Raw genomic sequence first — 57,671 nt, 5'->3', positions numbered from 1 at the left:
TGTGCGGCTCGCCCTGCCACACGCCCTCCACCCGGCGGGTGCCGTCGCACAGCGGGATGAACTTCTCCAGGAACTGCGGACAGGTGTGCTGGATGTCGTCCACGTACAGCAGCGTGTTGTTGCCCGCCTTCAGCGCGAAGTTGATCTTCTCCACCTCCTGCCGGGCGGTCGCGCCGGGCGCCTGCGCCGGGTCGAGGGAGGTCACCGTCCGGCCGAGGGCGGGGCCGTTCACCTTGACGAGCAGCAGCCCGAGCCGCTCGGCCACGTACTCCAGCAGCGTCGTCTTGCCGTACCCCGGCGGGGAGAGCAGGAGCAGCAGGCCACCCGGAGCGCCCACCCCGGCGTCGGTCCCCAGCTGTTTGGCCAGGTTCTCGCCGATCAGCGGCAGCCAGACCTCGTCGATCAGCCGGCTGCGGACGAATCCGGGCAGGGCGCGCGGCCGGTGGTCGGCCAGCCGCAGCCGGTCCCTCTCGGCGGCGACCAGCTGGGCGCGGCGCCGCTGGTGGGCGCGGAAGGCGGGCACCTCGTGAGCGCGGAAGGAGCCCGTCCGGGCGAGGAACTCGTCCAGCCGGACGGTGAGCTGCCCGTCCCGGACACGGGGATGGGAGCCCAGCAGCCCGGTCACGGTGCGGGTCAGCGGCGCCTCGGCGGAGTAGCGCTCCAGCTCGGGGCACAGCTGCGCGGCGACCGCCTCGGCCAGGTCGCCCGGGGCCGGATCGGTCCCGGTGGAGCGCGCGTAGGAGGACAGCCAGGCGGAGGCCAGCTGGTGCTGTTCGGCGAAGGTCTCAAGCGCCGCGAGGTCGGCGACGTAGGTGTCGTAGGTGTCGGCGTCGAGGGTGTGGCGGAACTTCTCCAGCAGGGTGCGGGCCTCGGCGCCGAGGACGAATCCGGCCGGCGCGGTGGTCAACTCCTCCAGCAGATAGCCGGCCGCGGCCACCGGCCGGGCGGTGGCGCCCTCGCCCGGCGGGCTCTGCTCCTCGAACGCCGCGGTGAACGCCGCGATCCGGTCGGCGAGTTCGGCGCGGAGCCGGTCACCGGCCGGCACCCCGCCGAAGGTCTCGCCCGCGCGGGCCAGCGAGACGGCACGCCGGCTCCAGGCGGCACGCTGCGCGGGGGCGGTGCCGTGCGCCCAGAACAGCTGCGCGGCGGCACGGGCGCCGGGCTCGTGGCGGAGCGCTCCGGCGCCCTCCTCCAGCCGCAGCAGCGCCTCCAGGACGAGTGTGGCGTCGTGGTCGTGGACGCCGCGCTCATAGCCCTCGTCGTAGGCCTCGCGCGCGGCCTGCTGTACGAGCCCGGCCAGGTCCCCGGCCGCGTCGAGGGCCTGCGGCCCGTGTTCGTCCAGCAGCCGGGCCGCCAGATACTCGGCGCGGTAGACCTCGTCGGACTCGGAAGGCAGCAGCCGCCGGCCCAGGGCGCGCTGCGCCACCAGCTCGGGGTCGGTGACCGGCGCCCGGTAGTCGGTGCCGGTCAGGGCGAGTGACAAGCCTGGCCCGTCGGGAACGAGGGTGAGGTCGAGCGGCTGGGTGTTGACGGCGAACCGGTGGCGGCCCAGGCGCAGCACGCTGCCACCGTCCAGGTAGAGCTCGCCGCGGTCCCGCAGGGCGCGCGCCGCCTCCTGGCGGGCGGTCACCAGCCGGTCCTCCAGCTCCTGGGCCCGGGCCGACTCGCCCAGCTCGCGCAGTGTCGCGGCGGTGCGCCGTACGGTGCCGGTCATGGGGTCGGAGGTGAAGAACGCTGCCAGGGCCTCGGTGTCGGCCAGTTCACCGGCGCGGCGCGCCAGGGTGCGCAGGGTGCGCTCGGCGGAGGTGACCAGCTGCTGGGTGCGGCGCGCCCTGGCTTCGGACAGCGCCTGCTTGCGCGCGGCGAAGGCGTCGTTGAGCTCGGTGCGCCTGGTGTCGAGTTCGGCGAGGAAGTCGGCCGAATCGGCGAACCGCTGCTCCAGTTCCTCCACCTTCGCCAGCAGCCGCGCGTGCTGGGTCTCGCACTGCTGCGGGGTGTCGGCGACACCGAGCGCGGCGGTGAGGGACTGCCCGAGCAGCGTGAACTCGGCGGCGAACTCCGCCTTGGACTCGTCGGCCAGCAGGGCGCGGCGGCGGGCCTCCAGTGTGGCGCGGGCCCGGTTGAGTCCGCCGGCCACCTCCGAGACCCGCTCCAGCGCGGCGGTACGGACGGTGGCGTCACCCGCCTCCAGCCCGCCGATCACCTCGGTGACGGTGCGCAGGCCCTCCTCCAGCGCGCCGATCCGGTCGGCGACGGGTCCGGCTTCGGCGGCCGTGCCCAGCTCCCGGGCCCGCCCGAGCAGTTCCTCGATCTCCTGGTGGTGGCCCGCGAACGCGTCCTTCTCGCACAGCCGCTCGACGGCGCGCAGTGCGAAGTCGGCCAGCTCCGTCTCGGCCTCGGCCGCCAGTTCGGCCGCGCGTGCGGTGTCCGCGTACCGCAGCTCCGCGCAGCCGAGCAGCTTGCCCTGGGCCGCCCGCAGTTCGGTCAGCCCCTCGACCCAGGCGGCGGCCGAGCGCGGTGCCTCGCCGCGCAGCCGCCGTACCACCGAGGCCAGCCGGGCGGCCGCCTCCTCCAGCGCCTCGGCGGCCTGCTGGGTGAGCTCGCGCACGGTCCGGTGCTCGGCGAGCACCTGTGCCGCGGTGCTGCGCAGCGCCTCCAGCGGGGTGCGCAGATCGCCGGTCTCCCGGTCGCCGAGCCACGGGTGGCCGTCGGCGGTGCGCTCGCAGGCGGCGACGAGGGCCTGGTAGCTCTCGGCGGTCGGTTCCGTGTGCGCGGGTGCGGCGCTGCGGGCGACGGCCAGGCAGGCGGAGATGCCGCCGACCAGCTCCCGGTTGCCGATCCGGGCCAGCGGTCCCGCGTCGGCCTGACGGCCCGCCTCGACGGTGTCCGCGAGATAGGGCGAGTCCCACCACTGCAGCGTGTGCACCTGCGCGGGCTCCGCCCGGTCCCCGCCGTCCGCGCGCAGCACGGCCAGCGTGCCGTCGTCGAAGAGGGCGTGCCCCTTGCACACCAGCGGCGCGGCGACCTCCTGGCGCATCGTGTTGTACGACAGCAGCAGGTCGCGACCGCCCTCCTGAGGAGCGTGGAAGGCGAACAGCACGTCCTCGCCGTTCGGTGCGCGCACGGCGGTCTCGAAGCCGAAGCCGGTGCCGGTGCCGTTGCCGCCAGGTCCGTCCGCGGCCACGGCGTCGAAGGTCTTCCACTCGCCCGAGGTCAGGTAGTAGCCGCCGGGGAAGACCAGCCCGCCGTCGTCCGGCAGCCGACGGCAGGCCGAGCCGATCCCGTCCAGCCGCACCACCTGCCGGGTCAAGGTGTTGACGACCAGGTATCTGCGCTGCTCCTCCTTGTAGGGCTTGACCCGCAGCAGCACCAGCGGGCCCACCCGGGCGTGCGCGATCTCGGCGTCCGCCAGCGACTGGAGGGGGTCGGTGACCGGCTCACGGTGCAGCCCCGCACCGCTGTCGGTGTCGTCGACGTCCTTGACGGTGAGGAACCCGCCGACCGTCGAGACGCACAGGCCGTCGCCGACGGCCACATGGGGATGGCGCCCGGGAACGTGGTCCTCGCGGGTGGCCTCCGTCCACGCCAGGTCGTGGGCCGGCGGGAAGGTGTGGTCGCGCTCGCCGCGCGCGTCCAGGAACCGGGCGCCGCCGCCGTCCTGGGCCAGCGCCCAGCGCAGGACACGGATGTCGGTGGGGCGCTCACCGGTCTGGAAGACGGCCAGCAGCTTGCCCTCGACCGGGCGCAGCCGCAGCAGCCGGGCGTGCCGGTAGTAGCGGTGCAGCGCGGCGAACTCGCGCTGGAAGTCGGCGTCGTCCAGCAGTCCGGGCACCGCGTCGGCGGGCAGCGGGTTGAGCTGCCGGTCGTGCAGGGCCAGCACATCGGCCGGGCGGGTCTCCCCGTCGGCCGGGGCCGGCACGGCGTGGTAGCCGAACAGCAGCCGCTCGCCCACGGCCACGACGTCGCGGGGCAGGCTCGGGCGCTCGGTGCGCAGCTGCCCGGTGTCGCTCAGCTCCAGCCGCCGGGCACCGAACTGCTCGGTACGCAGAGTGTTGAGCTCTTCGGCCCTGCGGGCGAGCTCGGCGCCCTGCGCGGCGAGCCGGTCGCGCAACACCTCATACGTGCCGGTCTCCATTGCTGCCTCCCTCTCGTCTTCGTTCGGCTCCAAGGGGCTGCGCCTGCCCACCCTGCTCCCCCAAGCTCTTCGAGCAGGGGGTACCCCCAAGGCACCTCCCGGCCGAAGGCTGGGGGAGCACCCGCAGACGGCGGCGGCGAGGCAGGGGCACCCCCTCTCCAGAAGTCACCCCTGCGGCGCGCCGTTCTTCGTCAGCTTGGCCATCAGCGCGGAGGCGCTCAGGTTCTGGACGTCGCCTGTGCTGAGCGAGCCCAGAACCTCCTTCAGGTCACCCGTGAAATCCCCGCTGCCGTCCAGCCACGGCCCCGCAAGGGCCTGCACCGTCTCCGAGCTGCCCGCGAACGCGTCCACGCTCCTGCCGAGCGAGATGGCGGAGACCAGCCGGTCGAAGAAGACGGACTCACCGCCGACGATGTTGATGTCGGCGCTCTCCAGGCCCTTGGACAGCACCGTGGCCTGCGCCTCGGCAAGCTGCCGCTGGACGTCCAGCCCGGCCAGCCGTACGTCCTTGTCGGCCTCCAGCCGCAGCCGGAACTCCTCGTGCTCACGGGACGCCTCGTCCAGTGCCGCCATCGCGGCGGCCTTCTCCGTCAGCCCCTCGGCCTCGGCCTTCAGCTTCTCGCCGACCGCCGCCGCGTCGGCAGCAGCCTGTGCCTGGGCGCCCTCGGCCTCGGCGAGCGCCTTGGCGCGTGCGCCCTCGGCCTCGGCACGCAGCCGTGCGGCGACGGCTTCGGCTTCGGCGCGCCCGGCCTTCTCCAGGACCTCGGCCTCCTTGTCGCGCACCTGCACCTCGGCGAGCCCGGCGGCGGCGTTCTCGGCCTGGATGCCCTCGGCGAGCCGGACCTTGGCCTTGGCGTCCAGATCGGCGGCCTTCAACCGGGCCTCGGAGAGGGTCAGTTCCTCGGCCGCCCGGTGGGTGGCGGCCTGCTCGGCGGCCTCGGCCGCCTTGATGTCCTTGACCAGCTTCTCCTGCGCCTCGGCCTCCGCCGCGATGATGACGGCCTGGCGCTCGCGCTCGGCCTCCTCGACCGCGCGCAGCTTCTTGATCGACTCCTCCTGCTCGGCGACGGTGCGGTCCACGGCGACGCGCTCGCGGATGACCTCGGCGATGTCCCGCTTCTGTGCCTCGACCTCCTTCTCCGCGGAGATACGGGTCAGTTCGGTCTCGCGGTCCCGTGCGATGACCTCCAGCAGGCGGTCCTTCTCGATGCGCTCGCTCTCGATGGCGATGACCCGCTCGCGGTTCTTCTGCGCCACGGCGATCTCGCGGTTCTGGTTCTCGCGCTGCACCCCGAGCTGTTCCTCGGTGCGCAGGAACGCCGCCTGGGCACGCAGCCGCTCCTCCTCCACGACGCGTGCCGTCTCGGCCTCCTCACGGGCCCGTACGGTCTCGATCTCACGGCGCTGCTTGATCTCGGCGTCCGCCTGCCGCCGCTCCAGTTCCAGGATCGCCTCGCGCGCGTCGACGTTCTGCCGGGTGATCTCCTTCTCCTCGCCGCGCTGGAACTCGTTGGTGCGCACATGCTCGACGGCCGTCAGCTCGGTGATCTTCCGGATGCCCTGGGCGTCGAGGACGTTGGCGGCGTCCAGCTGGGCCAGCGGCGTCTGCTCCAGGTAGTCGATGGCCGCGTCCTCGAGGCTGTAGCCGTTCAGGTCGGTGCCGATGACCTGGATGATGCGGTCGCGCAGTTCGTCCCGCTTGGTGTAGAGGTCGGCGAAGTCGAGCTGCTTGCCGACGGTCTTGAGCGCCTCGGAGAACTTCGCGTTGAACAGCTCCTGGAGGGTGCCCTTGTCGCTCGCCCGCTCCGTGCCGATGGCCTGCGCCACCTTGATGACGTCCTCGGCGGTCTTGTTGACGCGGACGAAGAACGAGATCCGGATGTCGGCGCGGATGTTGTCCTTGCAGATCAGCCCGTCGCGGCCGGTGCGCGAGATGTCGATCGTCTTGACCGAGATGTCCATGACCTCGGCCTTGTGCAGGACGGGCAGGACGACCTGTCCGGTGAAGGTCACATCGACCTTCCGCATCTTGGAGACGATCAGCGCGCGGCCCTGTTCCACCTTGCGGAAGAGGCGGGAGACGACCAGGAGCGCGACGAGCACGATCAGCAGGACGACGGCGACCAGTACGCCGAGTCCCAGGGAAAAGGTATCCATGTGACGCCCTTTGCGAAGTGTGTAAGGAATGCGGAGCCGGGCCGGTGAGCCGATCGGCGCGAACCGAGGCGGGTGGCCGGTGACCGGTGGCCGGTGGTGCCGGCCGGTCGGCAGCGGTCAGCCGGGGGACGGCCGGCCGAGGGGCCGGCCCGGATCGAGCGCGGCGTCGAAGGGCGCGACCCAGAAGAACTCGCCCTCGTCGTCGTACGCGTACAGCAGGCCGAGGCTGCCCAGCGTCAGCCGGTCGGTGCCCGTCTGCCGCACCTGCACCAGTGCGCTGGAGCCGTCCTCGGCGATGACCTCGGCCTGGCCGAACCGCTCATCCACCCGCCGGGTGCGCACGGTGCACGTCAGACCGACGAAGTCGTGCCGCGAGGGGCCGGTACCCGCGGGCAGGAGCCGCGCCGCCCCGCGCGCCACCGCCCGGGCGGGCGGCCAGGCGGCCAGTGGCGCGGCGACCAGCAGTCCGGCACCGGCCGCGGTCTGCAGCCCCGGCGACAGCCCGGACCCGTCGAGCAGCGCCCCGCCGGTGAGACTCAGCAGCCAGGCGAACGCCGTCAGCAGCGAGAGCCCGACGGCGGCGGGCAGTCCGCCCAGCCCCCACATCTGAGCCCCGAAGGGCCCCTCGAACCCCTCCGGGTCCGCGGCGCCGAGGGCGACGAGGAGCCAGCAGACGACGACCACGAGCAAGGCGGCGGAGAACACGACGGTGGGGAAGGCCACGGCCGCTCGCAAGAACGCTCCCATGGCCATCCCCTCCGTCGTCCCCCGTTGCCTCAGCGCCGCGAACCTGCCGGTGTACGGCACCCCCCGTCGGTGCGCGGCACTGAGGCATCCCCCGGTTCCCCCCGGTTTCCCCCTGTTGTGCCCCCCTCGCCGAACATTCTGGCGTCCGGGTCACCCCACACGCATTGCCGGAACCCGGCAGAGTTCTCTAGGGTCTGCGTGCCGGACGGCGTCAAGGAACCGTCAACGGGACATCAGGAGAGCGGAGATACGGGTGAGTGGCGCTGCGCGCATACCGGAGACCTACTTGGAGGGGTACGTCGCCCTCCTGGCCGACGTCTGCGCGACCGGCCGCCGCCTGAAACGGCAGGAGCTGGAGACCCGGCGGGAGTTGGGGGAACGCGCGGCGGACGCCGGATACGGGCTGCGCGATCTGGTCAGCGCCCATCTGACGGCGGCGCGTGCGGCCAGGCCGTCCCTGCCGGGCGACCCCGACAGTCTGCTGACGGGGATGCACCAGGTGGTCGACGCGGTGGCGGAGGGGTACGAGCGCGCCCAGCGGCAGGCGGTCCGCCAGGAGGAGGCCACCCGGCGGGAGTTCATCGACGACCTGCTGCACGGGCGCAGCGACCTGGGGCGGCTGGCGGAGCGCGCCGAGCGCTTCGGGCTGCGGCTCTCGCACACCCACGCGGTGGCCGTCGCCCGCGGACCGGCCGCCTACGACGAGGGGCACCAGGTGGCGCGGCAGGTCGAACGCGCGCTGATCGCCCGCTTCCACGACCGCGGCATCCTGCTGACCACCAAGGACGGCCGGCTGCTGTGCGTCGCGCCGGGCGACCAGCCGGAGGTGCTCACCTACTTCGCCAAGCAGTGCTACGCCGCGATGGACGGCGGTCAGGTGGCGATAGGCCGCTCCCAGCCGGGTCCGGGCGGCGTGGTGCAGTCCTACGAGGAGGCCCTCAGCGTTCTCGACCTCGGTGCGCGACTGGAGCTGCGCGAACCGGTGCTGTACGCCTCCGAACTGCTCGTCTACCCCGTGCTGACCCGCGACCGGCAGGCCATGGCCGACCTCGTCCAGGCGACGCTGGGCCCGCTGACGGCGGCCCGAGGCGGGGTCGAGCCGCTGCTGGAGACGCTCACCGCCTACTTCGACTCGGGCTGTGTGGCGGCGGAGGCGGCCCGCAGACTCACACTCAGCGTCCGCGCCTTCACCTACCGCCTGGAGCGCATCCGCCAGCTGACCGGAGCCAACCCCACCGACCCGTCCCACCGCTACATGCTGCAGACGGCTGTGATCGGCGCCCGCCTGCTCGGCTGGCCGGCCGCACCACTGGGTACGGCGTGACGGCCGGTAGCGTTCCCTCCATGAGCACACAGACCTCTTCCGGGAGCTCCCGGGAGGAGCCCGGCTTCTGGGAGGAGCGCCGCATCTGCTTCCTCACCACACCGCGCCCCGACGGCACCGCGCACCTGGTCCCGGTCGGGGTGACCTACGACCCGGCGACGCGGATCGCACGGGTCATCAGCAGCCGCTCCAGCAAGAAGGTGCGCAACGTGCTGGCCGCCGGGCCGGACGGCGTGCACGCGGCGGTGAGCCAGGCGGAGGGGCGACGCTGGTGCACGCTGGAGGGCACAGCGGTGGTCCGGGACGACCCGGAGTCGGTGGCGGACGCCGAGGAGCGGTACACCCGGCGCTACAAGCCGCCGCGGCCCAACCCGGAGCGGGTCGTCATCGAGATCACCGTCACCCGTGCGATGGGCACCGCGAAACCCCCGGGCTGGTGAAGCGGTCCGCAGCCGCGCCGTTCATCCCCGGGCCGCCCGGGCCACCGCCACGCCCGCGCAGGCGGCGCCCAGCCCGACCGACACACTGGCCGGCGGCCCCGGCGATCACGAGCAGCCAGTTCACGCTCCTGACCCCACCGCCGGACGCCCCACCGCCGGTCGGCCCGCCGACGGTCGGCCCGCCGTCGGCCGCCTCGTCGCGGCCGGGGAAGCGGACGACCTCCACCTCGTCGAGCAGCACCAGGCCGTCCCGGGTGAGCTCCTCCGGTTCGGGGAGGAAGGCGCGGACGCGCGGGGCCGCGCCACCCCGAGTGGAAGGGCATCGATGTTCGACCCTCTTGCGTGTGTTCGAAAATCTGGCAGGCTCCCCCCGTCCCATGCCAACACGGGGTGCACTCGGGGGAGTTGATGCCCGGGCGCCACCCGTGCCATCGAGAGGACCCCCCATGCGTGCCTTTCGCGCTCCTCTGGCCGCCGCCCTCGGCACCGCGACGCTGCTGGTGCTGTCCCCACAGGTCCCGGCCACGGCGATGCCCCTCACACCCGACTCCCCCACGTTCCCCACCTCCGCGAGCGACGCCCCCGCCGACTACTACCAGGACGCCGAGGGCAAGACGGGCCCCGAGCTGAAGTCGGCCCTGCACGGCATCATCAAGGAATCCGACGCGCTCTCCTACGACCAGGTGTGGGACGCGCTCAAGGCCACCGACAAGGATCCGGACAACCCCTCCGACGTCGTCCTGCTGTACACCGGCCGCTCGCAGAGCGCGGACGACAACGGCGGCGGCGCCGACCAGTGGAACCGGGAGCACGTGTGGGCGAAGTCGCACGGCGATTTCGGCACCGCCACCGGCCCGGGAACCGATATCCACCATTTGCGGCCCACCGACGCCTCCGTCAACAGCACCCGGGGCAACAAGGACTTCGACGAGGGCGGCGAGGAGGTCGGGGAGGCGCCCGGCAACCGCACCGACAGCGACTCCTTCGAACCGCGTGACGAGGTCAAGGGCGATGTGGCCCGCATGATCCTCTACATGGCCGTGCGGTACGAGGGCGAGGGCTCCTTCCCCGATCTGGAGCCCAACGACAAGGTGGACAACGGCTCCGCGCCCGCCCATGGCCGGCTGTCGGTGCTGAAGAAGTGGAACGAGCAGGACCCGCCGAGCGCCTTCGAGAAGAACCGGAACGACGTCATATACGACCAGTTCCAGCACAACCGCAACCCCTTCATCGACCACCCGGAGTGGGTCGACGCGATCTGGTCCTGACCAGCCCGGAGGTGGGGCCGGCCGACGGGTCGGCCCCACCCTCCTCAACCCGTCGCAAAACGCCCATATCTGTGACGCTTGTCTCCGACGGCTACGTCACACCCGGCCGCACCGATCTCTGTGCAACCGCATTCACCAGCACAGATGCCACTGTTGGGTGTCAAGCGGCCGGAATGATCTTTATTGCCCGTCGTTGGAGCATTCGGACAGCTGTGCTTACGGTCGCTCCCGCTCGATCCGTTCGCCTCGAACTCGTAGGCGAACAGCCGCGACCGTAAGGAAAGAAAGACCATGCTGTTCTCCGGCAAGGGCCGTCACCGTCGTCCGGGCAGGGCCACCCGCATCGCCACCGTGACCGGTGTGGCAGGCGCCGCAGTCGCCATTCCGCTGGTCTCCGCCACCGGCGCGCAGGCCGCCTCGGTCGACACCTGGGAGAAGGTCGCCCAGTGCGAGTCCTCGGGCAACTGGCACGCCAACACCGGTAACGGCTACTACGGCGGCCTCCAGTTCAACAACTCCAGCTGGGCCGCCGCCGGCGGCACCAAGTACGCGCCGCGTGCCGACCAGGCCACCAAGGATCAGCAGATCGCCGTCGCCGAGAAGCTGCTGAAGATGCAGGGTCCCGGCGCCTGGGCGTGCGCCGGCGCCGGCGGCCTGACCTCCGGCGGCCCCGCGGCCGACGTGAACCCGGACGGCGGCAGCGACGGCAACAAGACCGAGCCGCAGCAGCAGTCGGCGCCCAAGAAGGCGGCTCCGCAGCAGCAGCCCGCGCAGCCGAAGCCCGCCCAGCCGCAGCAGCAGGCCCCCAGGACCGGGCACGGCAACTACACCGTCGAGCCGGGCGACACCCTCGGCCGGATCGCCGAGGCGCACGACACCACCTGGCAGCAGATCTACGCGGACAACAAGTCCACCATCGGCGACGACGCCGACCTCATCCTGCCGGGCCAGAAGCTCCAGGTCGGCTGAGCCGCCGACCGACGACGAGGGCTTCCCTCCGACCGCCATGGCCCGCGCCTCTTCCCCCGAGGGCGCGGGCCATGGCCCCTTTCCGCCGCCCGTCAGTGGACGCGCTGCGCCCGGCTGATGTCCTTCGCCAGCCCCGCCGCCGACCGCAGCCCCGGATCCTCGGCGAGGCGGTCCGCCTCACGGCGCAGCTTCCCGAGCGAGGGCGCGGCGGGCAGCGGCTGCACGGCCGGCTTCGCCGGCCCGGACTCCGCCCCGGGCCCGAGCTCGCTACCGGTGTCGGTGTCGCTACCGGGGTCGGAGGCGGGGTCCGGCGACGGACCGCCCTTCCCGGTGCGCAGCGCGTCGGCGAAGTAGGCGGCGACGGCCGACAGCCGCAGATACGGCGAGACGTCCGGGTCCGTCCACAGGTCCCCGCCGGTCAGCGCCGTGGTGGCGACCGTGCGGGACTCCTCGTGCGGCTTCCGGCTGTCGGGGTCCAGCCAGCGGACCGTCGCGGTGGCCGCCCTCCCCGTCGCGCCGTCCTTCAGCCGGACCGCGTACAGCGCGGTGACCGTGTGGCCGGGGCCCACCTCTCCGCCGTCCACCGAGTCGTCCCGGAAGTCCTCGTCGGCCACCTCTCGGTTCTCATAGCCGAGCAGCCGGAAGTCGGCCACCGCGTCCCGGTCGAAGACGACCTGCGCCTTGGCGTCGCGGGCCCGCAGCTGGATGTTGCGGGGCAGCTGGTTGACGAAGACCTCGCCCGCCTCCCTCCGGGTGGAGAGGTAGACGGTGTTGCCGTCGCCCTTGTTGGTGAGGCGCTCCATCAACGCGTCGCCGTAGTGGCTGCCCACGCCGACCCCGAACAGGGAGATGCCCTGCTCCTTGCGGTGCCGCGCGACCTCTTCCAGTATCGCCTCGGCGTCCGTCTCGCCCGTATTGGCGAGCGCGTCGGACATCAGCACGACGCGATTGGTCGCACCGGAGCGGCGGTGCTCGGCCGCCTGCCGGTAGCCCTCCTTCATCCCCGCACCGAGGTTGGTGCTCGACTGCGGCTCCAGCTCGGCGACGGCGGCACGGAGTCTGCCGCGCCCGCCGTCGTCCAGCCGCGTCATGGGCAGCAGGGTCTCGGCCTCGCCGCTGAACGTCACCAGCGAGACGGAGTCGCTGCCGCGCAGCTCGTCCGCCGCCGTCCGCAGCGCGCTCTGGACCAGGTCCAGCCGTCCCGGCTCGGCCATCGAGCCCGACACGTCGAGCACGAAGGTGAGCGCGGCCGGGCGGCGGGGCGCCTTCGGGTCGCTCTTCTTCGTCGCCAGCCCGACCCGCATCAGTGACCAGTCCGCCGCCCCGGTGCGGGCGCCGTCCGCCGAGACGGAGAAGCCGTCCCCCTTCGGCCGCCGGTAGCCCTGCGGGAAGCTGTTGACGAACTCCTCGGTCCGCACCGTCCGCGGCGCCGGGCGGGCGCCGTCGCTCAGGGTGCGTCGGGCATAGCTGTAGGACGCGGTGTCCACGTCCAGCGCGAACGTCGACCGAAAGTCGGCCGGTTCGGTCGGCTTCGCGGGAGCCACGTCCCCGGGTGCGGAACCGCCGCCCTCGGCGTATCCGGGCGGGCCGCCGCCCTTCGCCGAGTCGGCCGTTCGCTGATTGTGGGTGCCGCCCGTGCACCCGGCCAGCACGCCCGCCGCCACCGTGATGGCGACCGCCGCCATCCGTCCCCGCTTCATCGCGCCCCCTCACACCGTCACTCGGCTCGTGCCCCGGTATGACGTGCCCCGCCCCCGGCGGGACCCCTGCGAAAGGTCGCAATTCGATGACGAACCCGCTCCCGCCGATCCCTCAGCCCGGGTAGGCCCCCGGAGCCAGCTCTTCCAGCAGGGCCCGGGTCCGGGGCGGAAGGCCGCGTTCGGCACCGTGGAGCTCGGCGGCGCGATCGGTGACCCAGCGGACCGCCTCGTCCAGCGCACCGTGCTCACCGGTGGCATGCGCGGCCCGCAGCAGGGCGTCCCACAGCCGCTCGTCCGCCGAAGCGCTCCGCAACGCGGCCCGCACGGCGCCCACCGCGGCTTCCGGTTCCCCGAACCGAAGGTGCTCGGCGCACAGCGCCAGCCCCACCTCGGCGACGAGCAGCGGGTGCTGCGCCTCGACGACGTCGTACGCCAGCCAGCCGTACCGGCCCTCGGGGCGGTCGGCCAGTAGCGGCCCGCGCGCGAGCTCCAGCGCTTCGGCGAGTTTCTGGCGCCGCACCTGCGGCGCCAGTTTGGCCCCGCGCTCCGACGTGCAGCCGTGGTGCAGGGTGCGCAGCACGTCCCAGTCGGAGACGACGGAGGGCCGCAGCACCAGCCGTCCGTCCTTGTCGGTGGACAGCCGGGGCGTGCCGTCGGTCTCGATGCCCAGCCAGCCGCGCAGCCGGTCGACGAGCGCGTCCCGGACGTCGTCGGTGACCCCCTTGGGCCACAGCGCGGAGGCCAGGACGCGCGGGTGCACGCCGTCCCGGTTGAGCAGCAGCAGTGCCAGCGCCTCGTGCAGAAGAGCGCTGCGCGACTCCTCGGGCGGCTCGATACCGCTGACGTCGTAGCCGCCCATGATCCGCGCATAGACCGCCGGGCGACCGCCTGCGCTGAGGTCGACGCGGAAGCCGGGGCCGCCGCTGCCCTCGGCCCGTTCGTCGTCGGCGTCGGCGAACAGCTCGACCACCGCGGTGCGCACGTCCTCGGGCAGCAGCTGGGCCCGTACCTCCAGGCCCATCCGGGGCGCGGCGAGCGTCCCGTCCGCGTCGACGGTGAACTCCCATACGACGCTGGGCAGCCGCCCGCCGGGGACACCGACGACGAAGCCGACCCGCGGACCTCCGCTCTCGGTGGCGAGCGCCGCGAGGCGGCGTGCCTCCTCCTCGGTGGGCTCGACCCCGACGAGCACCACCTGCGGCGCCTCCTCCCGCGCCGCCGCGGCGCCTTCCCGCTCGTGCAGCAGCTCCGCCACCTCGGGCAGATACCGCACCCGCCCGCGGGCGAGCGCGGTCAGCTCCTCACCGAAGCCGACGAGGGTGAGGCCCATGCCCTGCGACCAGCTGCCGGTGGCCAGTTCGGCGGCGATGGAGGCGAGGACGGCGGTACGCCGCTCCTGGTCGCCCGCCACCGACACCAGTCCCGGCACCGACTCCAGGTTGAGCAGCAGCCGCGCCTGCCCGCGCAGGCCCAGGCTGACGAGTGCCGGGTAGGGCGAGGGCCCGCTGGTGTCCACGTCGAAACGGGTATGGGTGCGCTGGATGGTCCAGAAGCTGGGGCTCTGGCCGAACCGCCAGGGTGCGGGCGGCTGTCCGGACTCCTCGGCGAGCTGGAGGTGCAGATCCTGTCCGGTCAGCCAGGCCGCGTAGACCACCGGGAGCTGACGGCCCGCGTCGGCGAGGTCCTCGGCCAGCCCGCGCAGCGCCCGGTCGAGGAAGCGTACGGCGGCGGGGTCGGCGCTGACGAGGAGCGCGTCGCGGGCCTGCGCGGCCGGGTCGGACGGGGGTGTGAAGTCGTCGCCGGGCGCGCGGCGGGTGCCCTTGGTGACCGCCTTCCACAGCGCCGTCCGCCGTCGGCGGCCCAGCGCGGCCAGCACCCCTGCCGCCAACAGCGGTGCCCCGAGCAGGGCTTCCGGCAGTCCGATCGGCCCCAGGACGCCGTCGTCGGCGTCCGCGCCGGCGTCCTGGGCACGGTCGAGCTGATTGGCGCGGTCGGCTTCCGGGACCCCGGCGTTGTCGAGGTCGGTCGAGGTGTCGTCGCCCTTGCCGCTCCCGCCCTCGTCCGGTGCCGGTGTGGCGGGCCCGTCCTCGGCGGGGATGTGCGGGGCGGTGCCGCCCGGCCGGGTGTCCGGGGCGCCGGGCCGGATGTCGTCCGGCTGGGAGATACCGGGGCCGGGCAGCCCGTCGTCGTCCTCGGCGTCGCCGAGGTCTTCGGTGTGGGTCGGCCGGCGCTCGGCCGGGGTCTCGGGGACGGACTGCTCCTGCCGGTCGGGCGCGTGCTCGCCGGGCGGAACCTCCAGCTTCTCCTCGGTGTCCGGGCGGACGTCCGTGTCCGGGCGGACGTCCCCGTCCGGGCCCTGCGAGCCGTCGGAGCCGTCCGCCTTCCGGTCGGTTCCGCCGTCCCGGGTGTCCTGGTCGCCGCCCTGGTCGCCGCGGTCGCTCCGGTCGTCCGGGTCGGTGCCGCCAGGGGCGTTGGGGATCTCCTGGTCGGGCCGAGTGGGCGACGAGCTGTCGTCGCGCTGTTCCGGGATGCTCGGCTCCAGGACAGGGGCGTCACCGGGGGCGTCGCCGGGGCCGTCCGTGGAAGCGTCGTCGGAGGGCTTCTCAGCCGGCTCGGCGGAGTCCCGCCGGGTCGAGTCGCTGTCCGGCGCGGTGGGCTCGTCCTGGACCGACCGGTCCCCTTCCTGCCCCGACGGCTGCTCGTGCCGCTGCTGCCCGTCCTGTTGGCCGCCGGCGTCGCGATCCGCTCCGTGCCTTTGGTAGCGCTCGTACTGGGCACGCTCCTCGGCGTCCAACTCCTGGGCGTCGTCCGGCATCTCGACCAGCTCGCCGCCGTGCGCGTCGGCCGGCATCTCCATGATCCAGCCGGGCCGGATCAGGCTCGCCTCGGACAGCCGGGAGCCGTCCGGCTGCACCCGGTCCTTGTTGAGGCGGTAGATCTCCTTGTAGCGGCGGCCGTCGTCCAGATGCCGCTCGGCGATCTCCCACAGGGAGTCGTGGTGGCGCCCCACCGGGGGCTGGATGCGGTAGAACTTCGTCTGCGCCGCACGAGAGGCGTCCCCCGGTGCGGACGCCTGCCGCGCCGTACCGGCCCGCTCGCTGCCGCCCTGAGCCGGTACGACCGTGTCCGGGCCGCCACCGCCCATGACGTGGGGGCCGCCGCCTTCCACCTGATCGGCCGCCTCGGCCCGCTGCTGGCCGTGGAGGAGCTGGGCACTGGCGACGGTCTGCGACGGCTGGTGCGGCTGCACGCTGTGCCCGAGCTGGGCCAGCCCCGGAGCGAAGCTCGCCGTGCTGGAGCCGAGCAGCAGGATCGCGGTGACCAGTTGCCGGGCCAGCAGCTGACTGGGGCCGGCCCCCGGCACCCGTGCGGGCAGGCCCACCCCGGAGAGCGCGGCCTTCACCTCGACCAGCACACAGGCGGTGAACTGCGCCCAGGCGAGCCACACGACGACCGTCAGCACGTTGATGAAGACCCCGACGCTCACCTCGTCGCGCAGCATGTCCAGCGACGGCATCCGGTGCGGCAGCGGCCAGCCGATGAAGTACGCCAGCGCCAACGGCACCCCGGCCACCAGCACTGCCAGCGCGACGAACGCGCAGAACGCCTTGAGCACGTCCCCGAACGTGCGCCGGGTGCGCACGGTTACGGGCGTGCGCGAGCGCGAACGGGACCTGGGCCCACCGGGGGCCGGTGCCGGTGTCGAACTGCGGCGCGCCATGTCGTGTGCTCCCAAGGTGAGAAGTGCGGACGTGGAGGAGGGGCGGTGGGACCGTCGGTCACCCGGTCACGGACTCCGCCGTCGCCGTGCCGTGGACAGTGAGGGGTGCGCTGTAGAACAGCCCGGTGAGGACCGGGCGGTAGGTGAGCTGGATACGGACCCGGACCTGCTGGGCGCTGGCGGACACACAGCCGGAGGCTTCCAGGTCCGCCCCCGACAGCCCCGACCGGCCGGCGAACTCCTGGACGCGTGCCGGGCAGTTCTCGTAGTTGATGGGTGCGTTGCGGCCCTGGCTGGCGCGCAGCGCCTCCTCGTCGATGTCCTGCGCCGCGTAGCGGGCGGCCTGCTCGGCGATGTCGGCGGCGCGCTCGCGCTGGGAGATGGACAGCCCGCCGTCCACCACGAAAGCAGCCAGCACCATGAACAGCAGCGCGAACATGATGACCGCCGCGGCGCCGGACCCGCTGTCGTCGCAGGCCGCGCGCCTGGTCCGCAGCCAGGTCGCGACGCGCTCACCCGGCGCGGGTCCGGTCCGGCTCATCCGGTCCTCCGGTACGGGTCGATCGGCGAACTGGAGCGGCCCGTGATCTCCTTGGCGATGTCCAGGCCGAGAATGCCCAGGCCGCGCACCCGGCAGCTCACCTCGACGGTGAACAGCCCGCCCGAGCGGTAGTCGCTGCCCGCGTCGCGTACGGTCACATTCCCCGCGCAGGTGCCCTTGAGGGTGGCGGCGGCCGCCTGCTGCGCGGCCGTCATCGCCGCCGCGTGGCTGCCGTGCTGGAGCGATCCGGCCCGCGCCGCGTCCCGCGCGGCACTGTCCACGGCCCCGCGCCCGTCCACGAGCTGGCCGAAGGCGACGAGGACGAGGATGAACAGGATCATCACCGGCGCCAGGATGACGACCTCGATCGTCGACAGTCCGGCGTCGCCGCCCCACCGGGGCGGCTCCTGTCTGCCCCACCGTCGGTCTCCCATCAGCCGCCCCCGTCCGGTACGAACCGTTCCACCGGGCCCCGGGAGATCGCGTACACATCCATGTCCAGACCGGGGAAGACGGAGGGGACCTGGGCGCGGATCTCCACACCGACGGTGTTGTTGTCGGGCCCGAGCAGCTTCACATCGGGGTCCAGGATCAGTTCGGGGCCGAGCTGTTCGATGTATTCGCCGGAGGTCTGTCTCGCCTTGGCGCGCCAGCCGCCCGGATCGGCGTCGGCCTCCTGCCGGGCCTTGCGGGCACCGGCCTGTGCCGCCGCCTGTGCCACGTGGTCCGCGAAGAAGTACAGCGCGAACTGCACCGTCGCGAAGATCAGGAAGAACAGCACCGGGGTGAGGAGCACGAACTCGATCGCGGTCATGCCGCTTTCGCCGCGCCGGGAGGCCCCCTCCCATCTGCGGCGTGCCCATACGACCAGCCGTCGCTCCGCTCTCACCGGTGCCGCTCCTACTTGCAGGTGCCGTCCTCGTCGGCGCCGTCGATGCAGTCGCTCACCTTGTCGGCGCCGTTCTTCAGCGCGAGGTTGATGATGGCGGCGACGACACCGACGATCGCCACCACGACCGCGGAGATGATCACCCACTCGACGGCGGAGGCCCCGCGGTCCAGCTCGCCCGAGCGGGCGCGCCGGACCCGGCCGCGCAAGAAGGTGACGAGGAAGTCCACGGCGGGATGACTGATCGAGCGAAGCGGATTCGGCATCGTTCTCAGTCCTTTCTTGAGTCTTCGGATCAGCGGGTCGGAAGGTCAGACGGTCAGATCTGGAAGACGCGCATGGCCGCCGGGTAGATGAGAAAGACGAGGAAGCCCGCGCAGAGCATCAGTTGGGCGACGAGCATGGACTGGGACTTCTCCCCCGCGCTGCCCTCGATCTCGGACAGCTCCCGGTGCCGCATGGTCTCGGCGCGCGACGAGAGCGAGGCGCGTACCTTGGCGCCGTCGTCGGCGACCAGCGCCAAGGATGCCGACAGATCCTTGAGTTCGTCGACTCCCAGCCGGATTCCCAGGTCGCCGAGGGCCGCCCACTGGCTCTGTCCGGTGATCCGGGCGTCGGCCAGGGTGTCGCGGATCCGGCGCAGCGCCCAGCCGTCACTGACCTCGCTGGCCGCCTTCAGCGCCTCGGGCAGACCGCGACCGCCCGCCAGGTTCATGGCCACCAGGTCGAGGTAGGCGCCGACCACCCGCCGCAGGTCGCGCCGCTTGGCCGCGGCGTCGCGCCGCACCTCCAGGTCCGGCAGCATGAAGAACAGCCCCGCGAAGAACAGCGCCAGCCACAGCGGGATCAGCGGGCTGCGGCCGAAGCCGATCAGCCAGCCGATCGAGAACAGGAACGGCCCGAAGAACAGTCCAGCGGCACCCAGCAGCACCTTCGTCGCCAGGAAGTTCTCCCAACGGCGCTCCAGCACCTCCAGATCCGAACGGAGGCTGCGCTGCTCCCAGCCCTGCCGCAGATACAGCTCGGCGACCCGGACGCCCAGCTGCGCCCGCAAGGCGGCGAACCGGCCGGCCTCTTCGGGCCCTCCTCCGGCGGCCGGCTGGTGCTGCGCGGCGCGGGCCCGCAGCGCGTCGATCTCGGCGACGGAGGCGACGGCGCCCCGCTTCCCGGGGGCCAGCGCCCGTACCAGCAGGAACAGTCCGAGGCCCGCGAGGGCGCCGGTGAGCGCGGTGAGGGTCAGCGGGTTCATCAGCCCAGCGCCTCCTTTCCTCCGCTGCCGGATGTCCCGCCGACCGCGCCACCAGGCAGACCGGGAGCGGGGCGGGTTCCGCCGACGGGCACCTCGCCCCGTTCGGCCGGGTGGCCCGCGCGGGCCGACGGTGCCTGCTGGTCGGCGTGGATCAGGAACCGCTGCGGGGTCTCGATCCGCGACAGCTTGCGCAGCCACCAGAAGCCGCAGGCGAACATCGCGCACACACAGGCCAGTACGACCTGGCCGAGCGGGCTGCCGTACGGCTCGACGAAGTCCCGGTTGAAGACGGCCAGGCCCAGTACGAAGGCCACGCTGACCCCGACCACGATCTGCACGCTGCGCCGTGTGGAGGCGCGCTGCGCCATCACCCGCTGCCGCATGTCCACCTCCTCGCGCGCCGACTTGGCCAGCGCGCCCAGCACCTCGCGCAGACCGGGTCCGCGCAGCCGGGAGTTGAGGATGAGGGCCGCGACGACGATGTCGGCCGAAGGGTCGTCCAGCTCGTCGGCCAGATTCTGCAGCGCCGTGGGAAGCGGGGTGCGGGCCCGCAGCCGGTCGATGAGCGCGTCCAGGTGCGGGCGGAGCGAGGGGGCCGCTGCACGGGCCGAGGCGGGGATGGCCTGTTCGAGGCCGACGGCGCCCGCGATGGTGTCGCGCAGCGACTCCGTCCACGCCGCCAGCGCCTCCACCCGCTTCATCGCGGCCCGCTCCTCGGCCGCGCCGCCGAAGAGCCGGTCCCACACGAAGACCAGGACACCGGTGGCGATGGCCGCGACCGGCCAGCGCGTCAGCAGCAGCACCAGCAGTCCGGCGCACACCGCGATGGACCCGCGCCGGCTCATGAACCGGGCCAGCTCCGAGGCGCGTCTGCCCGCGTCCCGCTTCTCGTCCGGCGCCTTGGCGGGCAGCCCCCGCAGCGCGACGATCAGCAGCGCGACACCGCCGCCCACGGCGACACCGCAGGTGAGTGCGTAGAGGGTGGGCAGGGAGAAGATGCCGCCCGCACCGCCGTCGACAGGCACGGTCTCACCCCCAGTTTCCGGTCGGCTGATATCCGTGGGCGGCCAGCTCCCGCGCGCAGGAGACCGGCGCGTGTGCCAGCAGCCGCCCGTCCGGTGCCTCGGCGAAGACCTCGCTGGAGAGCACCCGGCCGTCCACACCGTTGATCTCGCGTACGGAGGTGACCGAGCGGGACAGCCGCCCGCCGCTGGCGAAGGCGTTGCGGCGCTCGATGAAGACGACGAAGTTGATCGCCCCGGCGATCAGCATCTGGGTGGCCTCGATGGGCAGCCGCTCGGACGCCTGGAGCGCATAGGTGGAGATGCGGTTGAACACCTCGCTGGAGCTGTTGGCGTGGATGGTGGACAGCGAGCCGTCGTTGCCCTGGGACATGGCGTTGAGCATGGTGACGATCTCGTCGCCGAGCACCTCGCCGACGATCACCCGGGAGGGGTTCATCCGCAGGGAGCGCCGCACCAGTTCGGCCATGCTGATGGTGCCCTGGCCCTCGGAGTTGGGCAGCCGCTCCTCGAAGGCCACCACGTTCGGGTGCAGCTCGGGGAACTGGTCCAACCCCAGCTCCAGCGCCCGCTCCACGGTGATCAGCCGCTCGTGCGGGGGTATCTCGTTGGCCAGGGCGCGCAGCAGCGTCGTCTTGCCCGCGTTGGTCGCTCCGGCGATCATGATGTTCTTGCGCGCCCGCACGGCCGCCGTCAGGAAGCTGCCCAGCTCGGGCGTGAGCGTTCCGTTGCCCACCAGGTCGGAGACGAAGACCTTGCCCATCCGGGCCCGCCGGATGGACAGCGCGGGGCGCCGGGTCACATCCATGACGGCCGACAGCCGGGAGCCGTCGGGCAGCCGCAGGTCCAACTGCGGGTTGGCGGAGTCGAACGGGCGGGAGGACAGGCCCGAGTAGGCGCCGAGGATCTGGATCAGCTCGACCAGTTCCTCGTCCGACTCGGCGACCGGCTCGCCCCGTACCTCGCGCCCGTCGGCATAGCCGACGAACACCTGGTCGCAGCCGTTGACGTCGATGTTCTCGACCTCGGGGTCGTCCAGCAGCGGCTGGAGCCGCCCCACGCCGAACAGCGCGGCGTGCACGGCGGCCGCGTACGCCTCCTCCGACTGCGCGTCCGGCGGGGTGCGCCCGGAGGTGATCTCGGAGCGCGCGTACTCCTCCAGGATCTGGGCGATCACCGCGCGGGCGAACTGCCGTTCGTCCTCGTTCGTCATCGGCGCCACACCGGACGCCTGGTCGATGCGCCGCTGCTCGGCGATCCGGTCCCCGGCCTCCTGCCGGAACCGCTTCACCAACTGGTGGTCGACCATGCTCGCGCTCACGACGCGGCCCCCTCGTCCGGTGTCCGCTCCCCGCTCCCGGGCAGCGGCACCGGCGGTGTGGGCGCGGGTGCGGGCGCCGGCTGGGGCGCCGTCGGCCTACGCCGTCCGCGGAACCCCTTGAGGCCCCGCGCGGACTCGCCCCGCGGGGGCTCGCTCTGCACGGACCCGCCCCGCGCGGGCGCCGGTTGCGGGCCGACCGCCTGCGGAGGGGCCGCGGACTGCCGGCCCGGCGCACCGTACTCGGGCCCGCCGTACGACGGGCCTTGCCCCGGCGGCGGAGTCCGGTCCGGGACGGAACCGGACTGACCGGGCCATCCGGGATGCCCCGGCTGTCCGGGCTGTCCGGGGCGTTCCGTCGGAGGAGGCGGCGTCGGGGCGGAGGGGAGGGTCTCGGCGGGGCCGGCCGGCTGCCCCGCGACCGGCGCGGGGGCAGGGCCCCGAGTCCCCACCCGGCCCTGGCCGCCGCCCGCTGCCGGGGGCTGCTGCTGCGGCCGGGCGGTGGGCGCCCAGGCGGCTCCGTACTGCTGATGGATGTCGGTGGCTATCTTGCGGACCGAGCGGACGAGCAGCGAGCGCTCGACCCGTCCGCGGCGGCGGCCCGCCAACTGCTCGGCGCCCATGGGGTCGTGCGCGAGCACACCCACGATCTGCGCACCGGCGCGGGAGGCGACCAGCATGTCGTTGACCTGGCCCGCCACCTTGGCGGCGCCCTGCGCCTGGCAGACCAGCAGCACGCCGAGCATCGGCTGGGCGAGCGGCGCCATACCGCGGCCCGCGCCGTGCAGCCGCGCGGTGAGGGCCAGTGCCCGGTCCCGTACCCGGGCGATCTGTTCGGGCTCGTCCCGGGCGACGAGCAGCACCAGCGCGGCGTGCGGGAAGAGGGCGACCGACGCGGTCTCCGGGCCGATGCGCCCGCAGTCGGCGATGACGTCGGCGGCCAACTGCGGGTGCGGCGAGTCCGCGAGGGTCGCGAAGGCACGGCCCAGGGTGTCCCACTGTCCGGCCAGTCCCGCCGACTGCTCGGCGTTACCGAGCCCGACGAGCACTTCGAGCCCCCCGGAGAGCTGCTGGGAGTGGTCCCACAGCTGTTCGGCGGCGAGCCCTCTGCGCGCCGTGGCGGCCAGCGAGAGCAGCCCGGTGTTGGGGTCCAGCGGGCGGCCGTTCGCCGCGGGGCTGCGGTAGACGAGGTCACCGCCCGCGGTGTCCATCTCGGCCAGCAGTGCGCGGCGCGGCCACACCGCCGAGAGGGCGACGGCGGCCGTGGTGACCCCCGGTGCCCCTTTGTCGGCGGCGAGTGCGATCAGCGCCATCCGGCTACGCCTTTCCTTGGTGTCCGTGGTGTCCCTGGTGTCCGTGTCCTGTGGTCCTGCCCGTGGCGCCCTGTCGTGTCCTGTCGCATCCCGCCGTAGCCGACGACGTTCCGCTGTGGACGGTTCCACGGTGCGTCCCCGGAGTCCACGGTCACGGCGCACCTCGTCCGCCCGGCCACGGCGCGGTCGGCCCGCGCGTGCGGTCAGCTTCCGCCGTCGGAATCCAGGACGAGGGACACTTCACCGTTGGACGCGGCCGCGGTCAAAACGGCGGCGTCGCTCTTGTCGACGACGACGGAGACGGGGAGATTGCCGCTGGAGGCGAGGGAGTCGTCGGAGCCGGACTTGATCGACTGGACCTTGGCGCCCTCGGCGATCGTCGCGTTGCCGGTGGAGCCGCTGCCCCGCTCGGACCCGCCGCTCGATCCGTCACCGGAACCGTCGTCGCCGCCCGCGGAGCTCTCGCGGCCCACCCGGTAGGCGGTGACCGTGTCGCCCTCCTTCAGGCGCGGCGGGTACTGACCGCTCTTGAGCGAGAGTCCCACCACGGCCTTGCCGGGGCCGAGTCCCTTCTCCTTGGTGAGCATGCTGCCCACCAGCACCGTCCCGTCGACCAGATCGGCGGCCGAGCGGTACTTCTTGAGCAGGCCGCGCTGTTCCCAGCGCACGTACTTGATGTCGCTGTCCTCGGCGACCATCACCGATTTGATGGCCGAGTCCGGGATCGGCTGCCCCTGCGGAACCCGCTTGGTGAGGGCGATGGCCTCGACCCGGTCACCGGCGCGCATCACCAGAACGGTGGCGCCGAGTGCGCCGAGCAGAATGAGGAGGACGGCCAGCGCGGCGAGCGCGGGCTTGCGTTCGCGCGGTGGGGACGGCAGCCGGTCCCCGGCCGGTGCGGTGAGTGCCGCCCCGCGTCCGACCCCGGCGGAGCTCCGCTCCTGGGTCTTCACCTCACCACCCCCGTGTTCCGTTCTTGCCCCGTGTTGTGGTCTGTGTGCGTCACACGTCGCGTCACGTCGAGAACCTGCCCCGTGTTGACATGTCGCTACCGCCATGTCGGACATACCCCCGCGTACCGACAGGCAACTACGCCATGTAAATCCCGGGCACAGTATCAACACCCCCCGACCCCCTCAAGGCGGATCCGAACGCCGTGCGGGCGGGGCCGCAGGGGCCCGGCAGAAGCCGCCGAAGCCCGGAATCCCGGGGCGGAGGCGGGGGTGGAGAGCGGGCGGAGACCGGGGCGGAATGCGAGCCTCCGCCGGTTCCCCAGGCAGTGCGATTCCCACCTGTTCGAGTACGGTGTCAGAAAGGCGTCAAGATCGCGCCGGGTTTGTCACAGGTGTGCCGGGAAGTCTGGTCGGCGGTACGGGGGCCTTCCCCGTATCCCTGCACGCGCCGATCCAGGGAGCCGCCCATGACACCGCCCACCGCAGACCAGAGCCGCGATCAGCAGAACAAGCAACAGGACGAGTCCGGCACCTCGCTCTTCGCCCGCCCCTCCGCACGGGAGCGCAGGCTCCTGTCCGACGCGCTGCGCACCGAGACGGTCGGCGGGACGGTATTGCTGGTCGCCGCCGTGGTGGCGCTGGTATGGGCCAACACTCCGCTCGCACATCTGTACGAGACCGTACGCACCTTCCACTTCGGCATCCCCGCGCTGGGCCTGGACCTGTCCGTGGAGCACTGGGCCTCGGACGGCATCCTGACGATCTTCTTCTTCGTGGCCGGTATCGAGCTGAAACGCGAGCTGACCGTCGGCGAACTGCGCCGCCCGGCCGCCGCCGCATTGCCCGTGGTCGCGGCGGCCAGCGGCATGGTCGTACCCGCGCTCTGCTACGTCGTGGTGAATCTGCTCGACAACGGCAACCTGAACGGCTGGGCCGTACCGATGGCGACCGACATCGCCTTCGCGCTCGGCGTCCTCGCGGTGATCGGCACCAATCTGCCCTCCGGCATCCGCGCGTTCCTGCTCACCCTCGCCATCGTCGACGACCTGGGCGCGATCCTGGTCATCGCCGTCTTCTACACCTCCACCCTCAACTGGGCGGCCTTCGCCGGAGCCGTCGCGGGGCTGGTGGTCTTCCGGATCCTCCACGTCAATCTGCGGCTGCGCGGCTGGTACGTGTACGTACCGCTGGGCCTGGTCATCTGGGCGCTGATGTACAACAGCGGCGTGCACGCCACCATCGCGGGCGTCGCGATGGGCCTGCTGCTGCGGGTGAAGCCCGAGGACCCCGACGACCCGGACAGCTCCTCCCCCGCCGAGCGCATCGAGCACCTGGTCCGCCCGCTGTCGGCGGGGTTCGCCGTACCCGTCTTCGCCCTGTTCGCGGCGGGCGTCGGCGTCTCCGGATCGGCGCTGAGCGAGACCTTCCGGCAACCCGAGGCGCTCGGTGTGATGCTGGGCCTGTTCGCGGGCAAGTTCCTCGGCGTCTTCGGCGGCACCTATCTGGCCGCCCGCTTCACCCGCGCCCGGCTCAGCTCCGAACTGGCCTGGGGGGATGTGGCCGGAGTGGCGATGCTGGCCGGTATCGGCTTCACGGTCTCACTCCTCGTGTCCGAACTGGCCTTCTCCGGCGAGGCCGCCGTCACCGAGCACACCAAGGCCGCCGTCCTCGTCGGCTCCCTGCTCTCCGCAGTGGTCGCCTGCGTCCTGCTGAAGATGCGCGACGCGAAATACCGGGCACTGTGGGAGGAGGAGACCCGCGACGAGGACCTGGACCGCATACCCGACATCGACCAGGAAGTGGACCCGATACGCCGCCCCACGGAGGCGGCCCGGCGCGCCCGCGAGCAGGAGTGGGAACGCGAGCGGGAGCAGGAGCGGGAGCGGGACGAGTGAGCCTGGGCCGCCGGGAATCCGTTTGACCGGCGATCCCGCCTCATTAGGCTCGTGCGCATGGATGGAGCACAACGCGTCGATGCAGCACAGCGCGTCGCCGAGCAGTTGCGCGAGCGGGGCGCCGGCGGGGAGATCCGCGCATTCCCCGTCCCCATGCCCACCGCCGTCGCCGCGGCCGACCAACTGGGGTGCGCCGTCGGCGCGATCGCCAACAGCCTGGTGTTCGCCGTCGACGGCGATCCGCTGATGGTGGTGGCCAGTGGCGCCCACCGGGTGGACACCGGGCTCGTGGCCGCGCTGCTCGGCGTCGGCAAGCGGAAGGTGCGCCGGGCGAGCCCCGAGTTCGTCGCCGAGGCGACGGGGCAGCAGGTGGGCGGAGTGGCCCCCGTCGGACACCCGCAGCCGCTGCGCACCCTGGTCGACGTACAGCTCAAGGAGCACGAGGTGGTCTGGGCCGGGGGCGGCGACACGTACACGATGTTCGCCACCGACTTCGACGAGCTCCTGCGTCTGACCGACGGCCTCGCCGCACAGGTCGGCGACTGACCGACGCCGTCACCGTGCCGGAGCGAGCGTCAGACGCAGGAAGCGCGGCCGGTAGAGGGCCACATCCCGGTGGATGGCGCCACCGGAGTCCAGCACGTTCACGTCGTAGCTGACCAGCAGCCCCCTCTTGGTGCCGCGCCCGAACTCGGGGTGGCCCTGCGGGTTGTACGGCACCGCGCCGACGCCCTGGGCGCCCTCGGGCAGCGGCGGCTTCGCCACCCGGCCGGGCCCGTGCCAGGGCCCGGTCGGCGCGCACGCCCAGTACGAGACGATGTCGGTGACCCCGCGGCCGTCCGGCGCCCCCGCGTCCATGGTCAGCAGCAGCCAGCTGTCCTGGTGCCGGACCACCGAGTAGGTGCCGGTCGCGCCCCGCTGCACGGTCTTGCCCACGAGTATCGGCTCGGAGCGCGCCGGGTCCTCCTGCCACCCGCCGTCGGCCCGGTCGGCAGGCCCGGCCCAGTACTGCCAGGTGTCCGGGGCGTCGAGCCGGCCCCGAGGCACACGTGCGACGTGGGCCCGGGAGGCCTTGCCGTCCACGCTGCCCTCGTCCGCGCCGAAGACATACGTCCACCCGCCCCTGGCCACCGCCGAGGTGCCGTACAGGACACGCCGCTCGACGTCCGCCTGGCGCGGCCGGTGAATCCGCTCGATGCCCTCCAGCCGCAGATCCGGCAGCGACAGCGTCGCCACCTCCGAGGCCCGGGGCACACCGAAGATCCACGGTGCCCGGCCCACCTCGCGCTGCCACAGCAGCACCCGCACGACCTTCTCGGCCGAGCCCGGGCGGCGCGGCTCCACCACCGCCTGCACCGGCCAGCGCCACACCTCACGTCCGTCGGCGGTCGCCGTGCCCGGGAAGAGGGCCGTGGGCCGGGTGGCGGCGCCGCCCAGCAGCGTCCGCTCGAACCGTCCGTCCTCGGACATCACCAGCGCCGAGTTGCGCACCCACGCGGGATCGGGTCTGCGGCTTCGGACGCCGTACCCGGCACCGTGCACCTGGTCGAGGAAGGTGTCGGCGGACAGCCACAGCGTCCGTCCGTCGGGCAGTCGCACCGAGCGGGTGCCGTCCCCGCCCGTCCAGTCGTCGAACCGCGCGTTGTCGTCGCCGTACCGGGCCAGCTCCCGCGTCATTGGGTCGTCGGCACGCCAACCGGTCACCCGCGCCCCGGAGCAGCCCTTCTGGCGCTCCGTACCGTCGGGCACCGCGAGCAGCACCCCGACCAGCACGAGCGCAGCCAGCGCTCCGACCCCCAGTCGCCACCGAGTGCCCTGAGGTAACCCTTTCCCCTGACCCGCCATCGGCCACAGGCTAGTGCGTCTCCCGCCCCCGCTCGATGGCGAGCTACCTCAGCACGGTGCCGCTCCAGCGACCGTGTTGGCGGGCCCCCTTCGGCGAGGCGCCCCGCCGGGACGAAGCCGAAGCGGCGGTGCAGGGCGGCGAAGGCATCGCCGCCGCCGGTCGGTTCCTCCTCATCGTGCGTCCGCGCAGTTCGTCCCGGGCCCCGGGCCCCGGCGTTGTCGGTGGAGCCCCCTAGAGTGCTTGGCACGGGACTCGGAGCAGCTGAGCGGGACTCGACACGATCGGGGGCAGGAAGATGGCGAGGACGGCCGGCATCCAGCGGGCCGCGAACGGCGGCGAACCGGCCGGGGACGACACCCCGGACGACCGCGCGTACGGAGAGGCCCTGGTACGCGCCGAACTCGCACCCGGCGAACTGTTCACCCGCATCGCGCTGATCGTCGGACTGTGCGCGGGCTGCGGCTTCCTCGCCTCCGGCATCTACGACTACACCCACGTCAGCCGCCCCAAGGGCCTGGCCGCGAACCTGTCGCTGGTCACCGGTGCCGCACTCGTCCCGGCAACCCTCGCGCTGCTGCTGCCGCTGCGCAGCAAGAGCCGCGACCGGCGCCGACTCATCGAGCTGTACGGAGTACCGGCCCGCCGGGGCAGGACCGAACAGGCACTGCGCGGACGGCGGGCCGGCTGGTGGACGGCCTGCGTCCTCGCGTTCTTCCTGGCGTTCATCTTCCTCGCGGCGGGGCTCACCCAGGCGTTCTCCTCCGACCCGTACGAGGAGCCCGACCCCACCGTCTACGGCGCGCTGCTGGCGTGGGCCGTGATCCTGACGGCCGCCGGCTGCGCGGGGACGGCCAAGGTCCGCCGCTACCGACCGCGCCCCGACGCTCCCACCGGCGGCACCTACCAGGCGGGCTCCCCCGCCCTCGGGGGCCGCATGAGACGGCCGGTGCGCCCCGCCTCGCCCCGCGCCCCCCTCTATTCGCGGCTCGGCTCCCAGCCCGCCGCCCCGCACCGGCTCAGCCCCCGGCTGGACGCCCGCCTCCAGCGGCTGTCCCGCCCCGCGGCGGTGGCACTGGCGACGGCCGCGACGCTGGTGGGCTGCGCACTGGCCGCCGGCATCATGCTGGTGCCCCGCTACGTGGGCGGCGGCAGACCGCTCTTCTGGGTGCTGGTGGCCGTCACCGCCGGCTATCTGATCGTGCTGCTGCTGGAACTGACGCACTACGGGCCGCGCCGCCGCTATCTGCTGCTGGTCATCTTCGCGGGCATAGCGCTCTTTCCGATCGCCGGGCACGGCTACTCCACCTCCGTGCTGCTGGAGCGCGGCGAGTGGGTGCGCGTTCAGATGACCGAGGTGCACCACCACGCCAAGGGGGGACCCACCTGCGATCTGCGTCCCCTCTCCCCGGGCAACGTCACGGCCGACGACAACCTGACCATCTCCTGCGACGAGGACGAAGCGGGCGACATCCTGCGGGTCTTCGCCGACCCGGAGGGCGACGTACGGCCGCGCCGTTCGGAGCCGACCGGCCTGACGAGCTTCTTCGTCGGCTCGGCCATCGCCGACACCGTCCTGGTGGGCTGCGCCGTCGGCGCCGCGCTCTACGGCCACCGGCGCCGCCGCGAACTGGGCCTGAACACCGGCGAAGGAGACCACCGCTGATGACGACGGAGCACGGGCCCGAAGACTCCCCGGCCCACCCGGTCTACCCCGACCTGGCGGGCAAGGTGGCGGTGGTCACGGGCGGTTCACGGGGCGTCGGCGCCGAGACCGGACGGGCGCTGGCCGCACAGGGCGTCGCCGTCTGCCTGGTGGGCCGGGACCGGCCCGCGCTGTTCGAGGTCGCCGACAGCATCGGCAAGCAGGGCGGCACCGCGATCGGCGTCGTCGCCGATGTCACGGACGCGGGAGCGCTGGGCCGCGTGGCGGAGCGGGTGGCCGACGAGTTGGGCCCGGTCGACATCCTCGCCGCCTTCGCGGGCAGCCCCGGCGAGCCGATCCCCACCACCGAACTGGCCGAGGACCGCTGGCGCCAGATCCTCGATGCGGACCTGACCTCCGCCTTCCTCACCATCCACACCTTCCTGCCCGGCATGGTCGAGCGCTTCAGCGGCAGCATCCTCACCCTCTCCTCGGCGGCGGGCCGCCAACCAGGCCAGGCCAACCTCGCCCACGGCGTGGCCAACGCCGGCCTGACCATGCTCACCCGCCAACTCGCCACCGAGCTCGGCCCGCAGGGCATCCGCGTCAACTGCCTGGCCCCCACCACGGTCCGCACCGCGAAGGTCACCGCCGCCATGTCCAAGGAGCTCCAGCACAAAGCGGCCCTGCGCCACCCCCTGCGCCGCCTGGCCGAGCCCACCGACATCGCCTCGGCCGCCCTCTTCCTCGCCTCCGACGCCGCCGGCTATCTGACGGGCATCACCCTGGACGTCACGGGCGGCCGAATCACCAACTAGCCGCACCTGCCGGAGACCGCCGACAGCCGAACGGCATCCTTCATCTACGGCCTGCTCGGCCGACGCGTCACGTCTTCGGGAAGGGAAGCCCATGCGCGAGGAACCGAGAAGAGCCGTTCACCCGGACATCGACAGATGGGCCGCGGACAGCGGTGGGGGTGGCCTCGACCATCTCGACTATGCGGCCCAGCGCCTTGAGTTGCCGGACTGGCTGGCAGTGGCACGCTGCTTGCGCCCGACGTTCGTCGAGGTTCTGGACTGCGTCATCTGGGACAGGGCTTACGAGCCGGAGAACTTTCAAAGCTGGTACACCCACTTGCACGGCGATGCGACGTCCATGGAAGCGGTGCTGAATCAGTTCCGCCTGTGGCACGTGGTGGACAGTGGGCCCACGCCTGAGGCAGAGAAACCCGAGATGGAGATATACCTCCAACGCCTTGCCGAAGACATCGCCTTCTGTTGGCGCTCGACCCTTGAGAGCGACTTTCCGCGTCGGAGCTTCGAGGTTCGGGTCCTGGACACCGAGGACGGGCCAGTGGTCCAGGCTCTGGGTCAGCGGTAGAGGGCAGCGCCGCCGGACATCCGAGGTGCGGCCCCTGGGCGCAGAGGCGGCCCGGACCGCCGACCGGGGGCGCGTAGATGTCTTGGCGGGTCAGCTCAGCGCCAGCCCAAAGACGAAGAGCCCTGCCCCGATCACCGCGCAGAGCGCCCCGATAGCGGCAAAGCCGCGGAACATACCGGTGCCGTTCGACTCGAGCGCCCAACAGGAGGGATCCGCCGAGTCGTAGCGGACACAGACCTGGGTTCCGGGAGCAGGAGTCCGGTCGAGGGGACGGGCGATGTTGGCCGTGGTTTCCATGGGACGGCCGTCTGCGGTGACCCACTCCACGACGGGGTAGTACACGAGATTCCCGTAACTCCCGACAGGGATCGTGCCCTCGGAACTCGAGGAGCGCATTTCGGTGGCTGACAGCCGGGTCACCACACCCTGCGCCGTCGCGCCGCTCCTCAGCAGGCGCCGAACCCGGCGGACCTCGCGGTACGACAGTGCGCCCACGGCGGCGCCGGCCGGTAGGAAGCCTGCTCCAAGGAGGAAGGCGACCGAGGAAGGGGACATGAGGACGGTTTCGGATCGGCAGGTCGGGACAACAGCAACGTAGACGCGGCAGGATCAGTGCCGCCACAGCAGCCTTCCCCGCTGATGCGGAGGAGAACAAGTTCCGGATGCCGGGGTCTTGAGGGCGGCGACCTCGGCCAGGACCGGACGCACACTGGGGCGCGCCGGTCCCGGCGCGCAGGCGGGCGGCGAAGGCCGCCCGGGCCGGAGGGGGAGGCGGCGGATCAGTTGCGGGGTGGGCCGTTGGGGCCGGCGACGGCGCCGAGTTGGGAGAGGCCGTCCAGCACATCGGTGCAGGTCCAGTACTCGACGAACCTGCCGTCGGCCACCCGCAGGATGTCGTGGCCGCTGAAGGAGACCTCGGTGCCGACCGGCGCGGTGGCTGAGGGGAGCCCGCCGTTGTAGGCAGCGGTCATGGTCCACCGTGCGGCTATCAGGTCGTCCTCGACGATCGGCCCGAGGTCGACGCCGATGCGGATGTCCCGGAACGCCGCCCGGGTCTGCTCGATCTCGGGCAGCAGCCGCGCGGGGCCCCGCGTCGCCTCCGAGTCGCTGCCGTCGGGCCGCGCCTGGTGGACGACGAAGTCGGGGTGCAGGATCTCATCGGCGTGGCTGAAGTCGCCGCGCCACAGCTCGGACCAGCGGTCGTACAGCTCGCGGAGCCGGGCAGCGGGCAGGGTGCTCACAATGTTCTCCCCATCGGATAGAGTCTGCGTCGCGAAACATCTGCGTGACGCAGAGAAAAGTAAGGGATGGATGCCCCGACGTGTCAAACCGAAACCGTGCCGACCTGCTCGCGGCCGTCACCGTGGCCGCCCGGCGGCAGCACGCCGCCTACACCTTGTTCAACCAGGCCATGGCGGAGCGGCTGGGGCTGCATCCGACCGATCTGCAGTGTGTGAGCCTGCTCGGTCTCGAACCCGAACCGCTCACCACCGGTGAGATCGCCAAGCTGACCGGTCTGACCTCCGGTTCGGCCACCCGGCTGGTGGATCGTCTGGAGCGGGCCGGGCTGGTGGAGAAGGGCCCTGACCCGCACGACCGCAGGAAGACCCGGGTCACGCCGTCCACCCGGCGTGCGGGGGAACTCGCGGCCGCCTGGGAAGCACCAGGCGCCGCTTTCGCCTCGGCCCTGGACACCTTCACCACCGAGGAACTGGCGGTGATCGAGCGATATCTGCAGCGGACCACCCGGGTGGGCGACGAGCAGGCCGGAAGACTGCGGGACGGCTGAGCACCGGGTGGACGGTGCCGGGTGCCGCGGCCACCTGGTCGCGGTCCGCGGATCTACCGCCCGCTCCCGGCCCGCGAGGAGCTCTTGGGGGCGACCGCCTGGGCCAGATCGTCCAGGGCGTCGGTGAGGAGTTCGGCCGTGCGCAGGGCGACGGGCGGGGGGTGGTCGGCCTGTTCCCACCAGCGCGCCAGGGCGTCGTGGACGGCGTTCCACTCCACCGGCTCGCTGCGGCGGACGGCCGTCACCGCGGTGGAGATGTCGCCGGCGAGGGCCGCGGAGAAGTCGGCGGCGGCGCTGTCGGGCCGGAAGCTGGGATGGGGGCTGGGCAGATGCGCCTCCAGCAGCATGCACGCCCGGCCCATGGTGACCAGCGCGGACTGGGCGTCGCTGGCGGAGCGGCGGGAGAGCCGGGAGAGGCGGCCGTGCTGGCGGACGGGCTCGGCTTCGGCGCGGCTGAGGGTCTGTTCCCAGTTCTGCCGGGCCGCGCGGGTGTCGAGCAGGGCTTCGCGCACCTGGCGGGGGTCGTGTTCGGCGGGCTGCGCGAAGGCGTCCAGCACGGCGATGGCGTACCGTCCGGTCGCCGCCAGCCAGTCGCCGAGCCGGTCGCGCAGCAGCGGGGTGTCCCAGGCGGGGAAGAGCGCGTAGCTGAGCATGGCGAGCAGCCCGCCCAGCGCGGTCAGTCCGGCGCGCTCGTAGGCGGTCTGGTACCAGTCGGCGCCCAGGATGCCGAGGAGGAAGACCACGTACGCGCCGGTGCAGACGGACGCGATGACATACCCCGTGCTCAGCAGCAGATAGAGCAGGCCCACGCTGACCACGGCCAACCCGGCGCTGAGATAGGAGCCGGGGCCCGCCAGCGCCATCACCGTTCCCGCGATGGCGACGCCGACCAGTGTGCCGACAGCCCGGCCGATGCCCCGCTGGTAGGTACGGGAGAAGTCGGGCCGCAGCACCATGACGGCGGTGAGCGGCACCCAGTAGCCGTGCGCGGGCGGGAGGGCCCGGCCGAGCAGATAGCCGAGGGAGACGACGACGCTGACGCGCAGCGCGTGCCGCAGGATCGGGGACTTCCAGTGCAGTTCGCGGCGGAAGGCGCGGAGTGCGACGGGCACCAGCCCGGCGAGGGTGGGCATGTGCAGATGGCGTTCGCGGGCGAGCGCGTGCCCGGCGGCGGGGGTGTGCTTGCCGCCGGCCGCCTTGCGGCGGGCGAGTTCGGCCGCCCGGGCCGCGGCCTCCTCGGCGGCGATCTCCTCCGGATCGGGGCCGTAGGGGCCGTCCAGACTGGCGTCCACCACCGGCGGCTGGTCGGGGAAGCCGCTGCGGCGGCCCTCGCGGTCGGCCACATGCCAGGTCACCCGGGCCAGCACACCGCCGCGGGTGACCTCGACGGGCTCCTGCGCGGCTTCCACCGCGTCGTCGGTGAGCGCGATGAGGCGCAGTGCGGCGCGCCGGGCGGGCCCGCTCAGCACGGGTCCGCTCTTGGGGACTTGGAGCACGTCCAGCGCCTGGTCGGGCAGCCGGACCCGCTCACCGCGGCGGATGGCCCGCGCGCTGGCGTCCAGCACGGTCGCGGCGGCGGCCAGCAGCTCGCGTACCCGGTCCCGTTCGGGGCCCACCATCGGGGCGCCGCCCACCACCGGGTCGGCGAGGGAGGCCAGCACCGGGCGGAAGCGTTCGGCCATCGCCCGGTAGCCGTGCAACTGGCGGGGACGGCGGCGGGCCTGACGGGGGGTGACGGCGGCGGCGCTGCGGGCCTCGATCAGCGGTTCGGGGTCGAAGGGCGCCATCGGGTCGTGCCGCAGTCGGCGCGCGTAGTCGGCGACGGCGGCCAGCGCGTCGGCGAGGGTGTCGCGGCGCTCGCCCCAGGGCCGCACGGGAAACAGCAGGATCAACGCGGCCTGCACCACACCGCCTGCGGCGATCAGCCCGGCGTGACTGAGCGCGCCCAGGGTGCTGGTGGGCAGGTGGACGGTGATGAGCATGACGGAGATGTTGAAGGCCGCCACCACCCCGGAGGTGGGCCCGACGCCCCACGCCATCCCGGCCAGGAACGCCCACAAGGCCAGCAGCAGTATGAACGCCCAGGGCAGGCCGACCAGCAGATAGCCGACGAAGGTGGAGATCGCCAGCCCGGTCGACGCGGCCAGCGCCAGCACGGGTCGGGGCCGCCAGCTGCGCTGGAAGGTCGCGATGCCCGAGGCGAAGGCACCGAACGCGCTGGAGACGGCCAGTTGGGGAGTCCCGATCAGCAGCGCCAGCGCGATCACAAGGCCCACACCGCACGCGCCGCGCACCGCCGCCAGCGGCGTCAGCGAGGCCCGCTCCACACTGAGACCGGAGCGCGCGGTGTCCTTCAGCGCCCGGAGCCAGGGCAAGGGTGCGGCGAGCATGGGTGCGAGCCTATCGAAGCCGGACGTTCTGGTTCCGGCCCGCCCATTTCCGCCGGGCCGCACGTGGGGACCCGCACGAGACCCCACGCGGGTCCCCACGCGCGGCCCCCACGTGGAGACCGCCGCGCGGGTTCGCCACCGCGTCGGCGGGAAGGGGCCCGGCGCCCGTTCCCGCCAAAGACGCCGTCAGTGGTTGCTGGGGAAGCCGAGGTTGATACCGGCGCTGTCGGCAGGGTCGGGCCAGCGGGTGGTGACGACCTTGCCGCGGGTGTAGAACTGCACGCCGTCGTTGCCGTAGATGTGCAGATCGCCGAAGAGGCTCTGCTTCCAGCCGCCGAAGGAGTGGTAGCCGACCGGCACCGGGATCGGCACGTTGACGCCGACCATGCCGGCCTCCACCTCCAGCTGGAAGCGCCGGGCGGCGCCGCCGTCGCGGGTGAAGACGGCGGTGCCGTTGCCCCACTTGCTGGAGTTGATCAGCGCCAGGCCCTCGTCGTAGGTCTCGGCACGCACCACGCACAGCACCGGGCCGAAGATCTCGTCGTCGTAGGCGGCCATGCCCGGCCGAACCTTGTCGAGCAGCGAGACGCCGAGGAAGAAGCCGTTCTCGTGGCCCTCCACCGAGAACCCGGTGCCGTCGACCACCACCTCGGCGCCCTGCGCGGCGGCGCCGCTCACATACGAGGCGACCTTGTCGCGGTGCTCCCTGGTGATCAGGGGACCCATCTCGCTGGCCGGGTCGTCTCCCGGTCCGATGCGCAGCGCACCGGCCCGCTCGGCGATCTTGGCGACGAGCTCGTCCCCGATCCCGCCGACGGCGACGACGACGGAGACGGCCATGCACCGCTCCCCCGCCGAGCCGTAGGCGGCGTTGATGGCGTTGTCCGCCGCGTGGTCCAAGTCGGCGTCCGGCAGCACCATCATGTGGTTCTTGGCGCCGCCGAGCGCCTGCACCCGCTTGCCCTGCGCGGTGGCCTCGGCCTGGATGTACCGGGCGATGGGGGTGGAGCCGACGAAGGAGACGGCGGCCACGTCCGGGTGGGCCAGCAGCCGGTCGACGGCCACCTTGTCGCCGTTGACGACGTTGAGCACGCCCTCGGGCAGCCCCGCCTCGGCGGCGAGTTCGGCCAGCCGGTAGGCGGCCGAGGGGTCCTTCTCGCTCGGCTTGAGAACGAAGGTGTTGCCGCAGGCGATGGCCAGCGGGAACATCCACATCGGCACCATCGCGGGGAAGTTGAACGGGGTGATGCCCGCGACCACGCCGACGGCCTGCCGGATGGAGGCGACATCCACCCGGGTGGAGACCTGGGTGGACAGCTCGCCCTTGAGCTTCTCCGGAATGCCGCAGGCCAGCTCCAGGATCTCCATGCCCCGCGCGACCTCGCCGAGCGCGTCGGAGTGCACCTTGCCGTGCTCGGCGGTGATCAGCTCGGCGATCTCGTCGCGCCGCGCGTCCAGCAGTTCGCGGTACTTGAACAAGAACGCGGTCCGCTTGGCCAGCGAGGACTGCGACCACTCGGGGTAGGCCGCCTTGGCGGCGGCGACCGCCGCGTCCACCTCCTCCACCGAGGCGAGGGAGACCTGGGTGGGCTGGGCTCCGGTGGCCGGGTCGTAGACGGGGCCGAAGGCTCCGGAGGTGGACTCCACCGGCTTGTTGCCGATCCAGTGGCCGAGGGTCTTCATGGGGAGGGGACCTTTCTTCGGACGTGACATGCTGCGAGGGGATCGCTCGGACGGCGCCGGAGTCTCCCCGGCGCACCGCAGGCACCCCGGCGTACCGGAGGCACCCGGCCGCTTCGGCTGCCGGCGCTCACAAATGGCGCCGCTGGTGGGCGCGTTGCCGCTCGTACTCCTCGCGGGCCCGGCGAGCCGCCGGGCGCTGCGAGGTCTCGGCGACGGCCACGTCCCACCACGCCTGCGGTGCGGGCGCCGGGACGGCCGGGTCCTGCTCGGTCTCGACATGGACGCAGCTGGGCCGCTCGGAGGCGCGTGCCGCGGCCAGTGCCTCGCGGAGCTGGTCGTAGGTGGCGGCCCGGTACACCTCCATGCCGAGCGAGGCGGCGTTGGCGGCCAGGTCGACGGGGAGCACCTCGCCGGTGTAGCCGCCCTCGGCGTCGCGGAACCGGTAGGCGGTGCCGAAGCGTTCGCCGCCCGTCTGCTCGGACAGGCCTCCGATGGAGGCGTAGCCGTGGTTCTGTACGAGGACGATGTTGATGTTCACACCCTCCTGGACCGCCGTGACGATCTCGGTGGGCAGCATCAGATACGTACCGTCGCCCACCAGCGCCCACACCGGGCGGTCCGGCGCGGCCAGCCGTACGCCGATGGCGGCCGGGATCTCGTAGCCCATGCACGAGTAGCCGTACTCGACGTGGTACTGGCGCGGGGAGCGGACGCGCCACAGCTTGTGCAGGTCACCGGGCATGGATCCGGCGGCGTTGATGACCACGTCCTCGTCCCCGACGACGGAGTCGAGGGCACCGAGCACCTGGGTCTGGGAGGGGCGGGCCTTCTCCTCCAGCGGGTGCGGAGCGAACGCCTCGGCAACGGTGCGCTCCCACGCCTGCTTGCCGCGCCGGTACTCGGCCTCGTAGTCCGGCGAGACCCGGTGGCCGCGCAGCGCGCCGGTCAGCGCCTCCAGCGCGGCCCGCGCGTCGGCGACGACGGCGAGTGCGCCGAGCTTGTGCCCGTCGAAGGCGGCGACGTTGAGATTGAGGAAGCGGGCCGTGGCCGGGAAGAGGGTGCCGGACGCCGTGGTGAAGTCGGTGTAGCGGGTGCCGACGCCGATCACCAGATCGGCGGCGCGGGCCAGTTCGTCGGCCACGGCGGTGCCGGTGTGGCCGATGCCGCCCACGTCGCAGGGGTGGTCGTGGCGCAGGGAGCCCTTGCCCGCCTGGGTGGAGGCCACCGGAACGCCCGTCACATCGGCGAAGGCCCGCAGCGCTTCCTCGGCCTCGCTGTGGTGGATGCCCCCGCCCGCCACCAGCAGCGGTCGCCGTGCGCCCCGCACCGCCTCGGCGGCCAGGGCCAGCACCTCCGGCTCGGGGACCGGCCGCGCCACCCGCCAGATGCGCTCGGCGAAGAACTCCTCGGGCCAGTCGTGCGCCTCGGTCTGCACGTCCTGCGGCAGCGCGAGGGTGACGGCGCCGACCTCGGCCGGGTCGGTCAGCACCCGCATCGCCTGGAGCGCGGCGGGGACCAGCGCCTCGGGCCGCAGTACCCGATCGAAGTAACGGGAGACGGGCCGCAGCGCGTCGTTGACGGAGATGTCACCCGCGTACGGCACCTCCAGCTGCTGCAGGACCGGGTCGGGGACGCGGCTGGCGAAGATGTCGCCGGGCAGCAGCAGGACGGGCAGCCGGTTGACGGTGGCCAGCGCGGCGCCGGTGACCAGGTTGGTGGCGCCGGGGCCGATGGAGGTGGTGACGGCCTGTGCGGAGAGCCTGCCGCGCTGGCGGGCGAAGCCGACGGCGGCGTGCACCATCGCCTGCTCGTTGCGGCCCTGGTGGAAGGGGAGCGGCGCGTCGGGCCCCTGCCCGCTCTCGACGAGCGCCTGGCCGAGTCCGGCGACGTTGCCGTGTCCGAAGATGCCCCAGCAGGCGTCGATGAGCCGGTGCCGCTGCCCGTCCCGTTCGGTGTACTGCGCGGCGAGGAAGCGCACCAGGGCCTGCGCGACGGTCAGCCTGACGGTCGTCATCGCTCGCCCTTCCCCTCTTGCGCCCCTGCCGGCGATCCCGCGGATTCCATCGCCCCGTACAACGGAAGCCTTGCATCCACAGGCGTATCGGCCCACGTGCCGCGAATCCACGTGTGGTCTGGATGGTCGCAGATCAGCCAGTCCCGCTCCACCCCCGGACCGGCCATCACATTCAGGTAGTACATGTCGTGCCCGGGCGCGGCCATGGAGGGGCCGTGCCAGCCGTCCGGGATCAGCACCGCGTCCCCGCTGCCCACCTCGGCGAGCACATCGGTGCCCTTGCCGTGGCCGCTGGGGGTCACCCGCTGGTAGCCGAGGCCCTCGGTGACCGAACCGTCGGGGGCGTGGTGCGGGGCGATCTCGTAGTAGTAGATCTCCTCCAGCTCGCTCTCCACCCCCTCGCGATGCTCGTCGTGCTTGTGGGGCGGGTAGGACGACCAGTTGCCGCCGGGGGTCAGCACCTCGACCGCGATGAGCTTGTCCGCCTCGAACACGTGCGCTGCCGCGAAGTTGTTGACCTGCCGTGAGCACTGCCCGCTGCCGCGCAGTTCGACCGGCACGTCCTCGGCCGCGCCGTAGCGGACCGGCAGCCGCCGCTCGCAGCGCGCCCCGGTGAGTGCGAACCGGCCGCCCGCCGCGCTGCTGAGCGCCACCTCGGCGTCCCGCGGCACGTACGCGAAGTCGCTGACGGAGGCGAAGACGCCCTCCCTGCCGTGGAGCCGGAGGGTGTGCCCCTCGGCCGCGACGGTGCAGCCGCCGCGCAGCGGCAGCACGATCCACTCGCTCTCGCCGGTCGTGAACGTATGGGTCTCCCCCGGGCCGAGCTCCAGCACCCGCAGCGACGAGTAGCCCCAGCCGGCGCTCTCGGGACCGATGTCCAGGGCGTACGGGCCGACTGCGGCACTACCGGCGCGCAGATGGAAGTCGGTGGTGGTGCGGGTCACTCTGCCAGCCCCTTTCAGAGCAGTCCGACGGCGGTGTCCACGGCCGCGCCCACGTCGCCGTCGGCCGGGTAGAGCAGGGAGCGCCCGACGACCAGCCCGCGCACGGTCGGCAGGCTGAGCGCCTTGCGCCACTTCTCATAGGTGCCCTCCTGATCGCCGTGCACCTCGCCGCCGAGCAGCACGACGGGCAGCGTGGAGGTCTCGCACACCCACGCCATGTCGTCCGGATCCTCGGTGACCGGCAACTTGAGCCAGGTGTAGGCGGAGGTACCACCCAGTCCGGCGGCGATGGCCACGGAGCGGGCGACGGCGGGCCCGCTCAGGTCGTTGGTCAGCTTGCCGTCCACCCTGGTGCTGAGGAACGGCTCGACGAAGACCGGCAGCCGGTGTGCCGCCATGTCGTCGACGGCACGCGCCGCGGCGTACAGCGTGCGCAGCGAGCCCGGGTCGTCGTAGTCGATACGCAGCAGCAGCTTGCCCGCGTCGAAGCGCAGCCGTGCGATGTCCTCGGCACGCTGCCCGGTGAAGCGGTCGTCCAGCTCGAACGAGGCGCCGGCCAGCCCGCCGCGGTTCATGGAGCCGAGCACCACCTTGTGCTCCAGCGCGCCGAGCAGCAGCAGATCCTCCAGGATGTCGGCGGTGCCCAGCACTCCGTCGACACCGGGCCGGGAGAGCGCCAGGACGAGGCGTTCGAGCAGTTCGGCACGGTTGGCCATGGCCAGCTCGTCGGCTCCGACGCCCAGCGCGCCCCGTGCCGGGTGGTCGGCGGCGACGATCATCAGCCGCTCGCTCGCGTCCACCAGCGGCCGGCGCGCACGCCGCGCCGCCGCCTCGGCGACGGCCTCCGGATGTCGGGTCCGTACGGACGCCAGCTCGCGGATGCTGACACTGCTGGGGGTCAAGGGTGGCTCTCTTTCGGGGCGTTGTGCAGGGCGGTACGGGCCGGGCGGGCAGGAGGCGGGGCGGTGACGGGCGCGGTGGAAGGCGGGTGAGAGGCGGGGTGACGGGCGCCGGGGTCAGGCGCGCAGCAGGTCCTCGACCTCGGGTGCCGTCGGCATGGCGGAGGAGCAGGCCAGCCGGGAGGCGACCAGCGCGCCCGCCGCGTTGGCGTACCGCATCGCGTACTCCAGGTCCCAGCCGGACAGCAGCCCGTGGCACAGGGCGCCGCCGAACGCGTCGCCCGCGCCCAGGCCGTTGACCACCTCCACCGGGTGCGGGGGCACCTCGGCGACGGTGCCGTCGGCGTGCACGGCGAGCACGCCCTTGGGCCCCTGTTTGACGACGGCCAGCTCGGCTCCCGCCGCCAGCAGCGCCTCGGCGCAGGCGTGCGGCTCGCGGGTGCCGGTGGCGACCTCGCACTCGTCGAGGTTGCCCACGGCGACGGTGGCGTGCGCCAGGGCCTCCCGGTAGTACGGCCGCGCGGCTTGAGCGGCCTCGGACCGGGTGAGCTGCCCGGCGCTGCCCGCGCCCCAGAACATCGGCCGCCAGTCCAGGTCGAAGACGGTGGCGACCGCCTCCTCCCGGCCGGGCGCACGGGCGGCGAGCGCGGCCAGGGTGGCGCTTCGGCTGGGTTCCTCGCACAGCCCGGTGCCGGTCATCCAGAAGATGCGCGCCGCCGCGACACCCGCCAGGTCGAGCTGACCGGGGTGCAGTTCCAGATCGGGTGCCTTGGGCTGCCGGTAGAAGTAGAGCGGGAATTCGTCGGGCGGGAAGATCTCGCAGAAGGTCACCGGTGTGGGGTACTGCGCCACCGGTGTCACCCATCGGTCGTCGACGCCGAAGTCGCGCAGCGCCTCGTGGCAGTAGACGCCGAACGGATCGTCACCGGTGCGGGTGATGACCGCCGTCGAGCGGCCGAGCCGGGAGGCGGCGACGGCCACGTTGGTGGCGGAGCCGCCGAGGAACTTGCCGAAAGTCTCCACGTGCTGGAGCGGGACGCCGGTCTGGAGGGGGTAGATGTCGACCCCGATGCGGCCCATGGTGACCACCTCGTGCGGCTCGGTCATGCCACCGTCCCTCTCTTCCCTCGCGTCTTTCCTGCGTCGTGCCTCGCGGGTCTTTGCTCGCGTCGTTCCTCGCGGCCCGATGTGCAGGCGCCCGGCACATCGTCCGTCGGCCCACGGGCCACTGTCAATAATTTGTCCTTACATATTGACGTCGCCTCTCCGGGTGGGTAGAGCAGAGTTCGGCAGGATGAAGCGTTGTCCTGACAAACTCTTGACCTGACTCCTCACGACCGGATTGGCTCTGAGCCATGACTGGCACTCCCGCCCCCTCCCCTTCCACCCCCTCCGCGTCCGGCGCCCCGCTCGACCGCATCCGGGTCGGCTCCGCGCCCGACTCCTGGGGCGTGTGGTTCCCCGACGACCCGCAACAGGTGCCCTGGCAGCGCTTCCTGGACGAGGTGGCACAGGCGGGCTACAGCTGGATCGAGCTGGGCCCCTACGGCTACCTGCCGACCGATCCGGCGCGCCTCACCGACGAGGTCACCGCACGCGGCCTGCAGGTCTCCGCCGGTACCGTCTTCACCTCGCTGCACCGGGGGCCGGACGTCTGGGACGAGACCTGGGCGCACGTCTCCCGCGTCGCCGAGCTCACCCGTGCCATGGGCGCCGCACACCTGGTGGTCATCCCCTCCTTCTGGCGCGACGACAAGACGGCCGAACTGATCGAACCCGCCGAGCTGACGAACGAGCAGTGGCGCCATCTCGCCCGGGGCACGGAGCGGTTGGCGCGCGAGGTGGGTGAGAAGTACGGGCTGCGCATCGCCGTCCACCCGCACGCGGACACCCATATCGACACCGAGGAGCATGTCGTCCGCTTCCTCGACGCGACCGACTCCGACCTGGTCAACCTCTGCCTGGACACCGGGCACTACGCCTACTGCGGTGGCGACAGCGTCGAGCTGATCGAACGGTACGGCGAACGGATCGACTATCTGCACCTCAAGCAGGTGGACCCGGAGATCCTCGCCGACGTCGTACGCGAGGGGACGCCCTTCGGTCCCGCGGTGCGTCAGGGCGTGATGTGCGAACCGCCCCGGGGCGTACCGGAGTTGGAGCCGGTGCTGACCGCGGCGCAGAACCTGGGGGTGGACCTGTTCGCCATCGTCGAGCAGGACATGTACCCGTGCCCGCCCGACCAGCCTTTTCCGATCGCCGAGCGCACCCGCCGGTTCCTGCGCGGTTGCGGGGCCTAGCGGCAGACGACAGCCACGTCACCGATGTCACCGTTTCACGGGCGCGGTGTCACAGCCGTCGCACAGCCCCCCTCCCAAGGTCACTCTCCGTCGTTCACCGGGCACAGGCTGGGCGATCACCAGCCAACCCTGGGAGGTGCGAGAGTGGCCGACCGAGAACTTTGGTCGTACAAGGACATCGCCGCGCACATCAGCGTCCAACCGGACACCGTGCGCTCCTACCGGAAGCATGGCCTTCTACCCCCGCCCGATCTGGTGGAAGGAGGCAGGCCCTACTGGTTCGCGGACACCGTCCGCGAGTGGGTCACCCGCAGGCCGGGGCACCGCGGCGGTCACTGAGGCGGCCCCGGTCATGACATCCGGCATACCCTCCGCGACACCGGCCTGCCCGTCACCTTGGGGCGGCACCACAGGTGCCGCCCCAACAGATGTCCGGGGCGCGTGGAAGCCCGCACGGGGAGCCCGCCGCCGCAACGCCCGCCGCCGCACCACCCGCTGAACCGCGGCCGCGACGCCGGCCAGCACCACCGAGGCGCCGACTCCGAGCAGCGCGCCGGCCAGGGTTCCGGCAAGTGCCCGCCCGCCCCAGTAGCCGACGCCCACCGAGTAGCTCGCCCACAGCAGCTCCGCGAGGCCGGAACCCAGCAGGAAGCGGCGGACCGGGTAGCCCACCGTGCCGGTGGCCAGACCACCGACGATCCGGCCGCTGGGCACGAAGCGCACCGCGATCACGAACGGCACCCCGTACCGCCGCACATATGCGGCGGTACGGTCGAGCGCGGCCCTGCGGCGGGGGCCGGTCGACAGCCACCGGCGGCTGCGCACACCGGTGCGCCGCCCCAGCCAGTACACCAGTGCGTCCCCGGCCAGCGCGCTGCCCGCGACGACCAACAGCACCAGCGGCAGCGGGAGCCGGCCTTCGGCCGCGAGCGCACCCGCCGTCGCTATCAACGCCGCGTTGGGCACCAGCGGCGGCAGGGTGGTGACCCCCACGAGCGCGAGCGTCACCCACAAGGCGCCTTCCACGCCGACCACCTGCCTTCCGCTGTTCCCTCCCCGCGGGGTGCCGGAGGGCGGTAGGTGGGGTGGGGCCGCGCTTGGCGTATACCCCGCCGGGGTATATCTTTGACCTCGCGCACGCGCCGCCCGGCCCTCCGGGCTCCTCGTGCGGTCCGAGTCCGGTACCGGGAGCTCTCGCGTCGAGAGCCTTGTACCGAGGGTTTTGTACTGAGAGTTGAGGAGTCGGCCATGAGTACCGTCACGACCACCTACAAGGTTTCCGGAATGACCTGCGGCCACTGCGAGGGCGCGGTCTCCGAGGAGATCTCCCAAATCGAGGGCGTCTCGGCGGTGAAGGCCGTGGCCGCCTCCGGAGAGGTCACCGTCACCTCCTCCGGCGAACTGGACGACGCCGCCGTACGCGACGCCGTGGACGAGGCGGGGTACGAGCTGGTCGGCCGCGCCTGATCCGGCCCGGCCGCCTCGCCATCAAAGGGGCACCGCACTTCCATTGTCGCCCCGGCCCCGGGCGCCCGCACGGCAGAGCGAACCCCCTCACCCCTCGCCGCCGCGGAGGGGCCCGCCGTTGCGACGGGCGTCGAGGGGGCGCTCCGCAGCGGCGGAGCCCTCTTACCTCAAGGCCCGGCAGCGAAAAGCGCCCCGTCGGCCAGGTCCCCCCACGGGCCCGTCGACGGGGCGCTTTCGATTCCCGGTCACGGATTCCCCCCACGGGATCCTGGCCGGGCGCCTCCTGGGTGTCCGTGCGGACGGGAGGGCCGCTCAAAGCTCCCCGCGCACGTTCACCGTTCCTTCACTTCGCATCCGTCCCCCAAGACGAATGTGAAGCAGTGGCGAAGGCTCCGCCGGGAGGCCGACGCCACCCGGTTAGACCCACGAACCCCGCCGATGGTTACCCCCCAATTTCTGTGACCTACGTCTCGTCGTCAATGCGCACAAACGGAAGGCCCCGGTCCAATCGGACCGGGGCCTTCCAGTTGTGCCGATACGGGGGTCGCCTTGTGCAGCCCGGGGCTCGGCACCGCGGCTCAGGGCACCGCAGGCCGGACGCCCGAACGGGTCAGCGAGCCTCGACGGGGACGTACTCCCGCTCGACGACGCCCGTGTAGATCTGGCGCGGGCGGCCGATGCGCGAGTTCGGCTCCTTGATCATCTCGTGCCACTGGGCGATCCAGCCCGGCAGCCGGCCGAGCGCGAACAGCACGGTGAACATGCTGGTCGGGAAGCCCATGGCGCGGTAGATCAAACCGGTGTAGAAGTCCACGTTCGGGTAGAGCTTGCGCTCCGTGAAGTAGTCGTCGGACAGCGCGTGCTCCTCCAGGCGGAGGGCGATGTCCAGCAGCTCGTCGCTCTTGCCCAGCGCCGAGAGCACATCGTGGGCCGCCGCCTTGATGATCTTCGCCCGGGGGTCGAAGTTCTTGTAGACGCGGTGGCCGAAGCCCATGAGCTTGACGCCGTCCTCCTTGTTCTTCACCTTGCGGATGAAGGAGTCGACGTCGCCGCCCGCGGCCTGGATGCCCTGGAGCATCTCCAGCACGCTCTGGTTGGCACCGCCGTGCAGGGGGCCCCAGAGCGCGTTGATGCCCGCCGAGATCGAGGCGAACATGTTCGCCTGGGACGAGCCGACGAGGCGCACGGTGGAGGTCGAGCAGTTCTGCTCGTGGTCCGCGTGCAGGATCAGCAGCTTGTCGAGGGCGTTGACCACGACCGGGTCGAGCTCGTACTCCTGCGCCGGAACCGAGAAGGTCATCCGGAGGAAGTTCTCGACGTAGCCCAGGTCGTTGCTCGGGTAGATGACCGGGTGGCCGATCGCCTTCTTGTAGGCGTAGGCGGCGATCGTGGGCAGCTTGGCCAGCAGCCTTATGGTCGAGAGGTGCCGCTGCTTCTCGTCGAAGGGGTTGTGGCTGTCCTGGTAGAAGGTCGACAGCGCGCTGACCACGGAGGAGAGCATCGCCATCGGGTGGGCGTCGCGCGGGAAACCGTCGTAGAACCGTTTGACGTCCTCGTGCAGCAGGGTGTGCTGCGTGATCTCGTTCTTGAACGCGCTCAGTTCGTCGACGGTCGGCAGCTCGCCGTTGATGAGCAGGTACGCGGTCTCCAGGAAGGTGCCGCGCTCGGCGAGCTGCTCGATCGGATAGCCGCGGTAGCGCAGGATGCCCTGCTCACCGTCGAGGAAGGTGATGGCGGATTTGTAGGCGGCGGTGTTGCCGTATCCCGAGTCCAGGGTCACCAGACCGGTCTGGGCACGCAGCTTGCCGATGTCGAAGCCACGGTCGCCCACCGTGCTGTCGACGACCGGGTAGCTGTACTCGCCGTCCCCGTAGCGGAGTACTACGGAGTTCTCGCTGTCGCGGTGTTCGCTCACGTCATCCCTCACCGACGTAGTGCCTCTTCTTCGAGGTGCCCTGACTTCTTCCACTCTCCCTTATCCAGCGCCGTGCGGTGCACTGGGGGTCAGCCAGAGGGCTCCATGGTGGCACGCAGTGCCGCCCGTCTAGCTATCCTGCACCCTCTTGGCCGTCATGGTCACCCCCTGGCACCGTTCTCGCCTCCCGAGGCAGCAGCCACCGCGCGCAATCGGTGGTCGAGCGCCGTGCAGCGCCGCCCCGCCGAGACGGTGCGGACCGCCTGTCCGAGTGCCCTACGCGACCCCACCAGCACCACCAGTCGCTTGGCTCTCGTCACTGCCGTGTACAGCAGGTTCCGTTGGAGCATCATCCAGGCACCCGTGGTGACCGGAATCACCACTGCCGGGTATTCGCTGCCCTGTGAGCGGTGAATGGTCATCGCATAGGCGTGGACGAGCTCGTCCAGCTCGTCGAAGTCGTAGTCGACCTCCTCGTCCTCGTCCGTCAGCACGGTGAGCCGGTGGTCGTCCGGATGCAGCGCGGTGACCACTCCGACCGTGCCGTTGAAGACGCCGTTCGCACCCTTTTCATAGTTGTTTCTGATCTGGGTGACCTTGTCGCCCACCCGGAAAACCCGACCGCCGAACCGCTTCTCGGGCAGCCCCGGACGGGCCGGGGTGACCGCCTGCTGGAGCAGCCCGTTCAGCGCGCCCGCCCCGGCCGGGCCGCGGTGCATGGGGGCGAGCACCTGGACGTCGCGCCGCGGATCGAGCCCGAACTTCGCCGGGATGCGCCGGGCCGCCACATCCACCGTCAGCGCGCCGGCCGCCTCGGTGTCCTCCTCCACGAAGAGGAAGAAGTCCTCCAGCCCCTGGGTGAGCGGCTGGGTGCCGGAATTGATGCGGTGCGCGTTGGTGACCACCCCCGACTGCTGGGCCTGGCGGAAGATCCGGCGCAGCCGCACCGCGGGAACCGGCCCGTCCTCGGCCAGCAGATCGCGCAGCACCTCCCCGGCACCCACCGAGGGCAGCTGGTCCACATCCCCCACCAGCAGCAGATGGGCACCGGGCGGGACGGCTTTGATCAGCTTGTTGGCCAGCAGCAGATCCAGCATGGAGGCCTCGTCGACCACCACCAGGTCGGCCTCCAGCGGGCGCTGCCGGTCGTAGGCCGCGTCACCGCCCGGCTTCAGCTCCAGCAGCCGGTGCACGGTGGACGCCTCGGCACCGGTCAGCTCCGCCAGCCGTTTGGCGGCCCGCCCGGTGGGCGCCGCCAGCACCACGCGGGCCTTCTTGGCGCGGGCGAGCTCCACCACCGAGCGCACCGTGAAGGACTTGCCGCACCCCGGCCCGCCCGTCAGCACCGCGACCCGGCTGGTGAGCGCGAGCCGCACCGCCTCCTGCTGCTCGGGGGCCAGCCGGGCTCCCGTGCGTTGGCTCAGCCAGCTGAGCGCCTTGTCCCAGTCGACGTCCTGGAACCAGGGCAGCCGGTCCTCGGTGGTGCGCAGCAGCCGCTTGAGCTGGGCGGCCAGGGCGACCTCCGCACGGTGGAAGGGGACGAGATAGACGGCGGTCTCCGTGCGCTGCGGATCCTCCGGGTCGGGCACCGGCTCGCGCACGACACCGCCTTCCTCGTCGGCCGCCAGCTCGCCGAGGCAGTCGATGACCAGGCCGGTGTCCACCTGGAGGAGCTTGACCGCCTCGGAGATCAGCCGCTCCTCGGGCAGATAGCAGTGGCCCTGGTCCGAGGACTGGGACAGCGCGTGTCGCAGACCCGCCTTGACCCGCTCCGGGCTGTCGTGCGGGATACCGACGGACCGGGCGATGCGGTCGGCGGTCAGGAAGCCGATGCCCCACACGTCGGCCGCCAGCCGGTAGGGGTTGCCGCGCACCACGGAGATGGACGCGTCGCCGTACTGCTTGTAGATGCGCACGGCGATGGACGTGGAGACGCCGACGCCCTGGAGGAAGACCATCACCTCTTTGATGGCCTTCTGCTCCTCCCAGGCGGCGGCGATCAGCTTGGTGCGCTTGGGACCGAGCCCGGGGACCTCGACGAGCTTGTTCGGATCGGCCTCGATGACCTCCAGCGTGTCGACCCCGAAGTGGCTGACGATCCGGTCGGCGATGCGCGGGCCGACGCCCTTGATCAGGCCCGAGCCGAGATAGCGGCGGATGCCCTGGATGGTGGCCGGCAGCACGGTGACGTAGTTGTCGACATGGAACTGCCGTCCGTACTGCGGGTGGGAGCCCCAGCGGCCCTCCATCCGCAGCGACTCCCCCGCCTGGGCGCCCAGCAACGCGCCCACGACAGTGAGCAGTTCACCGCCGCGGCCGGTGTCGACCCGCGCGACCGTGTACCCATTGTCCTCGTTGGCGTAGGTGATGCGCTCTAGTACCCCTTCGAGCACGGCAGGCTGGAACGTCATGTCACCGACCGTAGCCCCGGGCGCCGACACCGCGGCAGCCTTGTGGATACAGCACCCTCCCGGGGACCGGCCCCCGGATCTCCAGCCGCACGAGCCGGACCGACAGCACATCCGGACCGACACACCGGCCCTATGGATAACTCTGGGCTCACCGTTGGAACTGTCCGCGTGACCACCGCAGTTACGTCTGCACGAGCATCATCACGATCCGGCATCGGCCGCGTCCTCAACTTGCGTCACCATGCGCACATCACATTGCATGACCGATGTAATCGTTTCCATGCGCAGCGCGGCGCCCTCGGAGTGTCGTGCGCCTGGAGGCACTTCGCCCCTTTTCCCAGCTTGGAACCGGCACGGCAATGGCAGGCATCAAGGACGTCGCGGCACGCGCCGGCGTCTCCGTCGCCACGGTCTCGCGCGTCCTCAACGACCACAGCGGGGTCCGCGAGGAGACCCGCGCCCGGGTGCTTACCGCCGTGTCCGAACTGAGCTACCGGCCCAACACCCTGGCCCGCTCGCTGCGCACCGACCAGACCCGCACCCTCGGTCTGGTCATCAGCGACGTGCTGAATCCTTTCTTCACCGAACTGGCCCGCGCGGTCGAGGACGCGGCACGCGGTCGTGGCTACAGCGTGATCATCGGCAACGCCGACGAGCAGCTGTCGCTGCAGGACCACCATGTGCGCACCCTGCTGGACCGCCGGATCGACGGGCTGCTCGTCTCCCCCGCGGACGGGGACTCCGTCGCGCTGCGCGAGGCCGCGCTGCTGGGCATCCCCATGGTCTTCGTCGACCGGTGGATCGAGGGCCTGGACATTCCGCTGGTGCGCGCCGACGGGCGACCCGCTGTTCGCGATCTCGTCGCTCATCTGTACGCCCTCGGACACCGCAGGCTGGCTATCATCACCGGGCCCGTGGCGAGCACCACCAGCAACGAGCGGGTCCGCGCGTTCCGCTCGGCGCTGCTCGAACACGGTCTGCCGCTGCCCGACGCCTACATCGGGCAGGGCGACTTCCAAACGGCGAGCGGCCGGCAGGCGGCGGAGCGGTTCTTCGCACTGCCCCAGCCGCCCGACGCGATCTTCGCGACGGACAACCTGATGGCGCTGGGCGTCATGGAGCAGCTGCGTACGCGCGGCCTGCGGGTGCCGCAGGACGTGTCGCTGGCCGCCTTCGACGACATCCCGTGGTTCCTGCACACCGACCCCCCGATCACCGCGATCGCCCAGCCCACCCAGGAGCTGGGACACCGCGCGGTCGCCGCACTGACCGACCTGGTGGAGGGCAGGAGCGCCGGTTCCGTCACGCTCTCCGCCCACCTCATAGCGCGCCGCTCCTGCGGCGAAGACGAAAGGACGCGTCGTTGACCACCCCAGACCCGCCCCCGGCACGGGAACTGCTGCGCACCGAAGGCATCCGTAAGACCTTCCCCGGCGTGGTCGCCCTCGACGGTGTCGACTTCGACCTGCGCACCGGCGAGGTGCACGTCCTGCTGGGCGAGAACGGCGCCGGCAAGAGCACCCTGATCAAGGTGCTCTCCGGCACCTACCGCCCGGACGGCGGGCGGGTGCTGCGCGAGGGCAAGACGGTGCGCATCGCCGACGCGGAGGCCGCGGAGAAGCTCGGCATCGCCACCATCCACCAGGAGTTCAACCTGGTGCCCCATCTGTCCATCGCGGAGAACATCTTCCTGGGCCGGCAGCCGCGCCGGCTGGGCCTGGTGGACCGCAAGAAGATGGAAGCCGACGCCAAGGTGCTGCTGGACCGGGTGGGTGTCACCGCACCCCCGCGCACCCCGGTCGGCAAGCTGGGCATCGCCGGGCGGCAGATGGTCGAGATCGCCAAGGCACTCAGCCTGCGCACCCGCGTCCTGATCATGGACGAGCCGACCGCCGTGCTCACCGCCGAGGAGGTGAACCGCCTCTTCGGCATCGTCCGCAAGCTGCGGGCCGAGGGCGTGGGCATCGTCTTCATCACCCACCACCTGGAGGAGATCCCCGCCATCGGCGACCGGGTCACCGTGCTGCGCGACGGCCGCAGTGTCGGCCAGGTCCCGGCCGACACCCCGCAGGAGGAGCTGGTGCGGCTGATGGTGGGCCGCAGCATCGAGCAGCAGTACCCGCGCCAGACCGCACGGGCGCAGCAGGAGGCCGCCTCGGCCGCGCCGCTGTTGCGGGTGACCGGGCTGCGCAGGCAGGGCGCCTTCGAGAACGTCAGCTTCGAGGTGCGCGCCGGCGAGGTCGTCGGCATCGCCGGGCTGGTCGGCGCGGGCCGTACCGAGGTGGTGCGGGCGGTCTTCGGCGCCGACGGCTACGACGCCGGCCGTGTCGAGGTGGGCGGCAAGCGGCTGCCCGCCCGCGACGTATGGGCCTCGCACGCGGCGGGGCTGGGCCTGGTCCCCGAGGACCGCAAGGGGCAGGGCCTGCTCCCGGACGCCTCGGTCTCGGAGAACCTGGGCCTGGTCACCCTGCGCGAGGCGAGCAGGGGCGGGCTGGTGGACCGCGCCGGGCAGCGCAAGGCGGCCTCCCGGATCGCCGACCGGCTCGGTGTGCGGATGGCCGGGCTCGACCAGCATGTGCGCACCCTCTCCGGCGGCAACCAGCAGAAGGTCGTGATCGGCAAGTGGCTGCTCGCCAACAGCCGCGTGCTGATCCTCGATGAACCCACCCGCGGTATCGACGTGGGCGCCAAGGTCGAGATCTACCAGCTCATCAACGAGCTGACGGCCTCCGGCCACGCGGTGCTGATGATCTCCAGCGACCTCCCCGAGGTGCTGGGCATGAGCGACCGGATCCTGGTGATGTCCCAGGGCCGGATCGCCGGTGAACTGACCGCGCGGGAAGCGACCCAGGACGCCGTCATGGCGCTGGCCGTCGGCACCTCCGCGCCAGGAACGAGCGAGATGGAGGATTCTCCCCGTGGCCATTGACACGCAGCAGCCGGGTCACCGCCTGGACAAGCGCCCCGGCGGCAGCGGGCCGCCGAACCGGGTACGCCGCATCCTGGAGGACAACGGCGCACTGACCGCGCTCGCCGTCCTGGTCATCGTGCTGTCGTTCTGGACCGACAACTTCTTCACCACGACGAACCTGCTGAACGTCGGCGTGCAGGCGGCCGTCACCGCGATCCTCGCGTTCGGCGTCACCTTCGCCATCGTCTCCGGCGGTATCGACCTGTCGGTCGGCTCGGTGGCCGCGTTCTCCGGGGTGATGCTCGGCTGGTTCACCACGACCCAGGGCATGCCGGCGTTCCTCGGCGTCATCCTGGCCATCCTCTCCGGCACCGCCTGCGGCCTGTTGAACGGTGTGCTGATCTCCTACGGCAAGCTGCCGCCGTTCATCGCGACCCTGGCGATGCTCTCGGCGGCGCGCGGCCTGGCGCAGGTCGTCTCCGAGGGCAACCCGGTCGTCCTGCCCGACTCGCTGTCCTGGATCGGCAAGACGATCGGTGAATGGCTGCCGGTCCCGGTGCTGGTGATGATCGCGATGGGTCTGCTGGCGGCGCTGGTGCTCAACCGCACCTACAGCGGCCGGTCGATGTACGCGATCGGCGGCAACGAGGAGGCCGCGCACCTGTCCGGCATCCGGGTCGGCCGGCAGAAGCTGGTGATCTACACCCTGGTGGGCACCTTCGCCGCCATCGCCGGAATCGTCCTGGCCTCCCGGCTCGCCTCGGCCCAGCCGACGGCCGCCGAAGGTTACGAACTGGACGCGATTGCCGCCGTCGTCATTGGTGGTGCCAGTTTGGCCGGAGGGGTGGGCAAGGCTTCCGGAACGCTGATCGGCGCGCTTATCCTCGCTGTTCTGCGCAATGGACTCAACCTTCTCGATGTTTCCGCTTTCTGGCAGCAGGTTGTCATTGGGGTAGTTATTGCGCTCGCCGTGCTCCTCGATACACTGCGTCGCCGCGCATGATCTTTGTGCGACGGGGGAGCTCGCGTAGTTCATCCATCTGCCGACTGCAAGGAATGCAGCAATGAGCAAGAGAACGAACACGTCTGTCGTCGTCGTGGCCACGGCAGTCGCACTGACGGCAACGGCCTGCGGGTCCGGTGACGATTCGAGCGGTGGCAAGGACAAGCCCAAGATCGGCTTCGCCATATCCGCGCTGAACCAGCCCTTCATGGTCCAGATGAAGAAGGGCGCCGAGGAGGAGGCCAAGGCACAGGGCGCGGAGCTGAGCGTCCAGAACGCCTCGGACGACGCCTCCCAGCAGGCCAACCAGGTACAGAACTTCACCTCGCAGCAGGTGAAGTCGATCATCATCAACCCGGTCGACTCCGACGCCGCGGCCCCCTCCGTCAAGGCCGCGAACAACGCCAACATCCCGGTGATCGCCGCCGACCGCAGCGTCAACAAGGCGGACGTCGAGACGACCGTCGCCTCGGACAACGTCGCGGGCGGCAAGAAGGCCGCCAAGGAGATCGCCGAGCAGCTCGACGGCAAGGGCGAGATCCTGATCCTGCAGGGCCAGACGGGCACCTCCGCCTCCCGCGAGCGGGGCAAGGGCTTCTCCGAGGGCCTCAAGAAGTACCCCGGCATCAAGGTCGTCGCCAAGCAGCCCGCGGACTTCCAGCGCACCAAGGGCCTGGACGTGACCACCAACGCCATGCAGTCGCACCCGGGGATCGACGCGGTCTTCGCGGAGAACGACGAGATGGCACTGGGTGCGATCAAGGCGCTCGGGTCCAAGGCGGGCAAGTCCGTCAAGATCGTCGGCTTCGACGGTACTCCGGACGCGATGAAGGCCGTCAAGAAGGGCACCATGAACGCGACCGTCGCCCAGCAGCCGGCCGAGCTCGGCAAGATGGCCGTCCGCAACGCCATGCGCGTCATCGACGGTTCCTCCATCGACAAGCAGATCAAGGTCCCGGTGGAGGTCGTCACCAAGAAGAACGTCGACCACTTCTCCTGACCGGAGAACCGGTTCTCCCGAGCGGGAGCCGGACGGACGACAGGCTGAACGGCCCGTCGCGGGCAGCCGTGCCCGCACGGGACGAGAAGGAGCACCCCGGATGCACGCATACGACCTGCTGGTCGTAGGTTCCGCCAACGCCGACCTGGTCATCGGTCTCGACCGCCGACCGGGCCCCGGCGAGACGGTGCTCGGGTCGGATCTGATGATCCACCCGGGTGGCAAGGGCGCGAACCAGGCGGCGGCAGCCGCCCGGCTCGGCGCCCGCACCACGCTGTTGGCGCGCGTCGGCGACGACGCGTACGGCCGAATGCTGGCCGAGGCCCAGCGGGATGCGGGCGCCGCGTTGGCGGGGCTCCTCGTGGGATCGACGGACACGCCCGGCACAGTGGGCAAGAGCGGCACCGACGGTGCCGCGGAGGGCAAGGACGCACCGACCGGCGTCGCCCTCATCACCGTGGACGCGGCCGGCGACAACAGCATCGTCGTCTCCCCCGGCGCCAACGCCCGGCTCACACCGGACGACGTGGCGGCGGCGCGCGAGCTGTTCGAGGCCGCTGCCGTCGTCTCCCTCCAGCTGGAGATCCCCCTGGAGACGGTCGCCGCGGCGGCACGGGCCGCCGCCGAGCACGGTGCCCGTCTGGTGCTCAACCCCTCGCCGCCCGCCCGCCTGCCCGAGGACGTACTGGCGCTGTGCGACCCGCTGGTCCTCAACGAGCACGAGGCCCGGCTCCTGCTGGACGACGGGCAGTCGCTGACCGCCGACCCCGAGGAGTGGGCCACCGCTCTCCTGGCGCTGGGCCCGCGCAGCGTCGTGGTCACCCTGGGAGCCGAGGGCGCGCTGGTGGCCGGGCCCGGAGTGGGCAGCGAGACGACGGACGGGATCGGCATGGTGCGGGTACCCAGTCCCCGGGTGCGGGCCGTGGACACCACCGGAGCGGGCGACGCCTTCACCGGCGCGCTCGGCTGGCGGCTGGGCCGCGGTGACCGGCTGGAGGACGCCGTGGGCTACGCCGTACGCGTCGGCGCCCTCGCCGTCACCCGCCCGGGCGCGCAGGAGTCCTACCCCGGCGCGGAGGAGATCGGCGCGGCCGACGCCCGGGAAGCCGACGCCGAGGAAGCCGACGCCCAGGAAAGAGCGGAATGAAGAAGACCGGCATACTCAACCGTCATCTCAGCGGCGCCCTGGCGCGGCTGGGGCACACGGACCTCGTCGTCGTCTGCGACATCGGTCTTCCCATCCCCGAGGGGCCGACCGTGGTCGACCTCGCCTTCCGCGCCTCGGTGCCCTCCTTCGCCGAAGTACTCACCGGCCTTCTGGAGGAGCTGGAGGTCGAAGGCGCCGTCGCCGCCGCGGAGGTGCGGCAGGCCAACCCGGAGTGCGGCGCACTGCTGGACAGTCACTTCCCCGGCCTCGAACTGGTGCCGCACGAGGAACTGAAGGCGCTGACCCGGCAGGCACGGCTGGTGGTGCGCACCGGTGAGGCCAGACCGTACGCCAACGTGGCGCTGCGCTGCGGAGTGCCGTTCTGAGTCGCCGGCACCGACTGCCGGGATGAAGCTTCACGAAGGGCCCGGTCCGCGGACCGGGCCCTTCGTATCCCCCCTCGGCCTCCCGCTTCTTCCCCCCAAGGGAGCGCCGATACCAGGTTCGACACACCACGGAGCGAAAGGGTTGCACCGCGCTGGGTGACTTTTTCGGCAGCCTGGCGTCCGCTTGGTGCGTACGGCCTCAAAGGACGTGCTGGAGATACCGCGCCGCGGTCTCCCGCAGCACCTCGGCACCGTCGCGCTCCCACAGCGCCGGGTTGAAGATCTCCACCTCGGCCGGGCCCCGGTAGCCGGCGGCATCCGTCCAGGTGCGGAAGGCCCGCAGGTCGATCGCGCCGTCCCCCAACTGCCCCCGGCCCAGCAGTACGCCCTCGGGCAGCGGGGTGACCCAGTCGGCGAGCTGGAGGATCGCGATACGGCCCTGCTCCCCCGCCCGTGCGATCTGCCGCGGCACCCGCTCGTCCCACCACAGGTGGTAGGAGTCCACCACCACCCCGACCTCGTCGGCGGGGAACCGCTCGGCCAGGTCGAGCGCCTGGCCGAGCGTGGAGACCACGCACCGGTCGGAGGCGTACATCGGGTGCAGCGGCTCGACGGCCATCCGTACGCCGCGTTCCCGTGCGTAGGGGGCGAGTTCGGCGAGCGCGTCGGCGACCCGCTCGCGGGCCGCCGCCAGATCCCGCTCGCCGTCCGGCAGTCCCCCCGAGACGAGCACCAGGAGGCCGGTGCCCAGTTCGGCGGCCTCGTCGAGCGCGGCCCGGTTGTCGTCCAGCGCGGCGCGGCGCGCCCCGGCCTCCCGCGCCGTGAAGAAGCCGCCCCGGCACAGCGAGGTGACGGCCAGCCCGTGCTGGCGCAGGAGCCGGGCCGCGGCGGCGGGCCCGTAGGCGCGCACCGGATCGCGCCACAGGCCAACCCCTCCGATGCCCAGTTCCGCCGCCTTGCCGGCCAGTTCGGGAAGGGACAGCTGGCGGACGGTCTCCTGGTTGATCGACAGCCTGGCAAGGCCCTGGCCCGGGTTCACTGGGCCACTCCGTGGACGGTCAGCAGCTGTTTCATCCGCTGCTCGGCGCGGTCCGGATCGGGGAAGAGGCCCAGCGAGTCGGCGAGTTGGTAGGCGCTTGCCAGATGCGGCAGGGAGCGGGCCGACTGCAGCCCGCCGACCATCGTGAAGTGCTGCTGGTACCCCGCCAGCCAGGCGAGCAGTACCACACCGGTCTTGTAGTAGCGGGTCGGCTGCTGGAAGAGGTGGCGCGCCAGTGGGACGGTGGGGTCGAGCGCGGCCCGGAACGCCGCGCCGTCCCCGGAGTCCAGCAGTCGTACGGCGTGTGCGGCCAGCGGGGCGAGCGGGTCGAAGACGCCCAGCAACGCGTCGCTGTGGCCCGCCTCGTCACCTTCGATCAGCTGCGGGTAGTGGAAGTCGTCACCGGTGTAGCAGCGCACCGTCGCCGGCAGCCGTCGGCGCAGTGCCACCTCGCGGTCGGCGTCGAGCAGCGAGACCTTCACCCCGTCGACCCGCTCGGGGTGCGCCGCGATGATGCGCAGGAATGTGTCGGTGGCCTCGTCCAGGTCGCTGCTGCCCCAATAGCCCTCCAGCGCCGGGTCGAACATGGGACCCAGCCAGTGGAGGACGACAGGACGGCTCGCCTGGCGCAGCAGCGTGCCGTAGACGCTCTCGTAGTCCTCGGGGCCGCGCGCGACAGCGGCCAGGGCGCGGGAGGCCATCACGATGGCCTGCGCGCCGGTGTCCTCGGTCAGCGTCAACTGCTCCTCGTACGCCGCCGTGACGGCGGCCAGGGCCCGCTCGGGCGCCCCGGCCGGGCGCTGTCCGAGCGGGCCGAGCTGATCGGTGCCCACACCGCAGGCCAGCAGCCCGCCGACCGCCTCGGCCTCGGCTGCCGAGCGCCGGATCAGCTCGGCAGCCCCTGCCCAGTCCAGGCCCATGCCGCGCTGTGCCGTGTCCATCGCCTCGGCCACGCCCAGCCCGTGCGCCCACAGATGGCGGCGGAAGGCGAGCGTGGCGTCCCAGTCGAGTGCCGCGGGGCCGTCGGGCGAGGTGTCGGCCAGCGGGTCGGCCACCACGTGCGCGGCGGCCAGGACCGTACGGGAGTCGAGCGGCAGCCCCGCACCGGTGCCGCCGCCGTGGTGGGCGCTCACGGCGTCGGAGGGCGTGCTGCGCGGCTCGTAGCCGCGGGTGCCCCCGGTGTCCGGGTCGGGCAGCCGGATCACAGCTCCAGCTCCGGAACCTCGCAGCGGCGGCCCTCGGCCGAGGAGATGAGTGCCAGTTCGGCCAGCTGCACCCCGCGCGCCCCGGCGAGCAGATCCCACGGGTAGGGCTCGGCGGCTTCCGGGCCGGATGTGTCCGGGGCGCAGACGTGGCGCAAGAACAGCTCCCACTGCGCCTTGAAGCCGTTGGTGTCCTCGTCGCCGTCGTTGTCGGGCACTTCCTGCCACTGTGCGCGGAAGCGCTCGGTGGCGGGCAGGTCCGGGTTCCACACCGGCTTCGGCGTACCGGCGCGATGCTGGTAGCGGCAGCCGCGCAGACCGGCGACGGCGGAGCCCTCGGTGCCGTCCACCTGGAACTCGACCAGTTCGTCCCGGTGCACCCGTACCGCCCAGGAGGAGTTGATCTGTGCGACGGCGCCGCCCTCCAGGGTGAAGATGCCGTAGGCGGCGTCGTCCGCCGTCGCCTCGTAGGGCTCGCCCCGCTCGTCCCAGCGGCGCGGGATGTGGGTGGTGGCGTGCGCCTGCACGGAGGTGACGCGGCCGAAGAGGTTGTGCAACACGTACTCCCAGTGCGGGAACATGTCGCTGACGATGCCGCCGCCGTCCTCCGCGCGGTAGTTCCAGGAGGGGCGTTGGGCGCTCTGCCGGTCGCCCTCGAACAC

The 57,671-nt window shown here is 72.2% G+C and carries 45 protein-coding genes and 2 pseudogenes (2 of these 47 cut by a window edge); 18 read left to right on the top strand and 29 right to left on the bottom strand.

The annotated features are described in order from the left end of the window. From JW613_RS22910 to JW613_RS22900, 3 genes are all read right to left on the bottom strand, one after another. Window positions 1–4,135: the 5' portion of a DNA repair ATPase gene (locus tag JW613_RS22910; RefSeq protein WP_209212793.1), read on the bottom strand. 797 nt of this gene lie to the left of the window's left edge; only the first 4,135 of its 4,932 coding nucleotides appear in the window; it begins with the start codon at window positions 4,133–4,135; the stop codon falls past the left edge of the window. Window positions 4,136–4,300: 165 nt separating this feature from the next. Beyond that, window positions 4,301–6,292 carry an SPFH domain-containing protein gene (locus JW613_RS22905; RefSeq protein WP_245226128.1) on the bottom strand — a complete coding sequence of 664 codons (1,992 nt, stop codon included), beginning with the start codon at window positions 6,290–6,292 and terminating at the stop codon, window positions 4,301–4,303. 117 nt (window positions 6,293–6,409) lie between these two features. After that, a complete protein-coding gene (locus JW613_RS22900; RefSeq protein ID WP_209212791.1) occupies window positions 6,410–7,039 on the bottom strand; it encodes a hypothetical protein in 630 nt (209 codons plus the stop codon). Window positions 7,040–7,292: 253 nt separating this feature from the next. Here JW613_RS22900 and JW613_RS22895 point away from each other — a divergent pair, with 253 nt between their 5' ends. The 4 genes from JW613_RS22895 to JW613_RS22880 all read left to right on the top strand — a co-directional run bounded on the left by JW613_RS22895 (window position 7,293) and on the right by JW613_RS22880 (window position 11,040). Next, window positions 7,293–8,363 carry a PucR family transcriptional regulator gene (locus JW613_RS22895; protein ID WP_209212789.1) on the top strand — a complete coding sequence of 357 codons (1,071 nt, stop codon included), beginning with the start codon at window positions 7,293–7,295 and terminating at the stop codon, window positions 8,361–8,363. Window positions 8,364–8,383: 20 nt separating this feature from the next. Then, complete coding sequence (locus JW613_RS22890; protein ID WP_209212788.1) at window positions 8,384–8,803, top strand: pyridoxamine 5'-phosphate oxidase family protein; 420 nt, start codon at window positions 8,384–8,386, stop codon at window positions 8,801–8,803. 530 nt (window positions 8,804–9,333) lie between these two features. Then, a complete protein-coding gene (locus JW613_RS22885; protein ID WP_245226153.1) occupies window positions 9,334–10,071 on the top strand; it encodes an endonuclease I family protein in 738 nt (245 codons plus the stop codon). 291 nt (window positions 10,072–10,362) lie between these two features. Beyond that, complete coding sequence (locus JW613_RS22880) at window positions 10,363–11,040, top strand: LysM peptidoglycan-binding domain-containing protein (protein ID WP_209212784.1); 678 nt, start codon at window positions 10,363–10,365, stop codon at window positions 11,038–11,040. 92 nt (window positions 11,041–11,132) lie between these two features. On the opposite strand, the gene JW613_RS22875 is transcribed toward JW613_RS22880, so the two are convergent. The 11 genes from JW613_RS22875 to JW613_RS22825 all read right to left on the bottom strand — a co-directional run bounded on the left by JW613_RS22875 (window position 11,133) and on the right by JW613_RS22825 (window position 23,746). Next, window positions 11,133–12,740: a vWA domain-containing protein gene (locus JW613_RS22875; protein WP_209212782.1), complete on the bottom strand. Its 1,608-nt coding sequence runs from the start codon at window positions 12,738–12,740 to the stop codon at window positions 11,133–11,135. 112 nt (window positions 12,741–12,852) lie between these two features. Next, window positions 12,853–16,461, bottom strand: coding sequence for a BTAD domain-containing putative transcriptional regulator (locus JW613_RS22870; protein WP_209212780.1), 3,609 nt, complete (start codon window positions 16,459–16,461; stop codon window positions 12,853–12,855). 58 nt (window positions 16,462–16,519) lie between these two features. After that, window positions 16,520–17,002: a TadE/TadG family type IV pilus assembly protein gene (locus JW613_RS22865; RefSeq protein WP_209212779.1), complete on the bottom strand. Its 483-nt coding sequence runs from the start codon at window positions 17,000–17,002 to the stop codon at window positions 16,520–16,522. After that, a complete protein-coding gene (locus JW613_RS22860) occupies window positions 16,999–17,436 on the bottom strand; it encodes a TadE/TadG family type IV pilus assembly protein (protein ID WP_209212778.1) in 438 nt (145 codons plus the stop codon). Before JW613_RS22860 ends, JW613_RS22865 begins: the two co-directional genes overlap by 4 nt. After that, window positions 17,436–17,816: a TadE family protein gene (locus tag JW613_RS22855; protein WP_245226152.1), complete on the bottom strand. Its 381-nt coding sequence runs from the start codon at window positions 17,814–17,816 to the stop codon at window positions 17,436–17,438. The genes JW613_RS22860 and JW613_RS22855 overlap by 1 nt, the downstream gene beginning before the upstream one ends. 86 nt (window positions 17,817–17,902) lie before the next feature. Then, entirely contained in the window at window positions 17,903–18,157 is a 255-nt protein-coding gene (locus JW613_RS22850) for a hypothetical protein (protein WP_209212777.1), read from the bottom strand. A 53-nt stretch (window positions 18,158–18,210) separates the two neighbouring features. Next, window positions 18,211–19,140: a type II secretion system F family protein gene (locus tag JW613_RS22845; RefSeq protein WP_209212775.1), complete on the bottom strand. Its 930-nt coding sequence runs from the start codon at window positions 19,138–19,140 to the stop codon at window positions 18,211–18,213. Next, window positions 19,140–20,165, bottom strand: coding sequence for a type II secretion system F family protein (locus JW613_RS22840; protein ID WP_307866001.1), 1,026 nt, complete (start codon window positions 20,163–20,165; stop codon window positions 19,140–19,142). Before JW613_RS22840 ends, JW613_RS22845 begins: the two co-directional genes overlap by 1 nt. 4 nt (window positions 20,166–20,169) lie before the next feature. Further along, complete coding sequence (locus JW613_RS22835) at window positions 20,170–21,471, bottom strand: TadA family conjugal transfer-associated ATPase (protein WP_209212901.1); 1,302 nt, start codon at window positions 21,469–21,471, stop codon at window positions 20,170–20,172. An 8-nt stretch (window positions 21,472–21,479) separates the two neighbouring features. Beyond that, on the bottom strand, window positions 21,480–22,793 hold the full coding sequence (locus JW613_RS36890; RefSeq protein ID WP_209212774.1) for a hypothetical protein: 1,314 nt from the start codon (window positions 22,791–22,793) through the stop codon (window positions 21,480–21,482). Between the two features lie 203 nt (window positions 22,794–22,996). Beyond that, window positions 22,997–23,746: a hypothetical protein gene (locus tag JW613_RS22825; protein WP_209212773.1), complete on the bottom strand. Its 750-nt coding sequence runs from the start codon at window positions 23,744–23,746 to the stop codon at window positions 22,997–22,999. Between the two features lie 467 nt (window positions 23,747–24,213). Between JW613_RS22825 and nhaA the strand changes: the two genes are divergently transcribed. Together nhaA and JW613_RS22815 are read left to right on the top strand one after the other, a co-directional pair. Then, a complete protein-coding gene (nhaA, locus tag JW613_RS22820; RefSeq protein ID WP_209212771.1) occupies window positions 24,214–25,641 on the top strand; it encodes a Na+/H+ antiporter NhaA in 1,428 nt (475 codons plus the stop codon). A gap of 57 nt (window positions 25,642–25,698) precedes the next feature. Continuing rightward, a complete protein-coding gene (locus tag JW613_RS22815; protein ID WP_209212769.1) occupies window positions 25,699–26,187 on the top strand; it encodes a YbaK/EbsC family protein in 489 nt (162 codons plus the stop codon). A 9-nt stretch (window positions 26,188–26,196) separates the two neighbouring features. Here JW613_RS22815 and JW613_RS22810 read toward each other — a convergent pair whose 3' ends face one another. Next, window positions 26,197–27,414, bottom strand: coding sequence for a DUF5005 domain-containing protein (locus JW613_RS22810; RefSeq protein ID WP_307866000.1), 1,218 nt, complete (start codon window positions 27,412–27,414; stop codon window positions 26,197–26,199). Window positions 27,415–27,782: 368 nt separating this feature from the next. On the opposite strand from JW613_RS22810, the gene JW613_RS22805 reads away from it, so the two are divergent. The 3 genes from JW613_RS22805 to JW613_RS22795 all read left to right on the top strand — a co-directional run bounded on the left by JW613_RS22805 (window position 27,783) and on the right by JW613_RS22795 (window position 30,509). Then, complete coding sequence (locus JW613_RS22805) at window positions 27,783–29,150, top strand: hypothetical protein (protein ID WP_209212765.1); 1,368 nt, start codon at window positions 27,783–27,785, stop codon at window positions 29,148–29,150. Continuing rightward, entirely contained in the window at window positions 29,150–29,947 is a 798-nt protein-coding gene (locus JW613_RS22800) for an SDR family NAD(P)-dependent oxidoreductase (RefSeq protein ID WP_209212764.1), read from the top strand. Before JW613_RS22805 ends, JW613_RS22800 begins: the two co-directional genes overlap by 1 nt. A 91-nt stretch (window positions 29,948–30,038) precedes the next feature. Continuing rightward, window positions 30,039–30,509: a hypothetical protein gene (locus JW613_RS22795; protein ID WP_245226127.1), complete on the top strand. Its 471-nt coding sequence runs from the start codon at window positions 30,039–30,041 to the stop codon at window positions 30,507–30,509. 90 nt (window positions 30,510–30,599) lie between these two features. Here the strand turns inward: JW613_RS22795 and JW613_RS22790 are convergent, their stop codons facing one another. Both JW613_RS22790 and JW613_RS22785 read right to left on the bottom strand, forming a co-directional pair. Then, window positions 30,600–31,064, bottom strand: coding sequence for a DUF3592 domain-containing protein (locus JW613_RS22790; RefSeq protein WP_209212762.1), 465 nt, complete (start codon window positions 31,062–31,064; stop codon window positions 30,600–30,602). A gap of 224 nt (window positions 31,065–31,288) precedes the next feature. Continuing rightward, window positions 31,289–31,750, bottom strand: a complete 462-nt coding sequence (locus JW613_RS22785) for an ester cyclase (protein WP_307865999.1) — start codon at window positions 31,748–31,750, stop codon at window positions 31,289–31,291. Window positions 31,751–31,830: 80 nt separating this feature from the next. On the opposite strand from JW613_RS22785, the gene JW613_RS22780 reads away from it, so the two are divergent. Further along, window positions 31,831–32,298 (top strand): MarR family winged helix-turn-helix transcriptional regulator, encoded by a 468-nt coding sequence (locus JW613_RS22780; protein ID WP_099881119.1) that lies wholly within the window; start codon window positions 31,831–31,833, stop codon window positions 32,296–32,298. A 53-nt stretch (window positions 32,299–32,351) separates the two neighbouring features. On the opposite strand, the gene JW613_RS22775 is transcribed toward JW613_RS22780, so the two are convergent. From JW613_RS22775 to iolC, 6 genes are all read right to left on the bottom strand, one after another. Then, window positions 32,352–34,688, bottom strand: coding sequence for an FUSC family protein (locus JW613_RS22775; protein WP_209212760.1), 2,337 nt, complete (start codon window positions 34,686–34,688; stop codon window positions 32,352–32,354). Window positions 34,689–34,874: 186 nt separating this feature from the next. Then, complete coding sequence (locus JW613_RS22770; RefSeq protein ID WP_209212758.1) at window positions 34,875–36,371, bottom strand: CoA-acylating methylmalonate-semialdehyde dehydrogenase; 1,497 nt, start codon at window positions 36,369–36,371, stop codon at window positions 34,875–34,877. Window positions 36,372–36,498: 127 nt separating this feature from the next. Next, window positions 36,499–38,385 carry a 3D-(3,5/4)-trihydroxycyclohexane-1,2-dione acylhydrolase (decyclizing) gene (iolD, locus tag JW613_RS22765; protein WP_209212756.1) on the bottom strand — a complete coding sequence of 629 codons (1,887 nt, stop codon included), beginning with the start codon at window positions 38,383–38,385 and terminating at the stop codon, window positions 36,499–36,501. Beyond that, window positions 38,382–39,329 carry a 5-deoxy-glucuronate isomerase gene (gene iolB / locus JW613_RS22760; RefSeq protein ID WP_209212755.1) on the bottom strand — a complete coding sequence of 316 codons (948 nt, stop codon included), beginning with the start codon at window positions 39,327–39,329 and terminating at the stop codon, window positions 38,382–38,384. The genes iolD and iolB overlap by 4 nt, the downstream gene beginning before the upstream one ends. 14 nt (window positions 39,330–39,343) lie before the next feature. Next, complete coding sequence (locus JW613_RS22755) at window positions 39,344–40,231, bottom strand: Cgl0159 family (beta/alpha)8-fold protein (RefSeq protein ID WP_209212753.1); 888 nt, start codon at window positions 40,229–40,231, stop codon at window positions 39,344–39,346. A gap of 114 nt (window positions 40,232–40,345) precedes the next feature. Further along, on the bottom strand, window positions 40,346–41,335 hold the full coding sequence (gene iolC, locus JW613_RS22750; RefSeq protein ID WP_209212752.1) for a 5-dehydro-2-deoxygluconokinase: 990 nt from the start codon (window positions 41,333–41,335) through the stop codon (window positions 40,346–40,348). Window positions 41,336–41,583: 248 nt separating this feature from the next. On the opposite strand from iolC, the gene JW613_RS22745 reads away from it, so the two are divergent. After that, window positions 41,584–42,528, top strand: a complete 945-nt coding sequence (locus JW613_RS22745) for a sugar phosphate isomerase/epimerase family protein (protein WP_209212750.1) — start codon at window positions 41,584–41,586, stop codon at window positions 42,526–42,528. 144 nt (window positions 42,529–42,672) lie between these two features. Beyond that, entirely contained in the window at window positions 42,673–42,867 is a 195-nt protein-coding gene (locus tag JW613_RS36630) for a helix-turn-helix transcriptional regulator (RefSeq protein ID WP_307865998.1), read from the top strand. 261 nt (window positions 42,868–43,128) lie between these two features. Here JW613_RS36630 and JW613_RS36625 read toward each other — a convergent pair. Then, window positions 43,129–43,494: pseudogene (locus tag JW613_RS36625) on the bottom strand (DedA family protein); the annotation flags it as partial. Between the two features lie 282 nt (window positions 43,495–43,776). Here JW613_RS36625 and JW613_RS22735 point away from each other — a divergent pair. Then, window positions 43,777–43,995 (top strand): heavy-metal-associated domain-containing protein, encoded by a 219-nt coding sequence (locus tag JW613_RS22735; protein WP_209212748.1) that lies wholly within the window; start codon window positions 43,777–43,779, stop codon window positions 43,993–43,995. Between the two features lie 610 nt (window positions 43,996–44,605). On the opposite strand, the gene JW613_RS22730 is transcribed toward JW613_RS22735, so the two are convergent. Beyond that, window positions 44,606–45,910: a citrate synthase gene (locus JW613_RS22730; protein WP_185016907.1), complete on the bottom strand. Its 1,305-nt coding sequence runs from the start codon at window positions 45,908–45,910 to the stop codon at window positions 44,606–44,608. 161 nt (window positions 45,911–46,071) lie between these two features. Further along, the gene (gene recD2 / locus JW613_RS22725) at window positions 46,072–48,321 is read right to left on the bottom strand and encodes an SF1B family DNA helicase RecD2 (RefSeq protein ID WP_209212747.1); all 2,250 of its coding nucleotides are present in this window, start codon (window positions 48,319–48,321) and stop codon (window positions 46,072–46,074) included. A gap of 359 nt (window positions 48,322–48,680) precedes the next feature. Here recD2 and JW613_RS22720 point away from each other — a divergent pair, with 359 nt between their 5' ends. The 5 genes and pseudogenes from JW613_RS22720 to rbsD all read left to right on the top strand — a co-directional run bounded on the left by JW613_RS22720 (window position 48,681) and on the right by rbsD (window position 54,768). Next, on the top strand, window positions 48,681–49,688 hold the full coding sequence (locus tag JW613_RS22720) for a LacI family DNA-binding transcriptional regulator (RefSeq protein WP_099881141.1): 1,008 nt from the start codon (window positions 48,681–48,683) through the stop codon (window positions 49,686–49,688). Then, the gene (locus JW613_RS22715; protein WP_209212745.1) at window positions 49,685–51,250 is read left to right on the top strand and encodes a sugar ABC transporter ATP-binding protein; all 1,566 of its coding nucleotides are present in this window, start codon (window positions 49,685–49,687) and stop codon (window positions 51,248–51,250) included. Before JW613_RS22720 ends, JW613_RS22715 begins: the two co-directional genes overlap by 4 nt. Beyond that, window positions 51,240–53,235 (top strand): annotated as a pseudogene (locus JW613_RS35960) (ABC transporter permease/substrate-binding protein). Before JW613_RS22715 ends, JW613_RS35960 begins: the two are co-directional and overlap by 11 nt. Before the next feature lie 100 nt (window positions 53,236–53,335). Continuing rightward, window positions 53,336–54,382 (top strand): ribokinase, encoded by a 1,047-nt coding sequence (locus JW613_RS22700; protein WP_209212743.1) that lies wholly within the window; start codon window positions 53,336–53,338, stop codon window positions 54,380–54,382. Further along, window positions 54,379–54,768, top strand: a complete 390-nt coding sequence (gene rbsD / locus JW613_RS22695; RefSeq protein ID WP_099881148.1) for a D-ribose pyranase — start codon at window positions 54,379–54,381, stop codon at window positions 54,766–54,768. Before JW613_RS22700 ends, rbsD begins: the two co-directional genes overlap by 4 nt. 199 nt (window positions 54,769–54,967) lie before the next feature. Here the strand turns inward: rbsD and JW613_RS22690 are convergent, their stop codons facing one another. The 3 genes in view from JW613_RS22690 to JW613_RS22680 are tightly spaced (each overlapping or abutting the next) and all read right to left on the bottom strand, a layout consistent with a single transcriptional unit that may run on beyond the window. Further along, window positions 54,968–55,807: a sugar phosphate isomerase/epimerase family protein gene (locus JW613_RS22690; RefSeq protein WP_209212741.1), complete on the bottom strand. Its 840-nt coding sequence runs from the start codon at window positions 55,805–55,807 to the stop codon at window positions 54,968–54,970. Next, entirely contained in the window at window positions 55,804–57,012 is a 1,209-nt protein-coding gene (locus JW613_RS22685) for a dihydrodipicolinate synthase family protein (RefSeq protein WP_209212739.1), read from the bottom strand. The genes JW613_RS22690 and JW613_RS22685 overlap by 4 nt, the downstream gene beginning before the upstream one ends. Next, window positions 57,009–57,671 carry the 3' portion of a Gfo/Idh/MocA family protein gene (locus tag JW613_RS22680; RefSeq protein ID WP_209212737.1) on the bottom strand. Its footprint extends 525 nt past the window's final position, so the window shows 663 of its 1,188 coding nt (coding positions 526–1,188); its start codon lies off the right edge, out of view; its stop codon occupies window positions 57,009–57,011. The genes JW613_RS22685 and JW613_RS22680 overlap by 4 nt, the downstream gene beginning before the upstream one ends.

The sequence above is a fragment of the Streptomyces smyrnaeus genome (assembly GCF_017676345.1).
GTDB classification, from domain to species: Bacteria; Actinomycetota; Actinomycetes; order Streptomycetales; family Streptomycetaceae; genus Streptomyces; species Streptomyces smyrnaeus.
Note: the sequence above shows the minus strand (reverse complement) of the source record. Positions and strands in the feature narration are given on the sequence as shown.

Coding starts and splice junctions, on each gene's coding strand:
- nhaA (WP_209212771.1), top strand. CDS start 24,214: ATGACACCGCCCACCGCAGACCAGAGCCGCGATCAGCAGAACAAGCAA.
- JW613_RS36890 (WP_209212774.1), bottom strand. CDS start 22,793: ATGGCGCTGATCGCACTCGCCGCCGACAAAGGGGCACCGGGGGTCACC.
- rbsD (WP_099881148.1), top strand. CDS start 54,379: ATGAAGAAGACCGGCATACTCAACCGTCATCTCAGCGGCGCCCTGGCG.
- JW613_RS22775 (WP_209212760.1), bottom strand. CDS start 34,688: ATGCTCGCCGCACCCTTGCCCTGGCTCCGGGCGCTGAAGGACACCGCG.
- JW613_RS22885 (WP_245226153.1), top strand. CDS start 9,334: ATGCCCCTCACACCCGACTCCCCCACGTTCCCCACCTCCGCGAGCGAC.
- JW613_RS22865 (WP_209212779.1), bottom strand. CDS start 17,002: ATGAGCCGGACCGGACCCGCGCCGGGTGAGCGCGTCGCGACCTGGCTG.
- JW613_RS22860 (WP_209212778.1), bottom strand. CDS start 17,436: ATGGGAGACCGACGGTGGGGCAGACAGGAGCCGCCCCGGTGGGGCGGC.
- JW613_RS22815 (WP_209212769.1), top strand. CDS start 25,699: ATGGATGGAGCACAACGCGTCGATGCAGCACAGCGCGTCGCCGAGCAG.
- JW613_RS22870 (WP_209212780.1), bottom strand. CDS start 16,461: ATGGCGCGCCGCAGTTCGACACCGGCACCGGCCCCCGGTGGGCCCAGG.
- JW613_RS22720 (WP_099881141.1), top strand. CDS start 48,681: ATGGCAGGCATCAAGGACGTCGCGGCACGCGCCGGCGTCTCCGTCGCC.
- JW613_RS22890 (WP_209212788.1), top strand. CDS start 8,384: ATGAGCACACAGACCTCTTCCGGGAGCTCCCGGGAGGAGCCCGGCTTC.
- JW613_RS22770 (WP_209212758.1), bottom strand. CDS start 36,371: ATGAAGACCCTCGGCCACTGGATCGGCAACAAGCCGGTGGAGTCCACC.
- JW613_RS22700 (WP_209212743.1), top strand. CDS start 53,336: ATGCACGCATACGACCTGCTGGTCGTAGGTTCCGCCAACGCCGACCTG.
- iolD (WP_209212756.1), bottom strand. CDS start 38,385: ATGACGACCGTCAGGCTGACCGTCGCGCAGGCCCTGGTGCGCTTCCTC.
- JW613_RS22875 (WP_209212782.1), bottom strand. CDS start 12,740: ATGAAGCGGGGACGGATGGCGGCGGTCGCCATCACGGTGGCGGCGGGC.
- JW613_RS22850 (WP_209212777.1), bottom strand. CDS start 18,157: ATGCCGAATCCGCTTCGCTCGATCAGTCATCCCGCCGTGGACTTCCTC.
- JW613_RS22795 (WP_245226127.1), top strand. CDS start 30,039: ATGCGCGAGGAACCGAGAAGAGCCGTTCACCCGGACATCGACAGATGG.
- iolC (WP_209212752.1), bottom strand. CDS start 41,335: ATGACCGAGCCGCACGAGGTGGTCACCATGGGCCGCATCGGGGTCGAC.
- JW613_RS22880 (WP_209212784.1), top strand. CDS start 10,363: ATGCTGTTCTCCGGCAAGGGCCGTCACCGTCGTCCGGGCAGGGCCACC.
- JW613_RS22900 (WP_209212791.1), bottom strand. CDS start 7,039: ATGGGAGCGTTCTTGCGAGCGGCCGTGGCCTTCCCCACCGTCGTGTTC.
- JW613_RS22835 (WP_209212901.1), bottom strand. CDS start 21,471: ATGGTCGACCACCAGTTGGTGAAGCGGTTCCGGCAGGAGGCCGGGGAC.
- JW613_RS22735 (WP_209212748.1), top strand. CDS start 43,777: ATGAGTACCGTCACGACCACCTACAAGGTTTCCGGAATGACCTGCGGC.
- JW613_RS22790 (WP_209212762.1), bottom strand. CDS start 31,064: ATGTCCCCTTCCTCGGTCGCCTTCCTCCTTGGAGCAGGCTTCCTACCG.
- JW613_RS22905 (WP_245226128.1), bottom strand. CDS start 6,292: ATGGATACCTTTTCCCTGGGACTCGGCGTACTGGTCGCCGTCGTCCTG.
- JW613_RS22745 (WP_209212750.1), top strand. CDS start 41,584: ATGACTGGCACTCCCGCCCCCTCCCCTTCCACCCCCTCCGCGTCCGGC.
- JW613_RS22800 (WP_209212764.1), top strand. CDS start 29,150: ATGACGACGGAGCACGGGCCCGAAGACTCCCCGGCCCACCCGGTCTAC.
- JW613_RS22855 (WP_245226152.1), bottom strand. CDS start 17,816: ATGACCGCGATCGAGTTCGTGCTCCTCACCCCGGTGCTGTTCTTCCTG.
- JW613_RS22805 (WP_209212765.1), top strand. CDS start 27,783: ATGGCGAGGACGGCCGGCATCCAGCGGGCCGCGAACGGCGGCGAACCG.
- JW613_RS22845 (WP_209212775.1), bottom strand. CDS start 19,140: ATGAACCCGCTGACCCTCACCGCGCTCACCGGCGCCCTCGCGGGCCTC.
- recD2 (WP_209212747.1), bottom strand. CDS start 48,321: ATGACGTTCCAGCCTGCCGTGCTCGAAGGGGTACTAGAGCGCATCACC.